This is a genomic window from Shimia litoralis (assembly GCF_005518135.1).
GTDB lineage: Bacteria > Pseudomonadota > Alphaproteobacteria > Rhodobacterales > Rhodobacteraceae > Shimia_E > Shimia_E litoralis.
In genome coordinates this window covers 113446-171116 of sequence record NZ_SULI01000001.1, presented here as the reverse complement: position 1 = coordinate 171116, position 57671 = coordinate 113446, and the positions used below count along the sequence as shown (strand labels likewise).

At 55.4% G+C, this 57671-nt stretch carries 58 protein-coding genes (1 of these 58 running past the window's edge); 21 read left to right on the top strand and 37 right to left on the bottom strand.

The window, feature by feature from the left end:
* Positions 1-366, top strand: partial view of a purine-nucleoside phosphorylase gene (gene deoD / locus FAP39_RS00790; RefSeq protein ID WP_138014458.1) — the 3' portion only. It extends 339 nt beyond the left edge of the window; only the last 366 of its 705 coding nucleotides appear in the window; its start codon lies off the left edge, out of view; the stop codon is at positions 364-366.
* 60 nt (positions 367-426) lie between these two features.
* Here the strand turns inward: deoD and FAP39_RS00785 are convergent, their stop codons facing one another.
* The 14 genes from FAP39_RS00785 to FAP39_RS00720 all read right to left on the bottom strand — a co-directional run bounded on the left by FAP39_RS00785 (position 427) and on the right by FAP39_RS00720 (position 12037).
* Positions 427-1269 (bottom strand): urea carboxylase-associated family protein, encoded by an 843-nt coding sequence (locus FAP39_RS00785; RefSeq protein WP_138014457.1) that lies wholly within the window; start codon positions 1267-1269, stop codon positions 427-429.
* 245 nt (positions 1270-1514) lie between these two features.
* Positions 1515-3155 (bottom strand): FAD-binding dehydrogenase, encoded by a 1641-nt coding sequence (locus FAP39_RS00775; protein ID WP_138014455.1) that lies wholly within the window; start codon positions 3153-3155, stop codon positions 1515-1517.
* Between the two features lie 100 nt (positions 3156-3255).
* Entirely contained in the window at positions 3256-3414 is a 159-nt protein-coding gene (locus tag FAP39_RS17455; RefSeq protein WP_171006753.1) for a hypothetical protein, read from the bottom strand.
* A 129-nt stretch (positions 3415-3543) separates the two neighbouring features.
* Positions 3544-4260 (bottom strand): ZIP family metal transporter, encoded by a 717-nt coding sequence (locus FAP39_RS00770; protein WP_138014454.1) that lies wholly within the window; start codon positions 4258-4260, stop codon positions 3544-3546.
* A gap of 164 nt (positions 4261-4424) precedes the next feature.
* Positions 4425-5204, bottom strand: a complete 780-nt coding sequence (locus FAP39_RS00765) for a succinate dehydrogenase iron-sulfur subunit (RefSeq protein WP_138014453.1) — start codon at positions 5202-5204, stop codon at positions 4425-4427.
* 1 nt (position 5205) lies between these two features.
* Complete coding sequence (locus FAP39_RS00760) at positions 5206-6087, bottom strand: hypothetical protein (RefSeq protein WP_138014452.1); 882 nt, start codon at positions 6085-6087, stop codon at positions 5206-5208.
* A gap of 150 nt (positions 6088-6237) precedes the next feature.
* Entirely contained in the window at positions 6238-8043 is a 1806-nt protein-coding gene (gene sdhA, locus FAP39_RS00755; RefSeq protein WP_138014451.1) for a succinate dehydrogenase flavoprotein subunit, read from the bottom strand.
* Positions 8044-8058: 15 nt separating this feature from the next.
* Positions 8059-8430: a succinate dehydrogenase, hydrophobic membrane anchor protein gene (sdhD, locus tag FAP39_RS00750; protein ID WP_138014450.1), complete on the bottom strand. Its 372-nt coding sequence runs from the start codon at positions 8428-8430 to the stop codon at positions 8059-8061.
* Between the two features lie 12 nt (positions 8431-8442).
* Positions 8443-8826 carry a succinate dehydrogenase, cytochrome b556 subunit gene (gene sdhC / locus FAP39_RS00745; protein ID WP_138014449.1) on the bottom strand — a complete coding sequence of 128 codons (384 nt, stop codon included), beginning with the start codon at positions 8824-8826 and terminating at the stop codon, positions 8443-8445.
* 305 nt (positions 8827-9131) lie between these two features.
* Positions 9132-9329 carry a hypothetical protein gene (locus tag FAP39_RS00740; RefSeq protein ID WP_138014448.1) on the bottom strand — a complete coding sequence of 66 codons (198 nt, stop codon included), beginning with the start codon at positions 9327-9329 and terminating at the stop codon, positions 9132-9134.
* A 31-nt stretch (positions 9330-9360) separates the two neighbouring features.
* Positions 9361-10392, bottom strand: a complete 1032-nt coding sequence (locus FAP39_RS00735) for a MaoC family dehydratase (RefSeq protein ID WP_138014447.1) — start codon at positions 10390-10392, stop codon at positions 9361-9363.
* Between the two features lies 1 nt (position 10393).
* Positions 10394-10597 (bottom strand): DUF1737 domain-containing protein, encoded by a 204-nt coding sequence (locus tag FAP39_RS00730; RefSeq protein ID WP_138014446.1) that lies wholly within the window; start codon positions 10595-10597, stop codon positions 10394-10396.
* A 4-nt stretch (positions 10598-10601) separates the two neighbouring features.
* Positions 10602-11150 (bottom strand): NnrU family protein, encoded by a 549-nt coding sequence (locus FAP39_RS00725; protein WP_138014445.1) that lies wholly within the window; start codon positions 11148-11150, stop codon positions 10602-10604.
* Between the two features lie 32 nt (positions 11151-11182).
* Complete coding sequence (locus tag FAP39_RS00720) at positions 11183-12037, bottom strand: HpcH/HpaI aldolase/citrate lyase family protein (RefSeq protein ID WP_138014444.1); 855 nt, start codon at positions 12035-12037, stop codon at positions 11183-11185.
* 185 nt (positions 12038-12222) lie between these two features.
* Here FAP39_RS00720 and FAP39_RS00715 point away from each other — a divergent pair, with 185 nt between their 5' ends.
* Positions 12223-12534, top strand: a complete 312-nt coding sequence (locus FAP39_RS00715; RefSeq protein WP_138014443.1) for a hypothetical protein — start codon at positions 12223-12225, stop codon at positions 12532-12534.
* A 273-nt stretch (positions 12535-12807) separates the two neighbouring features.
* Here FAP39_RS00715 and FAP39_RS00710 read toward each other — a convergent pair whose 3' ends face one another.
* Positions 12808-13521, bottom strand: a complete 714-nt coding sequence (locus FAP39_RS00710; RefSeq protein ID WP_138014677.1) for a sulfite exporter TauE/SafE family protein — start codon at positions 13519-13521, stop codon at positions 12808-12810.
* Positions 13522-13605: 84 nt separating this feature from the next.
* Positions 13606-13812 carry an SHOCT domain-containing protein gene (locus FAP39_RS00705; RefSeq protein WP_138014442.1) on the bottom strand — a complete coding sequence of 69 codons (207 nt, stop codon included), beginning with the start codon at positions 13810-13812 and terminating at the stop codon, positions 13606-13608.
* Between the two features lie 208 nt (positions 13813-14020).
* Here FAP39_RS00705 and mdh point away from each other — a divergent pair, with 208 nt between their 5' ends.
* The 9 genes from mdh (at position 14021) to lpdA (ending at position 25231) form a co-directional block, all read left to right on the top strand.
* A complete protein-coding gene (gene mdh, locus FAP39_RS00700) occupies positions 14021-14983 on the top strand; it encodes a malate dehydrogenase (RefSeq protein ID WP_138014441.1) in 963 nt (320 codons plus the stop codon).
* 3 nt (positions 14984-14986) lie between these two features.
* On the top strand, positions 14987-15874 hold the full coding sequence (locus FAP39_RS00695; RefSeq protein WP_138014440.1) for a glycosyltransferase family protein: 888 nt from the start codon (positions 14987-14989) through the stop codon (positions 15872-15874).
* Positions 15875-16034: 160 nt separating this feature from the next.
* Positions 16035-17231 carry an ADP-forming succinate--CoA ligase subunit beta gene (gene sucC, locus FAP39_RS00690; protein WP_138014439.1) on the top strand — a complete coding sequence of 399 codons (1197 nt, stop codon included), beginning with the start codon at positions 16035-16037 and terminating at the stop codon, positions 17229-17231.
* A gap of 5 nt (positions 17232-17236) precedes the next feature.
* Complete coding sequence (sucD, locus tag FAP39_RS00685) at positions 17237-18118, top strand: succinate--CoA ligase subunit alpha (protein ID WP_138014438.1); 882 nt, start codon at positions 17237-17239, stop codon at positions 18116-18118.
* Between the two features lie 60 nt (positions 18119-18178).
* Positions 18179-18715: a DUF805 domain-containing protein gene (locus FAP39_RS00680; RefSeq protein WP_138014437.1), complete on the top strand. Its 537-nt coding sequence runs from the start codon at positions 18179-18181 to the stop codon at positions 18713-18715.
* Complete coding sequence (locus FAP39_RS00675; RefSeq protein WP_138014436.1) at positions 18712-21672, top strand: 2-oxoglutarate dehydrogenase E1 component; 2961 nt, start codon at positions 18712-18714, stop codon at positions 21670-21672. The genes FAP39_RS00680 and FAP39_RS00675 overlap by 4 nt, the downstream gene beginning before the upstream one ends.
* Positions 21673-21675: 3 nt before the next feature.
* Positions 21676-23154 (top strand): 2-oxoglutarate dehydrogenase complex dihydrolipoyllysine-residue succinyltransferase, encoded by a 1479-nt coding sequence (odhB, locus tag FAP39_RS00670; protein WP_138014435.1) that lies wholly within the window; start codon positions 21676-21678, stop codon positions 23152-23154.
* A 119-nt stretch (positions 23155-23273) separates the two neighbouring features.
* Positions 23274-23744 carry a hypothetical protein gene (locus FAP39_RS00665; RefSeq protein WP_138014434.1) on the top strand — a complete coding sequence of 157 codons (471 nt, stop codon included), beginning with the start codon at positions 23274-23276 and terminating at the stop codon, positions 23742-23744.
* Between the two features lie 89 nt (positions 23745-23833).
* Entirely contained in the window at positions 23834-25231 is a 1398-nt protein-coding gene (gene lpdA / locus FAP39_RS00660; protein WP_138014433.1) for a dihydrolipoyl dehydrogenase, read from the top strand.
* Positions 25232-25336: 105 nt separating this feature from the next.
* On the opposite strand, the gene FAP39_RS00655 is transcribed toward lpdA, so the two are convergent.
* The 4 genes from FAP39_RS00655 to FAP39_RS00640 are packed head-to-tail and all read right to left on the bottom strand — an operon-like array spanning position 25337 to position 28248.
* Positions 25337-25942 (bottom strand): pyridoxamine 5'-phosphate oxidase family protein, encoded by a 606-nt coding sequence (locus FAP39_RS00655; RefSeq protein ID WP_138014432.1) that lies wholly within the window; start codon positions 25940-25942, stop codon positions 25337-25339.
* Complete coding sequence (locus tag FAP39_RS00650) at positions 25926-26669, bottom strand: lysophospholipid acyltransferase family protein (protein WP_138014431.1); 744 nt, start codon at positions 26667-26669, stop codon at positions 25926-25928. Before FAP39_RS00650 ends, FAP39_RS00655 begins: the two co-directional genes overlap by 17 nt.
* Positions 26669-27574 (bottom strand): cell division protein FtsX, encoded by a 906-nt coding sequence (locus FAP39_RS00645; protein WP_138014430.1) that lies wholly within the window; start codon positions 27572-27574, stop codon positions 26669-26671. The genes FAP39_RS00650 and FAP39_RS00645 overlap by 1 nt, the downstream gene beginning before the upstream one ends.
* On the bottom strand, positions 27571-28248 hold the full coding sequence (locus FAP39_RS00640; RefSeq protein WP_138014429.1) for a cell division ATP-binding protein FtsE: 678 nt from the start codon (positions 28246-28248) through the stop codon (positions 27571-27573). Before FAP39_RS00640 ends, FAP39_RS00645 begins: the two co-directional genes overlap by 4 nt.
* A gap of 146 nt (positions 28249-28394) precedes the next feature.
* Here FAP39_RS00640 and FAP39_RS00635 point away from each other — a divergent pair, with 146 nt between their 5' ends.
* Complete coding sequence (locus FAP39_RS00635; protein WP_171006752.1) at positions 28395-29450, top strand: zinc-ribbon domain-containing protein; 1056 nt, start codon at positions 28395-28397, stop codon at positions 29448-29450.
* Between the two features lie 30 nt (positions 29451-29480).
* Here FAP39_RS00635 and FAP39_RS00630 read toward each other — a convergent pair whose 3' ends face one another.
* The 5 genes from FAP39_RS00630 to argH all read right to left on the bottom strand — a co-directional run bounded on the left by FAP39_RS00630 (position 29481) and on the right by argH (position 35855).
* A complete protein-coding gene (locus FAP39_RS00630; protein ID WP_138014427.1) occupies positions 29481-32057 on the bottom strand; it encodes a DUF4175 domain-containing protein in 2577 nt (858 codons plus the stop codon).
* 34 nt (positions 32058-32091) lie between these two features.
* Positions 32092-33357 (bottom strand): diaminopimelate decarboxylase, encoded by a 1266-nt coding sequence (gene lysA, locus FAP39_RS00625; RefSeq protein ID WP_138014426.1) that lies wholly within the window; start codon positions 33355-33357, stop codon positions 32092-32094.
* Positions 33358-33490: 133 nt separating this feature from the next.
* Positions 33491-33808: a DUF2834 domain-containing protein gene (locus tag FAP39_RS00620; protein ID WP_138014425.1), complete on the bottom strand. Its 318-nt coding sequence runs from the start codon at positions 33806-33808 to the stop codon at positions 33491-33493.
* Between the two features lie 72 nt (positions 33809-33880).
* Positions 33881-34081, bottom strand: a complete 201-nt coding sequence (locus FAP39_RS00615; protein ID WP_138014424.1) for a hypothetical protein — start codon at positions 34079-34081, stop codon at positions 33881-33883.
* Between the two features lie 382 nt (positions 34082-34463).
* Positions 34464-35855: an argininosuccinate lyase gene (argH, locus tag FAP39_RS00610; RefSeq protein ID WP_138014423.1), complete on the bottom strand. Its 1392-nt coding sequence runs from the start codon at positions 35853-35855 to the stop codon at positions 34464-34466.
* A 30-nt stretch (positions 35856-35885) separates the two neighbouring features.
* Here argH and FAP39_RS00605 point away from each other — a divergent pair, with 30 nt between their 5' ends.
* On the top strand, positions 35886-36491 hold the full coding sequence (locus FAP39_RS00605) for a TlpA disulfide reductase family protein (protein WP_138014422.1): 606 nt from the start codon (positions 35886-35888) through the stop codon (positions 36489-36491).
* A gap of 30 nt (positions 36492-36521) precedes the next feature.
* Here FAP39_RS00605 and dacB read toward each other — a convergent pair whose 3' ends face one another.
* On the bottom strand, positions 36522-38012 hold the full coding sequence (gene dacB, locus FAP39_RS00600; protein ID WP_138014421.1) for a D-alanyl-D-alanine carboxypeptidase/D-alanyl-D-alanine endopeptidase: 1491 nt from the start codon (positions 38010-38012) through the stop codon (positions 36522-36524).
* A gap of 87 nt (positions 38013-38099) precedes the next feature.
* Here dacB and FAP39_RS00595 point away from each other — a divergent pair, with 87 nt between their 5' ends.
* Positions 38100-38948, top strand: coding sequence for a DMT family transporter (locus tag FAP39_RS00595; RefSeq protein WP_138014420.1), 849 nt, complete (start codon positions 38100-38102; stop codon positions 38946-38948).
* 31 nt (positions 38949-38979) lie between these two features.
* Here the strand turns inward: FAP39_RS00595 and FAP39_RS00590 are convergent, their stop codons facing one another.
* Entirely contained in the window at positions 38980-39588 is a 609-nt protein-coding gene (locus FAP39_RS00590) for a nicotinate-nucleotide adenylyltransferase (protein WP_138014419.1), read from the bottom strand.
* 59 nt (positions 39589-39647) lie between these two features.
* Between FAP39_RS00590 and FAP39_RS00585 the strand changes: the two genes are divergently transcribed.
* The 3 genes from FAP39_RS00585 (at position 39648) to FAP39_RS00575 (ending at position 42568) form a co-directional block, all read left to right on the top strand.
* Complete coding sequence (locus FAP39_RS00585) at positions 39648-40178, top strand: DUF2059 domain-containing protein (RefSeq protein WP_138014418.1); 531 nt, start codon at positions 39648-39650, stop codon at positions 40176-40178.
* 131 nt (positions 40179-40309) lie between these two features.
* On the top strand, positions 40310-41965 hold the full coding sequence (gene ettA, locus FAP39_RS00580) for an energy-dependent translational throttle protein EttA (protein ID WP_138014417.1): 1656 nt from the start codon (positions 40310-40312) through the stop codon (positions 41963-41965).
* Positions 41966-42361: 396 nt separating this feature from the next.
* Positions 42362-42568, top strand: coding sequence for a cold-shock protein (locus FAP39_RS00575; protein ID WP_024092327.1), 207 nt, complete (start codon positions 42362-42364; stop codon positions 42566-42568).
* 76 nt (positions 42569-42644) lie between these two features.
* Here FAP39_RS00575 and FAP39_RS00570 read toward each other — a convergent pair whose 3' ends face one another.
* Entirely contained in the window at positions 42645-43034 is a 390-nt protein-coding gene (locus FAP39_RS00570) for an acyl-CoA thioesterase (RefSeq protein WP_138014416.1), read from the bottom strand.
* Between the two features lie 88 nt (positions 43035-43122).
* Here FAP39_RS00570 and FAP39_RS00565 point away from each other — a divergent pair, with 88 nt between their 5' ends.
* Positions 43123-44274 carry a geranylgeranyl reductase family protein gene (locus FAP39_RS00565; protein ID WP_138014415.1) on the top strand — a complete coding sequence of 384 codons (1152 nt, stop codon included), beginning with the start codon at positions 43123-43125 and terminating at the stop codon, positions 44272-44274.
* Here the strand turns inward: FAP39_RS00565 and trxC are convergent.
* The 7 genes from trxC to FAP39_RS00530 form a co-directional block, all read right to left on the bottom strand.
* On the bottom strand, positions 44271-44702 hold the full coding sequence (trxC, locus tag FAP39_RS00560; protein WP_138014414.1) for a thioredoxin TrxC: 432 nt from the start codon (positions 44700-44702) through the stop codon (positions 44271-44273). The two genes, FAP39_RS00565 and trxC, sit on opposite strands and share 4 nt — an antisense overlap.
* Before the next feature lie 129 nt (positions 44703-44831).
* A complete protein-coding gene (locus FAP39_RS00555; RefSeq protein ID WP_138014413.1) occupies positions 44832-45821 on the bottom strand; it encodes an ABC transporter substrate-binding protein in 990 nt (329 codons plus the stop codon).
* 43 nt (positions 45822-45864) lie between these two features.
* Positions 45865-46704, bottom strand: a complete 840-nt coding sequence (locus FAP39_RS00550) for an ABC transporter permease (protein WP_138014412.1) — start codon at positions 46702-46704, stop codon at positions 45865-45867.
* Positions 46701-47579 (bottom strand): ABC transporter permease, encoded by an 879-nt coding sequence (locus FAP39_RS00545; RefSeq protein WP_425471382.1) that lies wholly within the window; start codon positions 47577-47579, stop codon positions 46701-46703. Before FAP39_RS00545 ends, FAP39_RS00550 begins: the two co-directional genes overlap by 4 nt.
* Complete coding sequence (locus FAP39_RS00540) at positions 47576-48361, bottom strand: ABC transporter ATP-binding protein (protein ID WP_138014411.1); 786 nt, start codon at positions 48359-48361, stop codon at positions 47576-47578. Before FAP39_RS00540 ends, FAP39_RS00545 begins: the two co-directional genes overlap by 4 nt.
* A gap of 69 nt (positions 48362-48430) precedes the next feature.
* On the bottom strand, positions 48431-49894 hold the full coding sequence (hydA, locus tag FAP39_RS00535) for a dihydropyrimidinase (protein ID WP_138014410.1): 1464 nt from the start codon (positions 49892-49894) through the stop codon (positions 48431-48433).
* A gap of 97 nt (positions 49895-49991) precedes the next feature.
* Entirely contained in the window at positions 49992-51242 is a 1251-nt protein-coding gene (locus FAP39_RS00530) for a Zn-dependent hydrolase (protein WP_138014409.1), read from the bottom strand.
* Positions 51243-51374: 132 nt separating this feature from the next.
* On the opposite strand from FAP39_RS00530, the gene FAP39_RS00525 reads away from it, so the two are divergent.
* On the top strand, positions 51375-52010 hold the full coding sequence (locus tag FAP39_RS00525; protein WP_138014408.1) for a TetR/AcrR family transcriptional regulator: 636 nt from the start codon (positions 51375-51377) through the stop codon (positions 52008-52010).
* Positions 52011-52068: 58 nt separating this feature from the next.
* The gene (locus tag FAP39_RS00520; RefSeq protein ID WP_138014407.1) at positions 52069-52692 is read left to right on the top strand and encodes a TetR family transcriptional regulator C-terminal domain-containing protein; all 624 of its coding nucleotides are present in this window, start codon (positions 52069-52071) and stop codon (positions 52690-52692) included.
* A gap of 17 nt (positions 52693-52709) precedes the next feature.
* On the opposite strand, the gene FAP39_RS00515 is transcribed toward FAP39_RS00520, so the two are convergent.
* Positions 52710-54368 carry a sulfatase-like hydrolase/transferase gene (locus tag FAP39_RS00515; protein WP_138014406.1) on the bottom strand — a complete coding sequence of 553 codons (1659 nt, stop codon included), beginning with the start codon at positions 54366-54368 and terminating at the stop codon, positions 52710-52712.
* Positions 54369-54402: 34 nt separating this feature from the next.
* Positions 54403-55317 (bottom strand): LysR substrate-binding domain-containing protein, encoded by a 915-nt coding sequence (locus tag FAP39_RS00510; protein ID WP_246058891.1) that lies wholly within the window; start codon positions 55315-55317, stop codon positions 54403-54405.
* A gap of 158 nt (positions 55318-55475) precedes the next feature.
* Here FAP39_RS00510 and FAP39_RS00505 point away from each other — a divergent pair, with 158 nt between their 5' ends.
* Positions 55476-57659, top strand: coding sequence for a thiamine pyrophosphate-dependent enzyme (locus tag FAP39_RS00505; RefSeq protein WP_138014404.1), 2184 nt, complete (start codon positions 55476-55478; stop codon positions 57657-57659).
* Positions 57660-57671 lie beyond the last annotated feature (12 nt).

Below are 57671 nucleotides of genomic sequence, written 5' to 3'. Positions count from 1 at the left end.
ACACCCTCAAGCGGCATCTTCAAAGAAATCAACTTTGCGCCATGTGCCGATTATGGGCTGTTGCGCGCGGCTGTTGATGCCGCCCAAGCCAAGGGCACCCCCACACATGTCGGCGGCATCTATTCCTCCGATGTGTTTTACGACGAACGCCCCGACCTGAACGAACAAATGGTGCGCCACGGCATCCTTGGCGTCGAAATGGAAGCCGCTGAACTATATAATCTTGCGGCCCGTCACGGAAGACGCGCCTTGGCTGTGTTGACTGTCAGCGATCACTTGTTGACCGGAGCGGCCTTGCCGTCTGAAGACCGCGAGAAAAGCTTTGGCGACATGGTCGAAATCGCCTTGGCGGCTGCGTTCACCTAGGCATGCGTCACCATAGAAGCACGTTCTGTTTCAGCGCGTGCTTCTTCATGGCAACTGCCGCTATAATCCGTGTGACCCGTCATAGGCATTCACGTCTGGTGAAGCCCATCCGGCAAGCGTGCCCTCTGCGGGCTCAAACACCTCGACCAAAAGCGGATAACACGCCGCAGTGTCCGAACTGTGTTCACTGGAACAATCGCCACCCGGACAGGCGCTCAGTGCGCCCAGCAAATCAATTTCTGCGAAAAACTCTAAATAGTCACCGGGGCGGACGGGGCTCGCCTTCATAAAGTATTGACCTGTGTCCATGGTAAACCCCGTACACATGAAGACATTCAACACATCGTGCACATGGCGTTCAGCATCTCGCAACGACAGGCCGGTTTCAGCCGCCAAAGCACGGGTCAAATTCGAATGGCAACAATAATGGTATTGTGCCTCGGACAACAAGTTCCCGGTATAGGGATCACAGCGCGTTCCGATGACATCGTGGACCGACCCGCCAAAACTGTCTTTTCCGTACCATCCCAACGTATCAGCGGTGATCGTCGCCATAGGACGCAAATACGGGAAAGATGACCACATTCTTTGACCTGTCGTCAGATGTGTTCCATGCAGCGCACGCGATTTACCAGAATAGAACCGTTCAGACAGATCATTGGCATTCCAGATATTTAAATCGCCAACCTGCGGGCCTTGAACGGACGAAATCCGGAAAAACTGTCCAGCTTTCACCCGAAAACACGCGGCATCTCGGACAGGCACAAGCACCTCGGACACCTTGATCGCAGTTTCGCGCGCGGTCGCATAAGTATCCATGGGTGGCACCGGCAAGGTGTCATTGGGATAGCATATCACAGGGGCAACTGCGCGGCGCGCATCGGCATCCTTAGGTTCGATCATCGCGGCACTCCGGCGTCAGGGCTTTTTCAAACATTCTTGAGGTGATTTTGGGCTCTGCGTCAAGCACGTCGCGCCACATGACATACAGATATGAAAGTGCTGATCATCCACATTGCGGGACCGATCCGCACGCCAGCGACAATTCCGCGTCTTGCGGTTGGACAGAACCGCAACAAGCACCAGAGCAATAACAAGGCCAATTAGAATATGCATAAGACCTGTCGTGCCCTAGCTGACCGCAACTGTCAAACCGCACGGCCCGCACAACGCCCCGAAAAGATGCACCCGCCCAGAAATGTGCCTTCGAGCGCGTTATATCCGTGATAGCCCCCGCCGCCAAATCCCGCGACTTCTCCAGCAGCAAACAGCCCTTGAAACGCGGTTCCGTCAGCGCGCAGCACCTGCCCCGTGACATCGGTATGCAATCCGCCCAAGGATTTGCGCGTCAGAACATTCAGGCGCACCGCAATCAAGGGCCCGTTTTGTGCATCCAGGATTTGATGCGGTTTGGCCGTGCGGATCAAGCGATCGCCACGATAGGCCCGCGCCCCGCGAATAGCTGTCACCTGCGCGTCCTTGGAAAACGGGTTATCGATCTGGGCATCTCGCGCGACGATCTGGCTTTGGATGTGGTCAAGCTTCAGCGGAGCCTCTGGTGTGATACGGTTCATCCCGCGCACCAGTTCCTTAAGGGTATCCGCCACGACAAAGTCTTCGCCATGGGATTTGAACGCCTCGACGGGCGCAGGTGCGCCTTTGCCAAGCAACCGCGCCTTAAGAACCGATGACCACTTTCCCGATGTCAGATCAGGATTTTGTTCCGATCCTGAAAGCGCAAATTCTTTTTCAATGATCTTTTGCGTTAAAATGAACCAACTGTGCTCATGTCCGGTCGACAGAATGCGCTTCAACGTGCCCAGGGTATCAAACCCGGGCAGATATGGTGCCTGCATCCGATCCCCCAACGCGTCGAACCACATCGATGATGGGCCGGGCAAAATGCGAATACCGTGGTTCGGCCAAATGGGGTCCCAGTTTGCCAGACCTTCGGTGTAATGCCACATCCGATCCCCATTAATCAGCGCCGCACCCGCATTTTCAGCCACGCGTTGCATTTGGCCATCGACGTAATCCGGCACGCCCGCGACCATACGTTTGGGCGCAGGCCCCAGCCGGTCTTGGGGCCAGTATTTACGCACCATGTCGTGATCGCCGCCAATACCGCCTGTGGTTACAATCACCGCCTCGGCGCGATGCTCAAAGGCTCCGACAACGGCTCTAGATGTGGACACACCGCGCGCTGCGGGGTCGTCGGCCAGGATGTCGCCAGCCACACCTTTGACAATGTTATTTTCAACAATCAGGTTCGAGACACGATGGCGAAACCCAAAGCAGATCTTTCCCTCGGCCTCTGCCTGCCGGACCAGACGTTCGAACGGGGCGACAACGCCTGGGCCAGTGCCCCACGTGACGTGAAACCTTGGCACAGAATTGCCATGACCATGGGCCATCTCGCCCCCACGTTCCGCCCAACCCACGACGGGAAACCAACGCATGCCCTTGGCCTGGAGCCACGAGCGCATTTCACCACCCGCAAATTCCAGATAGGCCTGTGCGACCTTGCGGGGGTTGGCATCTTCGGGTCGGTCAAACTGGGCCGAGCCCATCCAATCGGACAACGCGAGATCAGCGCTATCTTTGATACCCATCCGGCGCTGTTCCGGGGTATCCACCATGAACAGCCCCCCCAAGCTCCAGAACGCTTGGCCGCCAAGGGATTGCTCTCCCTCTTGGTCAAGCAACAAGACGCTGCGGCCGCGCTGCGCTGCTTCGTATGCCGCCACAAGGCCAGCAAGCCCTGCACCAATCACAATCACATCTGTCATGCACGCTCCTCCTGTCACAAAGGCTAGCGTTCATAGTGGGATGCGCCAAACAAAACCTCACGTAAAGCAAAAGGCGCCCCGCAACCGGAGCGCCTTTTTGTTATGCGGCTTTGACATATTCGTAATATGTCTCGCTGTCCGCGTCAGCCTGTGCCTTGGCAACTGGACGCAGGGGCTGTTGGTAATAGGCATAGGCCTGTTCCAAAAACTCCAATGCGCGATCTGCGACGTTTTCAGTTCCATTATTCGAGTTCGACATTTGGTATCTCCAGTGTGTCTGAACTCCTCCCGTGGGTGGTATTTAGCAGCGCTCTCTTGTGTGAACATCGTCAAAATACGCATCTGCGATATGCATTATTTGCAAGGGATGCGCATACGCAGACCTGAATTAGCCCGTCATCAAATGCCCTGCCAATCCCAACATGAACCCCGCGACCGCACCGATTGGTGGGACCCAGCTGTGCTTTAGAGGAACCTGCGGCGCCACGTCTTGAAACAGCAGATACAAAATCCCCCCAGAGGAAAACATCATCACGGCGCCGAGGACTTCGGGCATCCCTTCCAGCACCAGCATCCCCAAAGCGGCGGCGGCTGGTCCAACGGGGACCATGAACAGAAACAAGACCATCACGCGGCCAGAGGACATTCCGCTCTCTCTCATTTCTCGAAATGCGTTGAACCCTTCTGGCAGGTTCTGTAGCGCGATGAGGGCCGCCATCAAGATTGCAACATCCAGCGCGCCGGTCAGAAGCGCCCCCAAAGCCATGGCTTCGGGCAAATAGTCAAGGAGCATCGCCAAAAACTGAGCAGCATGGCTGCCACGCCGCGCCAATGCCCGATCGACCATCAAAAATACCAACCCGCCAAGACCAAAAAGACCCACAGCCCACATTGCTGGCAAGCGGTCACTGCCTTCAGGCACCAACACCAACGCAATTGCGGAAATCAAGGCGCCCCCACCAAAGGCCACAAGGAAATGCCGCAGGCCCTCGTCATAGGATTTGGGCACCCATTTCTCGGCCAACGCCAATGCTCCACCCGCAGGAACAGAGAGGCCTGCCAAAGTAGCAAGAATCATGGCTGCTGAAAAATCATCGGGGATCATCTGTTCTTCCTTACCGAGTCACGCAAACCTCACATCAAGGTCATGGCGGGTCAAGTCCGCTCTCGGCAGGCACTCAGTTTTCCATACATCCCAAGGTGATACCGAAACGAAAAAGCCCGCCTTGCGCATGCAAAGCGGGCTTTGGAATTTCTTGTCGGCGCAGATTAGACGGTACGTTCGACCATCATTTTCTTGATTTCTGCAATCGCTTTTGCCGGGTTCAAGCCCTTGGGGCAAGTTTTGGCACAGTTCATGATCGTGTGGCAGCGGTAAAGTTTGAACGGATCTTCCAGCTCATCCAACCGGTCGCCTGTGGCTTCATCGCGGCTGTCGATGATCCAACGGTACGCATGCAACAGCGCTGCTGGTCCAAGATAGCGATCGCCGTTCCACCAATAGCTTGGGCAAGACGTCGAACAGCTTGCGCACATCACACATTCATACAAACCATCAAGTTTTTTGCGGTCTTCGATCGACTGCTTCCACTCTTTTGCAGGGCGGTTGGTTTTGGTTTCCAACCACGGCATGATCGACGCGTGTTGCGCGTAAAAATGTGTTAGATCCGGAATAAGATCCTTCACCACAGGCATGTGTGGCAGCGGATAGATTTTCACATCGCCCTTGATCTCGTCCATGCCATAAATACAGGCCAAGGTGTTGATGCCATCGATGTTCATCGCACAGGAACCACAAATGCCTTCGCGGCACGATCTGCGGAAGGTCAGCGTCGGATCAATTTCATTTTTGATCTTGATCAGCGCGTCCAGCACCATCGGACCGCAGGTATCCATGTCGAGGAAATACGTATCAACCCGCGGATTTTTGCCATCATCAGGGTTCCAGCGGTAAATCTGGAATTTGCGAACATTGCTCGCCCCAGAGGGTTTTGGCCAAGTTTTTCCCGTTGTAATCTTTGAGTTCTTAGGGAGCGCAAATTCTACCATCTTAGGTACCTTCCTGTGCCAGCTGAGAACCGCCAATCCGGGACGTACTGCCCATCGTGTTCAAAGCAAGGTTGAATTCAAGTTGCATCAAGTCCAGCGTGTCCGGAGCATATTTCTTCAGACTGGACACCATGTCGGCATCCATCAGCAAGACTTTGAGTATGAGTCGGAAACTCTCGCTATCGAGCATTTCCTTCCAGCGTTCGTGCACCGCCATCGCGGCAGCATCTTTACGCTTTGACATTCCGTCGAAAGACGATCCTTTGCCATAGGATTGTACCTCTGGCAAAGACACGTCTCGGTGTTCGACATCCAATCGCGTCAGGATCGTTTTCCGGTATTCGCGATCGCCAAACCACGTGTCGTAACAGACAGGCACGATCTTGTGCGTATCCAAAAACGCCTGATCGTGGATAAGAACCAGATTTTGACGCCAAGTCGACGCACGCGCGAGCACTTCAGAGACGACATCAATGCTTGTGCTGTCGTTCGCATCATCAAGACGTGCCCAAGTGGACGCCAGCCAGTTCAAAAGATCGCGATAGATATAGACGTTGACTGGCTTTGCATCGGGCATGTCAGGCGCAATGACAAAGTTCTCTTTGAAGACCCCAGACAACGACGTATTTTCATACGACACGTATGTTTCGCCATAATCCGGAAACCGCTTCAACACCTGTTGAATTTCAGGATCATCCTTGCGCTTCCAAACAGCCACCCGACGTCCATCGCGCTCGATCTGTCTAAAAGTGCCCATGACCCGTCGCCCGGGTTGGCAATTGTTGAAAAACACCTGATCGGTGGGATCGCCGTTTTTCATCAACCACGCGATGATCGCGTGGTTGCCGCTACGTTGCATACCGAAAAAGTTAAAATGCGTCATAGATCACCTTTCGGCAGATTTCCGAGTGCATTCATGCGCCCATACGCACGCCCCCACATAGCTGCACCCTGCCGGAAACAGAAGCAAGCTTCTGTTGAACCGACAGTATGCGCCAGAGAAAGCGCCCTATGTGCCAAATTCGGCATTTTCTTAGAACGTCCGCGCTTTAGGAGCGATCTTTTTCAGGCTAATACCGCCCTCGTCTTCCGTGGTCAGAGGATCCACAACAACCGGACGATGCGAAAGCTCGACCTTGTTGCCATCAACGCGGCTGATCGTATGCACGCGCCAGTTCTCATCGTCACGTGTTGGATAATCCTCGTGTGCGTGCGCACCGCGGCTTTCCTTGCGAGCCTCGGCTCCGTGGATCGTCGCCAGAGCATTTGGCATCAAGTTGGCCAGCTCGAGAGTTTCCATCAGATCGCTGTTCCAGACCAACGATGTGTCTGTCACGTGCAGATCATCCATCTTCGCAGCAATGGCAGTCATTTTCACAACACCTTCGGCCAGCGATTCATTGGTACGGAATACTGCTGCATCGGACTGCATGGTTTTCTGCATTTCAAGACGCAGATCCGCCGTAGGAATTCCGCCCTTAGCATGGCGCAAACCATCAAACCGATCAAAGGCTGCGTCAACTGACGCTTGGTTCAGCACAGGGTTTGGCGCCTCGGCATCAACCACTTTGCCAGCACGGATGGCTGCTGCACGTCCAAACACCACAAGGTCAATCAACGAGTTGGAGCCCAAACGGTTCGCACCGTGGACCGACGCACAGCCCGCTTCGCCAACAGCCATCAAGCCAGGCACCACAGCGTTGCTGTCTTTGGCGGTTGGGTTCAGAACCTCGCCGAAGTAGTTGGTTGGAATACCGCCCATGTTATAGTGCACGGTCGGCAAAACCGGAATGGGTTCCTTGGTCACGTCAACACCAGCGAAAATCTTGGCGCTTTCCGAAATACCCGGCAGGCGCTCTGCCAAGGCTTCGGCAGGCAAGTGCGACAGGTTCAGGTGAATGTGATCCCCTTCGGCACCAACACCGCGACCTTCGCGAATTTCCATCGTCATAGAGCGGGACACGTAGTCGCGCGGAGCAAGATCTTTGTACTGCGGTGCATAGCGTTCCATGAAACGCTCGCCCTCAGAGTTGGTCAAATATCCGCCTTCACCGCGTGCGCCTTCTGTGATCAAACAGCCAGACCCATAAATACCAGTTGGGTGGAATTGCACGAACTCCATGTCCTGCAATGCAAGACCGGCACGCGCCACCATACCGCCACCGTCACCGGTACATGTATGCGCAGACGTTGCCGAGAAGAACGCACGACCATAGCCACCAGTCGCCAAAACAACCATCTTGGCGTTAAAGACGTGCATCGTGCCATCATCAAGTTTCCAGCAGACCACGCCTTGGCATTGGCCATCATCCGACATGATCAGATCAATGGCAAAATACTCGACATAGAATTCTGCGTTGTTCTTAAGAGACTGGCCATACAGCGTGTGCAGGATTGCGTGACCTGTCCGGTCAGCCGCAGCACATGTCCGTTGCACCGCAGGTCCTTCACCGAATTCGGTGGTGTGACCGCCGAACGGGCGCTGGTAGATTTTACCTTCTTCCGTCCGCGAGAACGGCACGCCATAGTGCTCTAGCTCGTAAACCGCCTTGGGGGCTTCGCGTGCGAGATATTCCATCGCATCGGTATCACCCAGCCAGTCAGACCCTTTTACGGTGTCATACATGTGCCACTGCCAGTGGTCAGGGCCCATGTTGGACAGGGATGCCGCAATACCACCTTGCGCTGCCACAGTGTGGGACCGCGTTGGGAAAACTTTTGTGACGCAAGCAGTGCGCAGACCCTGTTCGGCCATGCCAAGCGTTGCGCGCAGACCAGCGCCACCAGCGCCAACTACGACCACGTCATATTCGTGGGTTTCGTATTCATAAGAAGCCATTGTTTCGCTCCGGTCTTAAAACGCAATACGGCCAATTGCGTACAAGCCGCCGGCCATCAAGGTATAGGAAATTGCAGTTGCGATGATGATCATCAGTTTCTTGGTTGTCCCGCGAGAGTAATCCTCGATCACGACCTGCACCCCATGACGGAAGTGCACCATTGAAATAACCAGCGTCAAAGCGGCGATAATTGCAGGAAACGGGTGCTGATAATAGGCGATCGCCTCTTCATACCCCATGCCAAGAGCATGTCCAAAGGTCAGTGCAAAAAGAGGCATCAAAACCATAAGGCCGACCGCTGAAATGGCCTGTCCCCAAAAATGCTCTGTTCCTGACCGTGAAGATCCGCGATGCACCGCACGTTTGCGATCTGTTAAATATTGCATACTCAGCGCTCCTTACACGATCACGGCGACGATAACCGCCAAAATGATTGATCCAAAGATCACAGCCCATCCCATTTTCTCGGCGGTCTCGACATCCATGCCAATACCGATATCCCAGATCAGGTGTCTTAGACCGGACAAGAAGTGATAGCACAGCGCCCACAATGCGGCGAACATCACAAGGTCCCCCACAAACGACGTCATCAACCCGTTGACGAAGTCATAGTATTCCGCACCAGATGCCGCAGCGAGGAACCACCACACAACAAGCATTGCCGCGCCCAAGAGCGCAACACCGGTAATACGTGCAAAAATCGATGTCACCGACGTAAGTTGTGGGCGATAAATCGACAAATGCGGCGAAAGCGGGCGATTGCCCCGGTTCACATCAGCCATTCTGCATCCTTTCGGTTTCCCTTGGGTTCTTTAGTAACGTATTTTTTCGGGCTGTCACCGCTGTCACGGCGCGTTAGGCGCGGTTTTTTGGCGCATTTCGAAAATTTCCTTCTATTTTGTGATCACAGTGTTTTTTTCGTGATCACATATGCAAAACTTACAAAAATACTCAACAAAATAGATTCTCATTTCGGGGAAATTCCCCCTCGTTTACCGCCACTGTAGCCCCCCAAGAACTCGCTGCCGTCATTTTGTGACCACAAAATATTGGTGATCCCAAATTCAGACTCCGACAAATCCCAACATCACCACGTTTCGGATTTCAAATCTGCACGCAGTGCTTTCTGTCCCATAAAATCTGTAAAATCGACCTGAGTATGCGCGACAATGTCGGCGGCATCAAGATTACACATCATTTCCCCCACGGGCCAAACTGGGGCCGACACCCCCACCCGCACAAAAAAAATCGGCCCGCGATGGGGCCGATCCGTAAAGGTCAGCATGGCCGCCTTTTCAAACGCTAAACGTCGTACCTTACAGCGGCATCAACGCCCAGTAATCAAGATCAAGCAACACATCAGGCTGATATTTGCCATCCTCTGCGCGCAGTTCAAATGGTGCACCACCTTTTGTGGCCACCAACCGCAACCGGATCGCGCCAACACCGGGAACATTTGTTTCAGCCTTGTCCAAGACTTCGGACCACGCCTTGACCGTAAGACCTGAGAACGCCGGATTGGCATGTGCGCCACCGTTCAGGCCAACGATCATTTGGGCATTGGCCAGACCATTAAAGCTTAGCGCGCGTGCAAGGCTAATAATGTGGCCGCCATAGATCAGGCGCTGACCATCCGGACGGAAAGTTGCATCAAAGTGCACCTTGGCCGTGTTCTGCCACAGGCGGGTGCCCATCATGTGCTCGGCTTCCTCCAAGGTCACGCCGTCGACGTGGTCGATGGTTTCCCCGATCTCATAGTCAGCCCAACGGTGCGCCTCGCCCGCAAGTGTGAAATCATAGTTGCTGAAATCAAGCCCCTCTGGGATGACCAAATCAGCAGGATCAATCACTTTGCTCAGCTCGGGCACAACGGTTTCCGGCGCAGGTGCATCCAGATCATTTTTGCGCACCATAACCCAGCGCACATATTCCATCACGGTTTCGTCGTGCTGGTTCAGGCCCCGTGTACGCACATAGACAACACCCGTCTTGCCATTCGAGTTTTGCTTAAGTCCAATCACTTCGCTCGTTGAGCGCAGCGTATCACCTTCGTACACCGGCTTAAGCCAGCGCCCTTCGGCATAGCCCAAATTGGCAACAGCATTCAAAGACACATCCGGAACGGTTTTGCCAAACACCACGTGAAAGGCCACAAGGTCATCCAGCGGGGATTTTGGCAGCCCGCTTGCCTGCGCAAACGCATCTGACGAATACAGCGCATGGCGTGCCGGATACAGCGCATGATACAAAGCACGCTCGCCCCCGGACACAGTGCGAGGAACGGCGTGATGGATCACATCACCCAATGTGTAGTCTTCAAAAAACCGACCCGGATTGGTCTTGGCCATCCTAGTGTTCTCCTAGTTTTGTATCGGGGGTATATGTGCCCTCGACCTCTTTGGTGACTGCCTGACCGCAGCGCATCACGCCTGTGGCCTGACAAAATGTCTGGGTCGGAGCTCCGTAGAGCTCCCACCCTTTATTCAACGCATCTGTCACCTTGTGGCAGAATGCCGAAGTGTCTTCTTCGCTCAGGAAACGATACAGCTTCATCATATCACCCTGGGAACACAGGATAGCCAAGCCATCCATGCACAAGCCCGATGACGACCATCAAGACAACAGAGGCCACAAGGAACATGCCGTCTTTGGCAATGCTGCCTGAAGCATCTGGAGCCCACTCTGGTTCCGCGCGGTTGATGACGATCGTTTGAACAAACGCCCATGCAAACAATCCACCGAACAAAATGATCGATGCCAGATCGCCGTTCACCAAGAGGTGTGCTGCAGCCCACGCCCGAAAGCCTGCCAACATCGGATGACGCATCCAGTTAAACAATTTTCCTTTTTTGGGTGCAGGGCTCATCAAGAAGATCGCAACCAAGATCAGAAGATTGTTCAGATGGATGCCCCAGCTTGGCGGAGACCACACATATATCTCATCCATGCTGCGATAGCCGATAACCATCAGCACGATGCTGACCACCAGCAGCACAGCCACAAGGCCCTTGCCTTTGTCGCCCATGCTGGCGCGCAAATCGGGCGCAACGCGCTTAAAGAAGTGGGCCCCGGCCCAAAGCAGAACCCCAATAATCAATAGTGTCATCATCAACTCCCCTGTGACCTATGGGGCAACACTTAGCCTTCCAGCGCCGCGATTGCATCTGCTTTCGCAAGGATTTCCTTTGCCGTCACCACGTGCAGGTTTTCAACAATCTTGCCATCAACGACGGCCACGCCTTCACCCTTGGCTTCGGTTTCTTCAAAAGCTTGGATCTGGCGGCGCGCCAAATCGATCTCGGCATCGGTCGGGGCAAAGGCTGCGTTGGCCACATCAACCTGTGCGGGGTGGATCAACGTTTTGCCATCCATCCCCATGTCACGCCCTTGGTCACATTCGGTTTTCAAACCCTCTGTGTCCTTAAACGCATTATACACGCCATCGACGATGACGATCCCTTCGGCCTTGGCCGCCAACAGGCACAACGACAGCGATGTTAGCATTGGCAGGCGATCCGCACGGAACCGGCACTGCAGCTCTTTTGCCAAATCATTGGTGCCCATCACAAACCCGGTCAGCTGTGGATGCGCAGCAATTTCTGCGGCATTCAACATGCCACGCGGTGTTTCCATCATGGCCCAGATCGGCTTATCACCGACCAAGGCTGCCAACGCGTCCACTTGGGCAGCACTTTCGACCTTGGGCAACAGCACGGCATCACAATCCATGGCAGCGGCGGCTTTAGCGTCGGCCTCGCCCCATTGTGTATCAAGCCCGTTGATACGCACGATGCGCATGCGGCTGCCATACCCACCAGCGGCCAGTGCATCCTTAAGGATACCGCGCGCATTTTCTTTTTCATCCACAGACACAGCATCTTCGAGATCAAAGATGATGGCATCTACAGGCAGGGTTTTGGCCTTTTCCAGTGCCCGCTCTTTCGAGCCAGGGATGTAAAGAACCGAACGATAAGGGCGAGCGCGCTGATCCATGAATCTCTCCGTAATAAAGTTGCGCGGAATGGGCCATTTTTTGACGATAAATTCAAGGTGGAAATTGCCGCAATGCAGAAAATTCGTACCGAACGTGTAATTAACCCTGTTTTTTAGAGTTTCGCGACAGACTAGCCCCATCTTGAGCCGAGCGTTTTAGACGACGACAACAGTGAGGTGACACCATGAAGGACATATTTGTTAAGGCCACGATGGGATTGGGGCTTTTGGTATTGGCCGCCGAAAAAGCCGCCGCACAAAATACAAGCTGCGCCCCGCGTCCACGTGTGATCGACCGCCTGACCAACACATTTTCCGAAACACGCCAAGCCATTGGTCTGGGCGGAGACAACGCCGTGATCGAAGTGTTTGCAGCACCGTCTGGCACCTGGACCATCATCGTGACCTTTACAAATGGGCAGACCTGTCTTGTCGCGTCCGGTCAGGCATATGAAACAATAGCAGAGGCACGCGCACCTGTCGAAGACGGTGCCTGATCATAGAATGTTCAAATACAAACCGGCTCGCGGAGTTCTAAGATTCGCAAGCCGGCCCTAACCTTCCGATCGGCGAACATCTCACGGGTGCAGGTTCGCCAATTCCCAAGGTGTTGGCGCCCTCACCTCGTTACGAGGTCGGGGGCGCACCGATTGTATTTCATATATCATCCTCCGGTAATTTCGGATGTCGTCTGGCGCGCAAAAGCAATGCGCGCGACGGTACTATACCACATTTTCGCAAATTTTGCGCGGCTGACGTGTAACTGCCCCTTAGGCCAGCGCATCCCAAATCAGCTTGGTCCCTGTCAGCGTCAACAACACATAGGTCACAGCAAAGAACGCCTGCTCGGACACTTTGTAATGCGCCTTAACCCCAAGCCAAGCGCCCAAAAGGGCGAACGGAGCCAAGATCAAATCCGCCCAAAGACTTTCGGCGGTAAACGCCCCCAAAAACGCATAGGGCACGAACTTGGCAATATTGATGATCCAAAAGACCAGCACTGTGGTCGCTTGAAACGTCGTTTTCTGCAAATTATGCGATAGCAAGTACACGGCGACGGGGGGGCCACCGGCATGGCTCACAAAGCTGGTGAACCCGGCGATTACGCCCGCGACAACGCCGGCCGGTTTGGACAATGGTGCCCGCGACGCCATTTGATTGGGCAAAAGCCGCCACGCGACAAAGCCCAAAGACAATATGCCGATCAGAAAACGCAGCACATCATCGTTGGCCACCCGGAACAGAGCAACGCCCAGAACAACGCCCGGCACCCCTCCTAAAATCAGAATTCTGGCGTCTGGCCAGCTCCACTTGTTCCAATACGGGCGCAGATTTGCGACATCTATCAGCATCAAAAGTGGAAGCATCACACCAAGCGCTTGCGTTGGTGGCAAAAATATCGCGAGAAACGTCGCGCTGGCAAAGGCGGCACCCGAGCCAAAGCCGCCTTTGGAAACGCCAGCAAAGACAACCGCCACGGCCATCGCGACCCAAAGCGTCGGGCTATGCGACACCGATTCTATCCGGCGCCGCACTGCAGAAATAAGGCGTGGGCATTTCTGCGACGCTTACTTCTTGCTTAGGATCTTTTTGCGCTGTGCTTCGTATTCTTTTTCGGTCAGCAACCCTTCGGCATGGGCTTTTTCCAAAGACGCCAATTCTTCGCCAACCGTTGTGGTCGAGACATTGTTTGTTGTTTTGCTGCTGCTGCCGCATGCGGACAAAGTCATACCTGTCAAAACAAGTGCAAATAGGGCTTTGATGATCGGTTTCATTGCATTTTCCATCTAGATTGGGGTGCTGTTTTTATCTTTTTAGCCACCGGCGACTCCTCGCGCAAGGCACATATCGCTCTTGTTTATTTGGACAAATTTGAACGGCTCCCCTTCCTGCATCGCTTCGCCGCGCCTGCAAACCCTTGCGTGACTCGGTCAGAATGGATAGGCAAAGCAGCAAATTTCAACCCGACCGGAGATACATCCAATGGCCAGACCAAAGATTGCCCTTATCGGCGCAGGTAACATCGGCGGCACGCTCGCCCACCTCGCAGCCATCAAAGAACTGGGTGACGTTGTCCTTTTCGATATCGCAGACGGACTGCCACAGGGCAAAGCCCTCGATATCGCAGAATCCGGCCCCTCCGAGGGCTTTGACGCAGACATGTCAGGCACCAGCGACTATTCTGATATTGCTGGCGCAGATGTCTGCATCGTAACAGCAGGCGTTGCACGTAAACCAGGCATGAGCCGCGATGACCTTCTTGGAATCAACCTCAAGGTTATGAAATCCGTTGGCGAAGGCATCGCAGCACACGCGCCAGACGCATTTGTAATCTGCATCACCAACCCGCTTGATGCGATGGTTTGGGCGTTGCAAAAGTTCTCCGGCCTGCCTGCGCACAAAGTTTGCGGTATGGCTGGCGTTTTGGATTCGGCACGTTTCCGCCATTTCCTTGCTGAAGAGTTCAAAGTATCCATGCGCGACGTCACTGCGTTTGTTCTGGGTGGCCACGGCGACACAATGGTACCGTCGGTACGGTATTCCACAGTCGCAGGTATTCCTTTGCCAGATCTCATCGACATGGGCTGGACAACTCAGGACAAAATGGACGCAATCGTACAGCGCACCCGTGACGGTGGCGCAGAGATTGTTGGCCTGTTGAAAACTGGTTCTGCGTTCTATGCACCAGCGACATCCGCCATCGAAATGGCCGAAGCGTACCTGAAAGACCAGAAGCGCGTTCTGCCATGTGCCGCATATTGCGACGGCGATCTGGGTGTGAACGACATGTATGTGGGCGTTCCAACAGTTATCGGCGCCGGCGGCATCGAGCGTATCGTCAACATCAAGCTCAACAAAGAAGAGCAAGAAATGTTCGACACCTCAGTCAAAGCTGTTCAAGGTCTTGTTGACGCTTGCAAAGGCATCGATAACTCGTTGGCTTAAGACATGACACGCGGCTTTCTTTTCGCCGCGACAGGGCCAGACTATACCAGTCTGGCCCAACAAGCCGCAGCCACTGTGGCCACACATCATCCAGATATCGACATCGACCTGTTTACAGATCAGGACTGCGATTTTCCGGTTTTCTCGCAAATTCATAAACTTACGCAGAACACGACGCGGCCACGGTTCGAAGCGCTATTGCGATCACGGTTTTCCAAAACCATTTGCCTAGACAGCGATTTGTTTGTGCTTGCCTCGATTGCGGACGTATTTGACGTGCTTGATCGATTTGACATCGCGCTGGCACATGATCAACGCTTGAACATCAGCGGCCACACTCTGGTGCGTCACACCAAGCCAATCCCCGCGGCATTTCCACAGTATAACAGCGGTGTTATCGGCCTCAAAAAGTCAGCGCAAACCGATGCGTTTTTGACCCATTGGAAAACCGCGTTCGAGCAAAGCTCACTCAAGATCGATCAACCCATTCTGCGAGAGACGCTGTTTGACTCGGACCTTCGCATTGCGACGCTGCCGCCGCAATACAACATCATTGATTGCGATTTGATCCGAAGCTGGGACACACGCACAATCGCCCCAAGAGTATTGCACAGCTCTCGAATTCGCACGCCTCAACACCACGCAGACACCGATATCCGAACCCCCTTAGATTTGGTTGGTCCACAGTTTTTGAACCATATCAATGCTTGGCAAAACCGCGACGCGACCCTCGTGAAGCACCCGATTCCAGAGCGCTTGCCAGCCTTTTGCGACTCCTATCCAACCCAGAAAATTGCAGCCGGTGATGACCCGTTTGCTGGTCGCAAAATACCAATTTGGAAGCGATTGGCCTATCGGTTGTCTGCCTTTGTTCTACGTGAAAATTCATAGATTCTTTTGAATGTATCGTTTTTTGTGATCACACTTTTTCGAGCTGTGATCACAAATGCAAAAAAAATGGCCAAAAACGCGATTTCCTGAAAAAAACGCTTAGACGCAAGGGCAACTTGTGTCAAAACCACCTGCAATCGTAGCAAGATGGGACAGTTCCATGAACATCCACGAATATCAGGCGAAGGCATTGCTTCGCTCCTACGGTGCCCCGGTTTCTGAAGGACGTGCTGTCCTGAAGGCCGAGGATGCCAAAACCGCAGCCGGCGAAATGGACGGCCCTCTTTGGGTTGTCAAAGCGCAGATCCACGCAGGTGGACGCGGCAAAGGTTCCTTCAAGGAAGCTGATGCTGGCGAAAAAGGCGGTGTCCGCCTTGCCAAGTCGGTAGAAGAAGCCGCTGAAGAAGCCAAAAAGATGTTGGGCCGCACCCTTGTGACCCACCAGACCGGTCCAGCTGGCAAACAAGTCAACCGCATCTACATCGAAGATGGGTCAGACATTGAAAACGAACTTTACCTCGCATTGTTGGTAGATCGTCAAACATCGCGCATTTCGTTTGTATGCTCGACCGAAGGCGGCATGGACATTGAAGAGGTCGCTGCGTCGACCCCTGAAAAAATCCTGTCCTTCTCCGTTGATCCGGCCACTGGATACCAAGCGTTCCACGGCCGCCGCATTGCATTCTCGCTGGGCCTTAAGGGCGCACAAGTGAAACAATGTGTGGCCTTGATGGGCAACCTCTATCGTGCTTTCGTCGAGAAAGACATGGAGATGCTGGAAATCAACCCGCTGATCGTTCTCGATGGTTCGGGTGATCTGAAAGTGCTCGACGCCAAAGTTAGCTTTGACGGCAACGCCATGTATCGTCACCCCGATATTGCGGAACTGCGCGACGAGACAGAAGAAGACGCGAAAGAGCTGGAAGCCTCTAAATACGACCTGAACTACATCGCTCTTGACGGTGAAATCGGTTGCATGGTGAACGGTGCGGGTCTGGCGATGGCCACAATGGACATCATCAAACTTTACGGTGCTGAACCTGCCAACTTCCTCGACGTCGGTGGCGGTGCCACCAAAGAGAAAGTGACCGAAGCGTTCAAGATCATCACATCGGACCCCAACGTAAAAGGCATCCTTGTGAACATCTTCGGCGGCATCATGCGCTGTGACGTCATCGCCGAAGGCGTTGTCGCTGCGGTGAAAGAAGTCGGCCTGCAGGTTCCGCTGGTTGTGCGTCTTGAAGGTACCAACGTGGAAGCTGGCAAAGACATCATCAACAACTCCGACGTTGATGTGATCGCTGCTGACAACCTCTCCGACGGTGCAGAAAAAATCGTGAAAGCGGTGAAAGGTTAAGACCCATGGCAATTCTTGTTGATGAAAACACCAAAGTAATCTGTCAGGGCTTTACCGGCTCGCAGGGCACTTTCCACTCTGAACAGGCCATCGCGTATGGCACCAAAATGGTTGGCGGCGTGACCCCCGGCAAAGGCGGCAATGACCACCATGGCCTGCCCGTCTTCAACTCGGTGCACGAAGCCAAAGCCAAAACCGAAGCCAACGCTTCTGTGATCTATGTGCCGCCCCCCTTCGCGGCGGATTCGATCCTCGAGGCAATTGACGCGGACATGGAGCTGATCATCTGCATCACCGAAGGCATTCCGGTGCTGGACATGATGAAAGTACAGCGCGCATTGGAAGGGTCTTCCAGCCGTCTGATCGGCCCTAACTGCCCCGGCGTGATTACACCGGATGCTTGTAAAATCGGCATTATGCCTGGCCACATCCACAAACGTGGATCGGTTGGTGTTGTGTCGCGTTCAGGTACCCTGACATACGAAGCCGTGAAACAGACTGCTGACATCGGCCTTGGCCAGTCCACAGCTGTTGGTATCGGTGGCGACCCCATCAAAGGCACCGAGCATATCGACATCCTTGATATGTTCCTGTCCGACGATGAGACCCAGTCGATCATCATGATTGGTGAAATCGGTGGCTCTGCAGAAGAAGAAGCCGCTGAATTCCTTGCCAACGAGCGTAAAAAAGGCCGTTGGAAACCAACTGCTGGCTTTATCGCTGGCCGCACGGCGCCTCCCGGTCGTCGTATGGGTCACGCTGGCGCGATTGTTGCTGGCGGCAAAGGTGGCGCAGAAGACAAGATCGAAGCCATGAAAGAGGCTGGTATCGTTGTTGCTGACAGCCCTGCTGGTCTCGGCGAGGCTGTACTCAAGGCAATCGGCTAAGAATAATGCCCTCCGGCGTTCGCGCCGGAGGGGTTCTCTGGGAGGAGAGGATATATCCAGATGACGTTTGGAGCGGCGATCAAAAGCGGTTTTACCAAATACGCTACCTTCTCGGGCCGCGCCGCGAGAAGCGAATACTGGTGGTTTTTCCTGTTTCTTCTACTGGGGAATATGATTGCGGGCGTTGTGGACTTTGCCCTGTTCGGCTCTTCTGTAACAACCTCGACCGACACATCCGTGGCAATTCAAGCCCAAAGCGACGGGCCCTTTGCGGCCATTTTTGCCTTGGCGACCTTTATTCCGCATCTGGCGCTTGGATGGCGCCGCATGCATGACTCGGGCCGATCCGGTCTCTACCTGTTCTTTCCATTCCTGATCACACTGGGTGTGCTTACGGTGTTGGCAATTGACGCGGGTATGACATCGCTGCTGTTTGGCGGCACCGGCCCCTTCTACAGTTCGATCACTGGAATTCTTGCGCTGATCGCGATTTTCCTGATGATCCTGTCCCCATTTATGGTTCTTTACTGGCTGACACGGCCATCACAACCCGGCACTAACGACTACGGTCCCAACCCGGCAGAGGTAACAACATGACCGAACAATCCTCCAACGACGTCTTCCATGCCTCCTCTTTCATGCAGGGGCATAATGCGGAATACCTCGAACAAATGTATGCCCGCTATGCCAACGATCCCAACGCCGTCGACGCCTCTTGGCAAGAGTTCTTTCGCCAATTGGGCGACGCAGAACTGGACGTCAAAGCCGAAGCTGCGGGTCCAAGCTGGGCACGCACCGACTGGCCGCAGGAACCTCAGGATGATCTGACATCTGCGCTGACCGGCGAATGGGCGGAACCGTCCGAGGTCAAGGGCGCTGGCGACAAAATCAAAGCCAAAGCCGCAACCAAAGGCGTCGAGGTCTCTGACGAGCAAATCAAACGCGCCGTACTGGATTCGATCCGTGCGCTGATGTTGATCCGTGCCTATCGTATTCGCGGACATTTGGTGGCCGACCTTGACCCGTTGGGCATGCGCGACACCAACAGCCACCCAGAGCTTGATCCAAAATCTTATGGCTTTTCCGAAGCCGACATGGATCGCCCGATCTTTATCGACAAGGTGCTTGGGCTGGACATTGCCACCATGCGCCAGATCGTGGATATCGTAAAACGCACCTATTGCGGCACCTTTGCCCTGCAATACATGCACATCTCGAATCCCGAAGAGGCCTCTTGGCTCAAGGAACGCATCGAGGGGCTGGGGAAAGAAATCCAGTTCACCCGCGAAGGCCGCAAAGCCATTCTAAACAAGATGGTCGAGGCCGAAGGTTTCGAGAAATTCCTGCACGTCAAATACATGGGCACCAAACGCTTTGGTCTGGACGGCGGGGAATCTCTGATCCCGGCGATGGAACAGATCATCAAGCGGGGCGGCAACCTTGGTGTGCGCGAGATCGTGATCGGCATGCCGCACCGTGGCCGTCTTTCGGTCTTGGCCAACGTCATGCAAAAACCGTACCGCGCGATTTTCAACGAATTCCAAGGCGGTAGCTTTAAGCCCGAGGACGTCGACGGGTCTGGGGATGTGAAATATCACCTCGGGGCCTCTTCGGATCGCGAATTTGATGGCAACACCGTTCACTTGTCTTTGACGGCAAATCCATCCCACCTAGAGGCCGTCAATCCGGTTGTTCTGGGTAAGGTACGCGCCAAACAAGACCAGTACAAAGATGCCGAACGCGGATCTGTGATGCCGATCCTGTTGCACGGCGATGCGGCCTTTGCCGGTCAGGGCGTCGTGGCAGAGTGTTTTGCGCTGTCTGGTCTGCGCGGGCACAAAGCTGGCGGCACGATGCATATCGTTGTGAACAACCAGATCGGGTTTACCACCGCGCCGCATTTCTCGCGCAGCTCGCCCTATCCGACAGACAACGCGCTGGTGGTTGAGGCTCCGATTTTCCACGTGAACGGCGACGATCCCGAAGCGGTCGTGCACGCCGCCAAAGTGGCCACAGAATTCCGCCAAAAGTTCCACAAAGACGTGGTTCTGGATATCTTCTGCTATCGCCGTTTTGGTCACAACGAAGGCGACGAGCCGATGTTTACCAACCCTGTGATGTACAAGAACATCAAGGGCCACAAAACCACCCTGTCCCTCTACACAGAGCGTCTGGTCACCGACGGACTGATCCCCGAGGGCGAAATCGAAGACATGAAGGCGGCGTTCCAAGCCAAGCTGAATGATGAATTCGAAACAGGCAAAGATTATAAGCCGAACAAAGCCGATTGGCTCGATGGTCGCTGGTCAGGTCTGGACCGTGAAGACGGTGATTATCAGCGCGGCAAGACCTCGATCAAACCTGAAACACTGGAAGAAGTCGGCGCATCTTTGGCACGGGTTCCAGACGGGTTTCCGATGCACAAAACCGTTGGGCGTTTGCTAGAGAGCAAAGCCAAGATGTTTAAAGACGGCAAAGGTGTTGACTGGGCTACGGCCGAAGCGCTGGCCTTTGGCTCTCTGTTGACCGAAGGCTATCCTGTGCGCCTGTCAGGCCAAGACGCAACACGCGGCACATTCAGCCAACGCCATTCGGGCATCGTGAACCAAAATACCGAAGAACGGTATTATCCGCTCAACAATATTCGCGCTGGTCAGGCACAATACGAAGTCATCGATTCTGCCCTTTCAGAATACGCTGTGCTTGGTTTTGAATACGGATACTCTCTGGCAGAACCGAATGCATTGACCCTTTGGGAAGCCCAGTTTGGCGACTTTGCCAACGGTGCCCAGATCATGTTCGATCAATTCATCTCGTCCGGTGAATCCAAATGGCTGCGCATGTCGGGATTGACAGTTTTGCTGCCCCACGGTTTTGAAGGCCAAGGCCCCGAGCACTCCTCGGCACGCCTCGAGCGCTTCTTGCAGATGTGCGGCGGGGATAACTGGATTGTGGCGAATTGCTCGACTCCGGCCAACTATTTCCACATCTTGCGGCGCCAAATCCACCGCAGCTTCCGCAAGCCGCTGATCTTGATGACGCCCAAGTCTCTGTTGCGTCACAAGCTTTGTGTCTCGAATGTCGAAGATTTCGTGACCGGATCATCGTTCCACCGTGTCTTGTGGGATGATGCAGAAAAAGGCCACTCTGACACCCAGCTTGTCGCAGACAAAGACATCAAACGTGTCGTGATGTGTTCTGGCAAAGTCTATTACGACCTGCTTGAAGAGCGCGATACACGTGGCATTGACGATGTGTATTTGCTGCGCATCGAACAATTCTATCCCTTCCCAGCCCATTCCCTGACCAAAGAGCTCGAGCGCTTTAAAGGGGCCGAAATGGTCTGGTGTCAGGAAGAGCCCAAGAACCAAGGGGCATGGTCGTTCATCGAACCAAATATCGAATGGGCCCTGACCCGCATCAAAGCAAAACACACCCGTCCGGTCTATGCAGGGCGCGCCGCTTCGGCGTCTCCGGCAACCGGACTTGCAAGCCAACACAAAGCACAACAAGCCGCGCTGGTGAACGCCGCGCTGACCATCGAAGGAAACTGATCCATGACCGAAGTTCGCGTCCCCACACTTGGCGAAAGCGTCACCGAGGCCACCGTGGCCACCTGGTTCAAAAAACCAGGAGACGCCGTCGCTGTTGACGAAATGCTGTGCGAATTGGAAACCGACAAAGTCACCGTCGAAGTTCCCGCACCTGCCGCTGGCGTGATGGGTGAAGTTATCGCTGCCGAAGGCGACACAGTAGGCGTTGATGCGCTGCTGGCCACCATCGTTGCCGGTGAAGGTGCCGCCCCTGCGCCCGCCGCAGCCGCTCCTGCAGCCGCCGCCCCAGCCGGTGGTGACTCCGTTGACGTGATGGTGCCCACACTGGGCGAAAGCGTTACTGAGGCCACCGTGTCCACATGGTTCAAAGCCGTGGGCGATGCTGTTGCCCAAGACGAAATGCTGTGCGAGCTGGAAACCGACAAAGTGTCCGTCGAAGTCCCTGCCCCTGCAGCCGGCGTTTTGGCTGAAATCACTGCCCCTGAAGGCAGCACAGTCGATGCCACAGCCAAGCTGGCAGTCATCTCGTCATCCGGTGCCGTTGTCGCCGCGCCTGCTGCTGCAGCACCTGCAGCCGCATCGACAGGCAAAGATGTAGAAAACGCCCCATCAGCCAACAAATTGATGGCGGAAAAAGGTCTTGATGCTGCAAACGTTGCCGGATCGGGTCGCGATGGCCGCATCATGAAAGAAGACGTGCTTAAGGCGGCTCTGGCCCCTGCGGCCGCACCTGCACCAGCTGCTGCGGCAGCACCACGTGCGCCTGTGCCTGCGGATGATGCCGCTCGCGAAGAGCGTGTGAAAATGACCCGTTTGCGTCAAACCATCGCGCGTCGTCTAAAAGACAGCCAGAACACAGCCGCCATGCTGACCACCTATAACGAGGTGGACATGACCGAGACCATGGCTCTGCGTAAGCAATACAAAGACGAGTTCGAGAAAAAGCACGGCGCACGCCTCGGCTTTATGTCGTTCTTTACCAAAGCCTGCTGTCATGCGCTCAAAGAAGTGCCTGAAGTGAACGCCGAAATCGACGGCACCGACATCGTGTACAAAAAATTCGTGCACATGGGCATTGCTGCGGGTACGCCCACGGGTCTGGTTGTGCCGGTCATCCGTGACGCCGATCAAATGTCCTTTGCCGAGATCGAAAAAGCGATCGCAGAAAAAGGCCGCCGTGCACGCGATGGCAAACTGTCCATGGCAGAAATGCAAGGCGGCACGTTCACCATCTCGAACGGTGGTGTCTATGGCTCGTTGATGTCTTCGCCGATCCTGAACCCACCACAATCCGGCATCCTTGGCATGCACAAAATCCAAGACCGTCCGATGGCGATCAATGGCCAAGTTGTGATCCGCCCGATGATGTATCTAGCGCTGTCGTATGATCACCGCATCGTCGACGGCAAAGGGGCTGTGACCTTCCTCGTGCGCGTCAAAGAAGCGCTGGAAGATCCCCGTCGGTTGTTGATGGATCTGTAAGCCTTGGCCAGTCGCTCACAACATAGAGCGGCATTCGGACCTCCGGGTGGGTGCGATAGCTCCCTCCCCATGGGGGTGGGGCAGGCCCTGCCGCGGAATTCGGACACAGGACGCGTGTAATGACAAACGTCGAAGCATCAAAGGTGTTCTTTGGCGTCGTTCTTGCTCGGCTTCAAAACTCGTTCCCCGCAGCGGTCCACCTGAAACTCGACGATTTGTGGCCTGATTTTGAAATATTGGCCGCAGGGTCTGGACTGTCAGTCAAAGATGGCAAGCGTTCCTCTAGGCAAGTCCCAATTGGAGAAGTCGCACAGAACGATCAGTTGAAGGTTCACTACATGAAACTCATGCTGGGCTGGATGAAGGCGGACGGATTTATTCACTCTGACCCTACTTCAGATTTCCCGTACGACTACGTTCTTTCGTCAAAGTCACTTGCTATCCTAGGGCAGCCTTTTGGTGAAGGTAAAACCACGTTGGGAGCCGCCCTTAGTCAAGCAACCGGGCGTATCGGCGAAGCTGTGCAAAATGAGATAATCTCGCAAATTGCAGACAAGGTGTTCGACGCTGCGCAAGGTTGGTTGGGTTAAAAAAGAAACTGACTGCGTCATGAACACCGACGCAATACCGACACTAAACCGACGCGATACCGACGTCGAAAAACAAAGGAAAATGACCCATGTCTCAATATGACGTCATCATCATCGGCGCAGGCCCCGGCGGCTATGTGTCGGCCATTCGCTGTGCCCAACTGGGCCTGAAAACCGCAGTCGTAGAAGGCCGTGAAACCCTTGGCGGCACCTGCCTGAACGTGGGCTGTATCCCGTCCAAGGCGTTGTTGCATGCCACGCATATGCTGCACGAAGCCGAGCATAATTTTGCTGACATGGGCCTCAAGGGCAAATCACCTTCGGTCGATTGGAAGCAGATGAAAGCCTATAAGTCCGACGTCGTGGGTCAAAACACGGGCGGCATCGAATTCCTGTTCAAAAAGAACAAGATCGACTGGATCAAGGGCTATGGCACCATTGAGGCCGCAGGCAAGGTCAAGGTCGGTGACACCACCTATGAGACCAAGAACATCGTGGTTGCGTCTGGTTCGGTTCCCTCTGCCCTGCCCGGTGTTGAGGTCGACAACGACAAAGGCATCGTGGTGGATTCCACCGGTGCGCTTGAACTGCCCAAAGTGCCCAAGAAAATGGTCGTGATTGGCGCAGGCGTGATCGGTCTGGAACTGGGGTCGGTCTATGCGCGCCTCGGGTCCGAGGTCACCGTCGTGGAATACATGGACGCCGTGTGCCCCGGCATGGATGCCGACGTGCAGCGGACGTTCAAACGTATCCTTGAAAAACAGAACCTGACCTTTGTGATGGGTGCTGCGGTGTCCGGCGTGGACGCCAGCAAAACCAAAGCCAAGGTTAAATACGCCCTCAAGAAAGCGCCTGACACAGAGGAAACTCTGGATGCCGACGTGGTTCTGGTGGCAACAGGTCGTCGCCCCTATTACGAGGGTCTGGGTCTGGACACCGCAGGCGTCAAGCTGACCGAACGCGGACAGATCGCGACAGATGCGCAGTGGCGCACAAACGTGGCTGGCATCTATGCCATCGGTGACGTGATCGAAGGCCCGATGTTGGCCCACAAAGCCGAAGACGAAGGCATGGCCGTTGCCGAGGTGATCGCTGGCAAACATGGCCACGTGAATTACGGCGTCATCCCCGGCGTGGTCTACACCACCCCAGAGGTTGCCACCGTGGGTGCCACCGAGGCTGCGTTGAAGGCCGAAGGTCGCAAGACCAAGGTTGGCAAGTTCATGTTCATGGGCAACGCACGTGCCAAGGCCGTGCATCAGGGCGACGGTTTTGTGAAGCTGATCGTGGACGCAGAAACCGACCGCGTTCTAGGATGTTCCATCATCGGACCCGGCGCAGGCGACATGATCCACGAAATCTGTGTGGCTATGGAATTTGGTGCATCCGCGCAAGACATCGCATTGACTTGCCATGCGCACCCCACCTACTCCGAGGCTGTCCGCGAGGCGGCTCTGGCCTGTGGCGACGGTGCAATCCACAGCTAAAGAACATCCTATCAACGAAAAAAGGCGCTCTTTTCAGGGCGCCTTTTTTATTGAAACTTGGGTCGCACGATTGGCCGTTATCGCGTGGTGCGCATATGTCTGGGGCTACCACATCGTCTCTGCGGCACGTGCCTGCCATGCATCGTCATAAAATGCGCCACCTTCCTGATGATCCGTCATTGCTGCCAGAATATCACCTGCTGTGGGCAAGCCCGCGCTTTGGTCTTCGCCGTCCCAAATCTGCGCACGCATAATGGCGCGGGCACATTGAAAATAGACCTCGGTAATCTTGATGACGACAACGCTGCGCGGATGTTTGCCTTTTACCTCGAAACGCGCACACATGTCAGCGTCTGCGGTAATGCGTGCACGCCCGTTCACACGCACCACATTCGTAGAGCCCGCCACCATGAACATCAGGGAAATTCGATCATCCAGAACAATATTCCGCAGGGTATCCATACGATTGTTGCCGCGCCAATCCGGCATCGCCAGCGTGTGGTCATCCAGCGCTTGGACCACGGGGCCGTCATCACCCCTCGGGCTGCCGTCTGTGCCATCCGGCCCAACAGTTGACACCACACAAAACCGCGATGCCATGATCCAGCGCCGATATTCCGGCGTGAGATAGCCGGCAACCTTGCGCAGGGACGCTGGCGCAGGCGTGCCATAAATGTCTTCCAGTTCGGAAATATCAGTGATGTACTGCATCAGGATCAAACCCCGCTTCGCGCATCAGCGCATCAGATCTTTCTTCGACGACTTGCTCGAGCTCGGCCATGAATTCGTGGCGCGGTTTTCCCGGCGCGATAGGATCAAGGAATTCCACCACCGCCACACCCGGTTTACGATACATCCCGCGTCGCGGCCAAAGAACCCCGACATTTGTGGCAACGGGCACAACCGTCTGCTGAAGTTGTTCGTACAGCACGCCCGTGCCCACCTTATAGTCAGCTTTGACACCGGGCGCGACACGTGTGCCTTGGGAATAAATAATCAGCTGACCCGCTTCTTGCCGCCCCTCGCGCACATCGCTGACCATTTTGTCGATAGCCGCCCCGCGCTTGCCGCGATCCACGGCGACACAATCCAGCAATCGGGCATATTGCCCAATCACAGGCGTGCGCAGAATTTCTTTTTTCATGATGAACTTGGCCGTCGGCATGGCTGTAAAAATCATCATAATATCCAGAAACGACTGGTGTTTGGCTGGAACAAGAACTTCGCCGGTGGGTGGTGTGCCGCGGACTTCACAGCGGATGCCAACCATCCAGCGTGCCGTCCAAAACACCCAGCGCGAATACGTCTTACAACACGCCCGCGCACCGGCTTTGCTAAACAACGCCCACGGAGCGAACGCCAAGCCCACAAGAGGCATCATTATGTACATCTGAATCACAAAAAGATACGAACGTACCCATTGAACGGCATGTCTCATTACAAACTCTCCGACAAGGTGCGACGCGCTGCAGCGCCCGTCGCAAAATAAGCAACACCGCCCGCAAGGGGTGGGATCAATAGCGGCCAGACCCATCCGGCCCCTTGAAACCCGAGGCCCGTCAAAAATCCGCCTGCGCTCTGGGCCGATGGCAACAAAAGAACGGCCCCCAGACCCAGAATGGTGCCAACGGCACCTCCGGTCAGGGCACGCAGGGTAAAGCGGCGCACAAAGGCATTCGCAATGTAACTGTCACGCGCACCAACCAACCGCAAAACCCCAATCACTTGTGCATTCGCTGCAAGGGCAGCGTTCGCAGCCAGCGTGATCATGGCCGCCGTGGACACTGCAATCAAGCCAATTGCCAACCACCCCAACAAGCGCAGACGCCCAGCAGCCTGTTCCAACGGTTTGCGCCAGCGCGTGTGATCATCGAGAATTGCGCCGGGGACTTCGGCCTGCAAGCGCAACCGCAATCCTGCTGCGTCATACCCGTCGTCTGTTTCAAGAATTTCAATCAGCTGTGGAATCGGCAAGCTATCGACGGGCAAGTCAGGGCCAAACCATGGCTCAAGCAACGCCCGCTGTTCGTCTGACGACAGGGCACGCACCGCTTCAATGCCCGGTGTGCTTTCCAAAACACGAATAGCCACGGCGGTTTGCTCTGCCACTTGGCCCGCAGGAGCCGAGATTCGTAGGGTCGAGCTGTGCGCCAGATCATCGCCCCAACGCGTCGCCAGCCGCCCCGATGCCAACGACAAGGCAAGCGCAAATACAGTCAAAAATGCCATCGTGCCCGACACAAAGGTTGTCAGACGTGCCGTAATGCCTGACGGCGGCACAACACGATCCGCATGGGCATCGCCAGAAATGAAGTCACGCGCCGCTTTGACAAAATCGGTCATAGGTCGGCCCCGGCCAGTTGAAGTTTGCGATTGGCAATCCGAAGAACACGCGCCTGAACTTTCGCCTTGGCGGCGCGGATCAAATTCATATCGTGCGTGGCGATCATGATTGTCTTGCCCATCCGATTTAGTTCGATCAGCAATTGCAAAAGGCGCTGGGACATTTCCCAATCAACATTGCCTGTAGGTTCGTCCGCCAGCACGACATCTGGCGACATGATCACTGCGCGCGCCAAAGCGGCGCGTTGTCTTTCACCACCAGATAATTCTGGCGGCAGCGAACTGGCCCGATTGCCCAGACCAACCCACTGCAAAAGCTCCTTGAGGTCTGCCACATGCTCTAGGCTATCTCGTCCCGTCACCGATAAAGGCAGAGCCACATTGTCAGCAATCGGGATATGGTCGAGAAACTGGCAATCCTGATGGACAACGCCAATCCGGCGGCGCGCCATAGCATGGTCATCACGTGTCATATCCCGCACATCTTGGTCAAACAGCCGGACCTGCCCTGACGTGGCCGTCAACGCGCCATAGCAAAGTTTGAGAAAAGTGGTTTTTCCAGATCCCGAAGGCCCCGTCAAAAAGTGGAACGATCCCGGCGAAAGCTTGAGAGAAATCTCGCTCAGCAATTCGCCTCCGCCATAGCTATAGGCTGTGTTTTCCAGTTCGATCACGTCTTTGGCCCTTTTTGGTTGCCCTGTTGTGCCCGAGCATCGCCGCGGTTTCAATCCATCCTCGCGCGGCTTTGGCCTTTCACTAACGAAAGTTCCATCATATGCTGACCCAACGAAAGTCGACTTGGGGAAATCAGAGGATCACTATGCGGTTGAGTTGCCCGAATTGCGACGCACAATATGAAGTGCCGAACGAGGTCGTCCCGCAAAGCGGGCGAGATGTCCAATGCTCGAACTGTGGGCACACATGGTTTCAGGCACATCCCGACAGCATTGAGGAAGAGGCGGCACAGGCGGCCGACCCTCGTGTCGATGACAGCTGGGATGACGAACTCGCTGCCGACGCCCCCGATCTGCCGCCCGAATTTGAGGTCCAAGAAGAAATCCAGCCCCCCGCCATGAATTTTGAGGATGAATCAGACTCGCTTGATGTTACTGACGCGCCCCAGAATGCTAGCGGCGACGAGGCCGAGATGTCACACGCGCCTGACGCGCCGTCAGAAGATCACCCCGTCGACGAGATCGATAAAGATATTTCAGAACAGTTCTTAGACGAAGATGTCGATACAGTTTCTGCTTTTGACACCCTCCTAGAAGAAGACGCCGCCGCCCCGGTACGTGAACGCAAAACGATTGATCCGGAAATTGCCGATCTCCTGCGCGAAGAGGCCGCTCTTGAAGCCAAGCTGCGCGCACATGAAAATACACTGGAGTCCCAGCCCGACCTAGGCCTGGCCGATCCAGAGCCCGTGCTCGATAGTCGCGCGGTTCAAGCTCAAGCCCGTATGAACCGCCTGCGCGGCCTCGACACATCCGACGCCCCCGAGGTCCCGACCACGGCGCCAAGCACAGACACCACGGATTCCCGCCGCCAATTGCTGCCCGATATCGAAGAGATCAACTCTACCCTGCGCTCAACAGACGAGCGATATGCTGATGATGCCGCACGGGTTGGGACACCCTCTGGCAGCCGTCAAAGTGGCTTTCGACTTGGTTTCGGTTTGGTGTTGCTTGCGGCCGCATTCGTCATTCTGGCGTATGTCTATAATCAGGCCCTCGCAGAACGCTTTCCGGCGTATCAGCCCCAAATTACCCAGTTCATGGATACGATGAACGACATGCGGCTTTGGCTGGATACACGTGTCACGAACATGATGCTGTGGCTGAATGAACAGGCGGGCACATCAACGGGCACCGAATAGGTCGACCCGCGCTATCCCGCTGCTGCAAAATTAGAACCGATCAAGTAGTCGTTTTAGATAATTACGCTCGAGAACCGGGCGGTCACTTTGCCCTGCGCGTTTGCGGATTTCATCAAGCAATCGGCGCGCTTGTCGGTACACGTCTTCGCCTTGCAACAATCCGTCTTGCGTACCTGCGGGACCTCGGGCACCGGGGCTTCGGCCCAGAGGATCTGTCGCATTTCCACGACGCGCCTGTTGTGGGTCGGACTGCCCACCCTGCCCTTGTTGTTGTGCCAAGGCATCCCCCAGATTGCGAATACCCTCGCGCATCGCGTCCATGGCTTGGGCCTGTTGGTCTATGGCCTCGGCCAGATCATTTTCTCTTAGGGCCTGCTCGGCATTTTCCATTGCATCGCCAGCCCGCCCCAAGGCTTCGCGCGCGGCATCCCCTTCTGGGGTGCCCTGCCCGGGAACACCACCTTCCAGCGCCTCCAATTGCTCGCGCAACGCTTCCTGTCTATCGGCCAGCGCACCTTGTCCCGGTTGCTGGCCCGACTCAGGGCCTGTGGATCCAGTTTCGCCTTGATCCGCTGAACCTTGTCCGGTGCCGTCGTGGGATTCGCCGCGCCCTTGCCCGCCGCTGTATCCCTCATTGTCCTGAGATTGCCCGCGATTGGCATTGGGGTTGAATTGCTCCTGAAGCTCGCGAAAGGCCTGATCAGACAGACCTTGCTGATCCTTGAGCGTCTCAGCCAGGTCTTGCATGGCCTGTTCTCCGGGGGATGGCTCCGACCCCCCTTGCCCTTGCGTGACTTGCATATTTTCCATCATCTCTTGGAACTCTTGCAACGCTTGTTGGGCCTCGGCCATGCGGCCTTGCTCCATGAGATCCTGAATGTGGTCCATCATCCGTTGCAGATCATCCTGCGACAATGTCATTGTATTTTCTGCGCTCTGCGTTTGACCATCGGGATCATCGTCAGAGTTGCGCCGCGCAAGTTCGCGCATATAATCCTGTGTCGCCTCGCGCAGTTCTTGCATCAATTGCGCGATCTCAGCGTCACTGGCCCCATTTTTCATCGCTTCCGACAACCGGTCCTGCGCGCGCTTCATCCGCGCAAACGCGTCACCAAGATCGCCTTCTTCCAGCATCAGCGCCAAGTCCCAAAGCGCGTCGGAAATTTCAGTTTGCTGTGCATCCGTCAGACCCGCAGGCGTGTATCCTTCCAGACGTCGCAAAATTGTTCGCAGCCGCAAATAGCTGGCTTTGTCGGGAAACATGCCGTCTTGCGGACGGTGCGACATGGCACGGATCAATTGCGCCACACGAGGTGCATTCTTGCGATTCCACAAGATATCACGCCGCATTTCCACAATCGCAGCAGCAAAAGGGTCAAAGAACCGGCGCGCCGGCAAAAGCATCGGCGCAGGTTCGGTGCGGCCCATTTGGTCAAGCGCATCTTCCACACGCAATTCAATTGTGACAGGCATATGCGCCCAGACATGCGCGCTATAATCTTCGATCAAAATGCCCTCGAATACCGCACGATCACCTGCGATCGGCATGGGCAACTGCGCCAACACTTCGGCTTGTGTCTCGGGGGCAAGAGCAAGTCCGTAGCGCCGATCCAAGCTGCCTAGATCAAGACCTATCCGCGCGACACCGGAGATGACCTCATAATCATCCTCTGCCACAAACGGCAGGCTCATTTCCCCGCGTGCGGATGCCTCGGCCTGACCAGACACCGCCACAGCCGGTGGCATGTCATGGGTCATTTCGATATCCCAGCGGCGCCCGTTCGGCCCGTCAATCACGATCACGCCGGACTGAACAACGACGAACTCTTGTTCCGGCTCTGCAGCACTGGGAATTTCATCTGTACGCCCAGAAACGGTTTCCGACAACGTCAGCGCGCCAACCTCGCCATACAAACGCACAAGAATACGGCTGTTTTGGGCCAGCACGACCTGCCCCGCAGGCAGATCATTCAGATACAGCGCAGGCTTTCCGGTATAGAGCGGCGGCTCGACCCATCCTTCCCAAGCTGGGCCACTTGCCACCGGTTTGGTTGCGCTTGTCATCTCGATCACACTGCGGACTTGCCCAACAGATCCAAACAGCAAGGCCACAACCAACGCGATGACCGCCACAAACCGAAGCCCAAAAGGATCCAACCGAGCCACCCGCAAATCTGGTTGCACGGGTTCAGCGGCGGCGGCTTTTTCACGCATGCGCGTCTGATGTGCGGCCCAAACAGCTTGGGCACCGGCATCATGAGCACCAATGGCGGGTTGATCCCTGAGAGCCTGCAACGGCCGCCCTGGCAATGTCGCATCAAGGCGTAGCAAGGCATCGTTCTTGGTGGGCCACGCCAGTTTGCGCATGCCGGACCACATCAGCCAACCGCCCAAACCGATCACGCCGACGCCGAGCCCCCAAAGGGTTTCAAGACCGATATGATCCTGTGCGCCCATCATCAGCGCCGCCAGAACACCAAAGCACAACGACCACAGCGGCCAAAATGCACGGGTGACAGATTCGGCGAACATTCCGGCACGCGTCAGCAAAAGCACCCGCGCCAAACGCGTCATACCTTTGTCAGACTGGTGTTTCGGACTGGTCATACATCATCCCAAAGTCCTGTAGAGCATGGGTGCCCTACAGCCACTCTGGAATGGTATCTCTATTTATCATCTCGTCCAAGGTCGGGCGTCGGCGGATAACCGCGAATTGATCTTCATGCACCAAAACCTCTGGGATCAATGGACGCGAGTTATACTCGCTCGCCATGACCGCGCCATATGCGCCTGCGCTGCGGAATGCGATCAAATCCCCCGCGACAACTGGTGGCATCACACGTTCTTTTGCAAAAGTATCGCCCGTTTCGCACACAGGACCCACGATATCATAGCGCCCCTGCTCCAGCCCTGCTTCTGGCTCGATCACAGACACAATATCATGGTGCGCTTCGTACATCGCAGGGCGGATCAGGTCATTCATCGCCGCATCGACAATCATGAACTCGCGATCTTCACCTTGCTTCACATAGATAACTTTCGAGACCAGAATGCCCGCGTTTCCAGCGATCAATCTGCCGGGTTCGATTTCGATCTCGCACCCTAAATGCCCCAAGGTTTTCTGAACCAAGGCACCGTACTCAACCGGCAACGGTGGCGCATCATTTGACCGCGTATACGGAATGCCCAAGCCGCCCCCCAGATCGAGGCGCGTGATTTCATGACCATCCGCGCGCAACGCTTCGGTCAGATCAGCGACCTTGCGATAGGCCTGTTCAAAAGGTTCAAGCTGCGTAAGTTGGCTGCCGATGTGCACGTCAATACCGACAATCTTAAGCCCCTTGAGGCGCGCGGCATGCGCATAGACTTCACGTGCGCGCGAAATCGGGATCCCGAATTTGTTTTCCGCTTTGCCCGTGGCAATCTTGGCATGCGTCTTGGCATCCACATCAGGGTTCACCCGAATCGTGATCGGGGCCACAAGCCCAAGTTCCAGCGCGACCTCGTTGATCACCGCCATCTCGGGTTCGGACTCTACGTTGAATTGCCGTATGCCGCCCGTCAGCACCGTGTGAATTTCGTCGCGGGTTTTGCCGACCCCCGAAAACACGATACGCTCGCCGGGTACGCCTGCGGCTTTTGCGCGGGCATATTCGCCGCCCGACACGACATCCATTCCCGCCCCAAGCGCGGCAAGTGTTTTCAAAATCGCCTGATTGCTTGCCGCTTTCATCGCATAACACACCAGATGCGGCATGCCGCTTAGCGCATCATCGAACAGTTTAAAGTGACGCGTCAAAGTTGCCGAGGAATAGCAATAAAACGGTGTGCCAACTTGCGCCGCAATTTCTGCGACAGGAACGTCTTCGGCAAAAAGCGCGCCGTCCCGATAAAGAAAATGATCCATGCCCAGCGCCCTTTGCCATCCAAAACCGCACCCCTCATAGCCAGAGGGCGACGCGCAATCAATTGCCCATCAGCTTTCTTGAGTAAATTTGCCTATCATCGCCCCAATTGGACCCGCTCAGGATACAACAGCTCTAGCGAACTGGGCGTGAGCGCAAAAACAGATACAGTGGTAATCCGCAGCTTACCCCGATCAGGAATGTCGCCGGAATGGCGACAAGGCTGCTCCAGTTTCGGCGGACCGCGACTTCGGCGACGATCCAGAGTGTCAGGGCAACAGCGGAAATCACCAAATCCCAGACCAGACCCGTCGTCGCAAAAGACACCTTCCACGCGGCAAACAACGCCATGACGTCAAAGTTGTTGTCCATAAGCCAGGGGATGAAATACGCCATGGGATGCACGGCACCCCAAATCGCCAAGCCAAGGTAAACCGCTCTGAGTGCTGACATTCTAATCCCTATGAAACAGTTTCCCAATCAAGTGTTACACGGCGCATCCCGTGTTGCAAAGAACGTTGGAACCTACCAACACCCGTTGCGGCCACATCCTCGGCCAACGTTGATCGAGACAGGGCCTTTGTGAACCCCTACATTGCCTGACGTATAGACTCCGCCAGACCCCATCCCAATTGTCGTCGACATCGTTGGTGTCCATGGCTCGCCGTCAGCACCGCACGCCGCCAAAGCACCTGCCAATACTAGGCCCATAATTATCCGCATCATGAAACCACCCGCTATCGGCCATACCCGCAATTTGCGCCGCCCATGCACATTCCGCTTTTGCTATAACCGCCACGCGTAGTACTTTCCCAATCGGAATTCGTGGTGCTTTGACAAGCCGCCAAGGCCATCAAGGCCGATATAAGAACCAATATCTTCATCATTCTTGCCCTTTCTGATCCGCACTTCGAACGGAGAGCCGCAAACACCTTCTGCGGCCGACCGTAAGTTTATCGCGCTCTATAAACACCGCCAACGCGCACCGAGCCACTAATGCTCACTCCGTTTGATGGCGATGTCTCCGCTTGCGTCGCAGGCGGGTAATATACATCTACAGGATCACAGCCTGCCAATGTCACCAAACTTATTATTCCAACAACCCGTCTCAGCCGACAACACCTTTCCAACGCGCGACCTGCGCACGCACCTGTTCAGGCGCCGTGCCACCAAAAGAAACGCGCGAAGCGACCGAGTTGTGAACACCCAAGACCTCGAACACATCCGCAGTGATTGCAGCATGTACTGATTGCATATCCTCAAGCGTCAGATCAGGCAAATCACAGCTGCGCGACTCAGCCATTGCGACCAGTGATCCCGTCACGTGATGCGCATCGCGGAATGGCATGTTCAATGCACGCACCAGCCAATCCGCCAAATCGGTGGCCGTCGAGAAACCACTGCCTGCCGCTGCCTCTAGGCTCTCACGGTTGGCGGTCATATCCTTGACCATGCCTTCCATCGCGGCCAAGGCCAGCATCAGGTTATCCGCCGCATCAAAGACCTGTTCTTTGTCTTCCTGCATATCCTTGGAATAGGCCAGCGGCAGCCCCTTCATCACCATCAACAACGCAGTGTTTGCCCCAAAGATCCGGCCGATCTTGGCACGGATCAATTCCGCCGCATCGGGATTCTTTTTCTGCGGCATGATCGACGATCCGGTGGAAAAACGATCCGACAGCGTCACAAACCGGAATTGGGCTGAGGACCAGATCACCAATTCTTCTGCAAAGCGGCTCAGGTGCATGGCACAGATCGACGATGCGGCAAGAAATTCCAGCGCAAAATCACGATCTGACACGGCGTCCAATGAATTTGCCGCAGGCCGATCAAAACCAAGCGCCTCGGCTGTCATATGGCGATCAATCGGGAATGACGTCCCAGCCAACGCAGCCGCGCCCAATGGCGATTCGTTCATCCGCTTGCGCGCGTCTTCAAAGCGCGACAGATCGCGACCAAACATTTCGACATAGGCCATCATGTGATGGCCCCATGTGACAGGTTGCGCGGTTTGCAGGTGTGTAAAACCGGGCATCACCCAATCTGCACCCGCCTCTGCTTGGGTCAGCAGCGCCTGCATCAGGGCCCGAACACCACCCATCGCGGCATCCAGTTGGTCCCGAACCCATAGTTTAAAGTCGGTCGCAACCTGATCATTGCGGCTGCGGCCTGTGTGCAAACGCCCCGCAGGCTCGCCGATCAACGCCTTAAGGCGCGCCTCGACATTCATGTGAATATCTTCAAGCGCTGTAGAAAATTCGAACCGACCGCCCTCAATTTCTGACAAGACGGTGAGCAGGCCTTCCCGAATGGCCTTGGCATCGCTATCTGTGATGATGCCCGACTTGGCCAACATGGCTGCGTGGGCCCGAGAGCCGGCAATGTCCTGTGCTGCCATCCGTTGATCGTATCCGATCGAGGCATTGATTGCCTCCATGATCGCATCCGGTCCTGCGGCAAAGCGGCCGCCCCACATCTGGTTCGAGGTATCTTTGGTCATCTGGATCGCCCTTCGGAGGGGTTATAAATAATGTCTAAGTCCGCGTTGGTTTACATGGCCCTTGCTCTGGGTGCAATTGCAGGCATCGCCTTTGTCGTGATGCGCGATCCGGCCCCTGTCGGCGGGTCATTGGACACAACCGAAGTGGCCGCCATGCGCAGCGGTGATATGAAAAAGCTGAATTTTCATCCAGAGCTGCGCGCGACCTCTGACAAACCATTTGTCACAGACGGCGCGCCAGTGTCTTTGGCCGATTATCGCGGCAAAATCGTCTTGCTGAATTTTTGGGCCACGTGGTGTGCCCCCTGCCGCAAGGAAATGCCGATGCTTTCGGAGCTGCAAACCGAACTGGGCGGAGACGACTTTGACGTCGTGACGCTGGCGACGGGGCGCAATATGGTGCCCGCCATGAAGAAGTTTTTTGAGGACATCGGCGTGCAGAACCTGCCGCTGTATCGCGATCCGAAACAAGACGTTGCGCGTGATATGGCCGTTTTGGGCCTGCCTGTCACGGTATTGATTGATCGCAACGGATTCGAGATCGCACGTTTGCAAGGCGACGCGGATTGGAGCAGCGAAAATGCCAAGGCGATTTTGAAGAACGTCATTCGCACGTCCAAGCCTCAGGCCGAGTAGATGGTTGACCGCAGAGTGTGAGCCACTGCGTTAGGCTCCGTAGAGTGTATCCCAACGTTCTATCAGGCGTTGCTGTAATCCTTTGGCCTTGCGGTTCCATGTGCGCGCCCCTTTAGGGCGTTCACGATCCTCGGCACGCAAGGCGCGGCGCGCACTTGTATCTGCAGCAAAAATCGCAAAGGCCAAAAGAGTGCCATCATGCGCCTTGATATAGCCCGCCAGCCCACTCACAAAGTTGAGGGTGCCTGTTTTGGCCTGAACTTTTACTGGCGAGTTTTTCTTCACGTTCCCTTTGTGATCCCGCAATTTGATATCTTTTAGAATCGGCTGCAACTCGGCCCGCCGCGCCGCTTGGGACAGCGCCTTGACCAGTTCCCCGGCCTGAACACGCGACGCCCCGCCCAAACCAGAGTGATCCACCAGAGCAGCATGGGTCATTCCCAGAGATTGCGCGGCCCATGTATTCATCGCCTTGGCAGAGCTTGCCAACGACGACACGGGCACACCGCGCGCCTTAGTCGCCGCCATCCCAACCATTTCCGCAGTAATATTTGTCGAATACTTGAGCATCCCACGCAAGATATCGCGCAACGCCGCGCTCTTGTGGCTGGCAAGCGGGCGACCTGCAGGGGCGTTCATGGTTTTCTTGGGCTTTTTCAAGACGATGCCATGTGCCCGGGCCAGCGTCTTAAACACGTCTCCGGCATAAAGTTCTGGGTTGCGCACAGGAAGCCAGCGCGCGCCGCCTTTGCCCAGCGCACCGCGTGCGACGGTCCACTGATCCACATTTGCACGGTTTTGATAGGTATAAACGGGCATATCGCGCGGCTTGACCTTTATTTTGGACGACGTAACTGCCGGGCGATACTTGTTGCTACGCGCATCCATCGCCACCGCATAGCCATTGGACGATCGCTTCCATTCGAAATGCACACGGTTGAAATTCAGACTGAGCCCCGAAATAGCTGGGCTGTAACTAACGTGATCCGGCTGATCGGGGTCAATTGTGCGCACTGACGGCAGCGCGCCGCCGTAGACCAGAAACTGTCCTCGGACCTCACGCACACCTGCCTTTTTCAACTTTGCGGCCATGGCTGCCAACGCGTTGGTATCAAGCGTCGGATCCCCCCCGCCGACCAGCACCAAATCGCCCCCCAGCACGCCATTCGACACGGTACCCGTTCCGACCAGAGTTGTGGTAAATCTGTGCGCGGCTCCTAAAACGTCAAGCGCGTACATCGCGGTCAAGGCTTTGGTCACACTGGCCGGAGGCAACCCAGTTGCGGCCTGATGCCCCTCAAGTACTTGACCACTTTGGAAATCCGCCACGGCAAAGGCCACCTGACCACTTAGGCCAGAGCCTTGGATCAGGACATCCGCATTCGGAACCACGCGTTTGCCAAGACTACCGGGCCTTGGCACAGGGCGCAGCGACCGCGTTGGCGCATCCGCCCATGCTGGCAAAGACACCGACGCTAGAAATCCACCCAAAAATACGCGACGCGAATACCCATTTTTCATAATTTAGACCCTACCCCCAGCGCGGGGCGCGGTTCAAGCACTTCAGCAACACTTTTTACCGTGTCGCCAACATGTTATGGGCGCATCATGTTGAAAATTTTTGTGCTCATGTTTGTGGCTATGTCGATGATCCCTGCTGGAGATGCTGCGGGCAAAATTTTGACAACCGACCACAGCGCCAGCCCGCTGTTTGTTGCGTGGTCGCGATTTGCTCTGGGTGCGTTGGTGGCGTTGCCATTGGCGCGCCACGACACTGTGCGGCTATTGGGGAACTGGCGTATCTGGCTGCGGGCCTGCATGCTTCTTGGCGGGATCACATGCATCCAGATCGCGTTGCAAACGGCCCCGATTGCAAATGTGTTTGCGGCTTTCTTTATTGGCCCGATTTTCAGCTATGTGCTCTCTGTTTTTCTGCTCAAGGAATCAGTGACCCCGTTCCGAAACATCATGATGGGGCTTGGGTTTCTTGGGGTGCTCTTGGTGGTCCGCCCCGGTTTTGAGACCTCATCCGGCTTAATGTTTGCCGCCATGGCGGGGCTGTTCTATGGGACATTTTTGACAACCTCACGATGGCTTTCGACCATCGCACGTCCGTCAAGCCTTCTGTTCACACAGTTGTTCATTCCCGCTCTGTTGCTGACCCCGTTTGCCTGGGCGCTGGTTCCCGATGTGACCCTTGCGGTCACGGGCCTGACATTGGCCAGTTCGCTGTTCTCGATGGGGGGCAATTTCCTGTTATTGTTCGCCTATGCGCGTGCTGATGCGACCACACTGGCGCCATTTGTGTATTTTCAACTATTTGCCGCCACGCTGCTGGGGTGGGTCTTGTTCCAAGACCTTCCGGATATGACGACTTGGCTCGGCTTGGCTCTGATTATTGGCGCGGGCATCGCTTCGGCAACCTTTGGCGCACGGGCACGTCGATCCGACACCTAGCGTCTGCAATCGCGAGTGGCGCACCCCACCTTTAATCCTGCGTTTTCTGCCACGCCCCCGTTGCGCGCAGCTCTGTGGAACTTAGGTCCATCATCGGAACGTTCACAAAACACCATGCGGGGGCCTCGGCCCCACCCAAGAGCGTGCTGTGACGGGCCGATAGACGCGCGTGACGGTAAATGCGCGCGGCAGGTGCCGTACGTGCCTCGACCCGATCCCCAGGGCGCGCCAACACACCAACGGGGACGCGTTCCATAATGTCTCGCCAGTCTTTCCATCGGTGGAATTGCGCCAGATTGTCGGCCCCCATCAGCCATGTGAAACGCGCCTGTGGAAACTGCTGTTGGAGCGCTGCGATCGTCTGCGCGGTATAGCGTGTTCCGGCGCGCGTCTCAAAATCGCTGATGTGTACCCGCGGGTGCTGCATCATCTGGCGCGCCACGGTCATGCGACGCTCTAATGCTGCAGGGCCGTGCTCTTTCAACGGGTTTCCGGGCGACACCAACCACCAGACACGATCCAGATTGAACCGCTTGAGCGCCTCGCGTGTGATATGCGCATGCCCTTGGTGCGGAGGGTCAAACGAGCCCCCAAGCAAACCAATGCGCAATCCGCGAAATCCGTTCTGTATTAATCCCATATCCTCCTCTACGTTGTCTGCAAGATGGAAACAACAACCTGCGAAACCGGAACTGGCCCGTGGTAAAACACTTGTTGCTAAAAATCGCGATCCTCTGGGCCCTCGCCACCCCTGTCTATGCCGACAAAGAAGCCGACGTGACGTATATTGTCGAGCAAACCATCACCATTGCGCATGTGGAACAGGTGCTCAGCGATCAAAAGCGGGCCGTCATGTTTGAAGCCGTGCGCAGGCTGGGCAGGATTGGCATCGACATAAGCGAACCCGAGCCATTTTTCGATCTGCTCTTTAGCGAGTTCTCAGAAGAGCTTGTAATTGCGATGCGCACCCAAAAAGCAGCGTTCTACCGCTCGCATTTTTCGGCAAGCGAATTGCGCGACATTGCAAGGTTCTATGCCTCACCAACAGGGCAAAAGCTGGCGGCTGAGTCCGCGTTTCTGCTGAAACAAGCCGTCGTGCATGCGCGACTCGCCACGCAAGAAGCCGCCAATCACGCCCCCCATCGGTTGGCCATCAAGCTGCGCGATGAGAACATTCTGTTGGAAAACAATCCCGGTTTGACACAGGCCTTTATCGAAGCCTTTGAATGAACGCGTAAATTATTTGCTTCACGGCGCGATCCTTGCAGCGTCCTGATAATGACGCAGGACGTGATTGCCCCCACCCTCACCATTCGTTATCACACCCGCTAACACGTTTTTCCCATCACGGAGCGATCCCCATGGCAGCTTACCAATACGTCTATCACATGCAGGGTGTGTCCAAGACTTACCCCGGCGGCAAAAAATGCTTTGAAAATATTCACCTGAGCTTTCTGCCCGGCGTAAAAATCGGTGTCGTCGGTGTCAACGGCTCCGGTAAGTCGACCTTGATGAAAATCATGGCTGGCTTGGACAAAGACTTTACAGGCGAAGCTTGGGCCGCCGAAGGAGCCAATGTCGGCTATCTTCCACAGGAACCAAAGCTCGATGAAACCTTGTCTGTGCGTGAAAACGTCATGCTGGGTGTGGCTGCGAAAAAGGCCATCTTGGATCGCTACAACGACCTTGCGATGAATTACTCGGACGAAACCGCCGACGAAATGGCCCAACTGCAAGACCAGATCGACGCCGAGAACCTCTGGGATTTGGACAGTCAGGTCGACGTGTCCATGGAGGCCCTGCGCTGTCCACCGGATGATGCAAAGATCGCCGACTTGTCTGGCGGTGAGGCCCGCCGTGTCGCGCTGTGCAAACTGCTTCTTGAAGCGCCTGACATGCTTTTGCTTGATGAACCGACCAACCACTTGGATGCCGAAACCATCGCATGGCTGCAACAGCACCTGATCGACTACAAGGGCACCATCCTCTGCGTCACGCACGACCGGTATTTCTTGGATGACATCACCAGCTGGATCCTTGAATTGGACCGTGGCAAGGGCATCCCCTACGAAGGCAACTATTCTGCATGGTTGGAGCAGAAAGCCAAACGTCTGGAGCGTGAAGCAAAAGACGATAAATCCAAACAAAAAACACTGGAACGGGAATTGGAGTGGATGCGTCAGGGCGCCAAGGCTCGTCAGGCCAAGTCCAAAGCGCGTATCACCGCCTATAACGAGATGGCCAACCAGTCCGAGCGCGAAAAAGTCGGCCGCGCCCAGATCGTTATTCCAAACGGTCCACGTCTTGGGTCCAAGGTGATCGAGGTCAACGGAATCTCCAAGCACTATGGGGACAAACAGTTGATCGAAAACCTAGAGTTTTCGCTGCCCCCCGGTGGGATCGTCGGCGTAATCGGCCCCAACGGCGCAGGGAAATCGACTCTGTTCAAAATGCTGACTGGTCAGGAACAACCTGACGAGGGGTCCGTGGAATATGGCGATACGGTCAAGCTGTCTTATGTGGATCAGTCCCGGGATGATCTGAAAGACGATGAAACCGTTTGGCAGGCAATTTCAGGCGGCGCCGAAATCATCGAACTGGGGGATGCACAGGTCAATTCTCGCGCCTATTGTTCGTCGTTCAACTTTAAGGGTGGCGATCAGCAAAAGCCGTTGAACCTGCTGTCGGGTGGTGAACGCAACCGCGTGCACATGGCGCGTTTGCTCAAAGAGGGTGGCAACGTGCTGCTGCTCGATGAACCGACCAACGATCTTGATGTTGAAACCCTGCGCGCGCTCGAAGACGCCCTTGTCGATTTTGCAGGCTGCGCCGTGGTTATTTCGCACGACCGCTTCTTCCTCGACCGGATTTGTACGCACATGCTTGCGTTTGAGGGCGACGCCCATGTCGAATGGTTCGAAGGAAACTTTGAAGATTACGAAGAAGACAAAAAGCGCCGCCTTGGTGCGGATGCCCTTGAACCCAAGCGAATCAAGCACAAAAAGTTTGTGCGTTAATCACGCCTAACATTTACATGGCCTCGCCCGTTTTTCAGGCGGGGCCATATTTTTTCCAAACGCGGCCCCATCACACCGATATGGGGCTTGTGTAAACCTCAGCCCCTAGATTTGGACATTTTCGTCCCCAATGGACGCGCTCAGAGTGAAAATATCGGTCGCGACACGCCACAACTGTGCCGCGTTTTCGGGGTAACACACGCGCAACGACGCCTTGTCATCGCCAGACTTTTACAAAAGAAACCTTGCAATGCCCGGCAATCCCCCCCATATCGCTTTTGCAAACGTTTTTCTATTTCGACCACTGTCTCCTTCATACGGCGTTCAGTCTTTCGATCCAGACGACTACGCCGAGCTGCCGCATCCTGCGGGCAGATTTATTAGGAGACTACGGATATGGCTACTGGCACCGTAAAATGGTTTAACACAACTAAAGGTTTTGGCTTTATCGCACCCGACGGCGGCAGCAAAGACGTGTTTGTACACATCTCAGCTGTTGAGCGTTCCGGCCTGACAGGTCTGGCTGACAACCAAAAAGTAACTTTCGACATCGAACCAGGCCGTGACGGTCGTGAGTCCGCTGTGAACCTCGCATTGGCATAAGCCTAAGCGTTGAAAAGTTAGAAGCCGCGGCTGCATCTGCACGCCGCGGCTTTTTTTGTGTTCTACACCCTGTGTTTCAGTCTTCTTTGGGGACCGCGCGCGGGTTCCCATGCTCGTCAATGGCGACATAGGTGAACACGGCTTCGGTGACCTTTTCCGTGGCACGCCCGTTAAAACGCACGACCCAAGCCTCAATCCTGATCGCCATCGAACTGCGGCCAATTCTCTCGACCCACGCCCACACACACAAGATGTCACCGATCGCGACAGGTCGAATGAATTTCATGGCATCCACGGCAACCGTGGTGACACGTCCCTGACCACGCTGTGCGGCCACGATGCCGCTGGCGATATCCATCTGGGCCAAAACCCATCCGCCGAAAATGTCCCCATTCACATTCACATCAGACGGCATCGCCACTGTGCGCAACGTCGCTTCGCCCTCGGGTTTGATCTCTTGGGTCATGACCATATCCTTTTGTTACTTTGGGTCAGTCTAACCCTATGGAAAACGCTGCGAAAGCTGGTAGAAGCACGCATACTCCGGAGGCCCAATGCAATCTTTCGACATAATCGTGATCGGCGCTGGTCCCGCAGGCAGTTGCGCCGCGTATTGGGCCAGTCAACAGGGACTATCAGTTGCCCTGCTCGACAAAGCCACATTTCCAAGACACAAATTATGCGGAGGCCTGTTTACCGAAAGAAGCCGCCACACGTATCAAGACATTTTTGGCCGCGATTTTGACATGTCGCGCGCTGTCACCCGCACGCAAATCGCATTCTGGCATGACAATACGGAACTGGCCGTGCTTAACGGCATCCCTCCGCTGCATCTGACAATGCGATTGGAGTTGGACAATACGTTATACAAAAATGCGATCGCAGCCGGTGTAAATGATTTCACTGGCCGCGCACTGTCTGAACTTTCTGACACCACCGTGACATTTCGAGACGGCGAACGCCTGACGGCAAAGATCATCATTGGCGCAGATGGGGTGAACTCTGTGGTGGCCCGCACGTTGTTTGGCAAAGCCTTTGACACAGAGACCATCGGGTTTGGCCTTGAGATCGAAGCCTCGACAGACGAACAAAATCCGTTGGAACACCCCTTGCGGATTGATTTTGGATCGGCGGCTTGGGGCTATGGTTGGTCGTTTCCAAAACAACACAGCACCACAGTTGGGGTTGGCGGATTGCGCGCACCCAACCCAGATATGAAAGCGCATTTCTCCAAGTATCTGCGCGATCTTGGATTGGACCCAGACACCACGCGCTTCAAAGGGCATCACCTTCCATTTGGTGATTTTCGCAAAATACCGGGGCGCAGAAATGTGCTTTTGGCCGGGGATGCTGCCGGGCTGGTGGATCCGATTACAGGCGAGGGCATTGCGCTGGCGATGAAAAGTGGTCAACTCGCGGCCCAAGCGGCGGTGGATGCGCTGGCGCAAAACGCAGCAGACACTGCGCTTGCGCGATATCAATTCAGCCTGCGTCCGATACACAAGTCTTTGAAAATTGCCCGTATGCTGCGGCGCATTATCTTTGCCCCACGATGGCAGGTCGCGTTTGTCGCCACCTTTCGGAAATCCGGCACCGTCCGTATGCAGTACATGCGCCTTTTGGCCGGCGAGGTCGAATACCCAGAGCTGGGCCGCAGTGTCCTGCGGCGCCTGCCCCGATATGTGCTGAACGCATTTCGGCGCTAGAGGGCGCCGCGCACCCACTTGACGATGGCCGCTGCGGGCATGGCCCCTGATTGACGCGCCTTTTCCTTGCCGTTGGCAAAGGCCGCCATCGTCGGAATTCCGCGAATACGGTATTTTGCACCGGCTTGAGGGTGTTCTTCGGTGTTGAGTTTTACCAATCGTGCCTGACCAGCCAAGTCATTGGCCGCCTGCGAAAACTGCGGTGCCATCTGGCGGCAAGGACCACACCAAGGAGCCCAGAAATCAACAATCAAGGGCACATCATCGTTGCGCGACGCTTTTTGTAGGGTGGCCAAATCAATCTCTGGCACCTTTGTGGCAAACAGCTTGGCACCGCATGTACCGCACTTGGGCTGGGCACTTAGCTTTTCCTGAGGGACGCGATTGACTTGGGCGCACTCAAAACACGTGATTTTCTTACCGCTCATATTCGCAACTCCGCATACATATTCAGCTTTTCACATATAGTACCTGCGTCAGGAATGTGAACCCCTGCAAAAGCAAAGGGGCCAGAGGTTTCCCTCTGGCCCCTATCCGCGCTCCCCGCGGTTTAAGACTTAGTTCAAAGCCTTATCTGTAATGGCATGGGTCCATGCGCCTTCTGGCATTTTGGAAATAACCGGATCCGAACCGCCAGACATCAGGCTACCGACTGTGCGCTCATACGCCGCCGGATCAAGCGCGCCGTTGCCGCCCGCCGTCAGTTTGGCCACTTCGCCCATCATACGTTTCTGATGCTCTTCGGTCTGTGCGCCCGATGCATCATTGTCCAGAACGATCATTGCTGCATCATCCGGGTTTGCTTCGGCCCACTTCCAGCCCTTCATCGACGCACGCACAAAGCGCACCATTTTGTCCTCAAAGGCTGGATCCTTGAGGTTTTCTTCCATGACATACATGCCATCCTCAAGTGTTGCGACGCCTTGGTCTTCGTATTTGAAAACCACAAGGTCATCCGCTGTCAGGCCAGCATCGATGATCTGCCAGTATTCGTTATATGTCATCGTCGACACACACGCCGCCTGCCCTTGCAGAATTGGATCAACGTTAAAGCCCTGCTTGAGGACCGTGACACCGCCATCAGACCCGTCGGTGGCCAGACCCAGTTTGCTCATCCAGCTTAGGAACGGATATTCGTTGCCAAAGAACCAAACGCCAAGCGTCTTGCCGGCGAAATCAGCAGGCGACGCAATGCCTGCATCCTTACGACATGTGAGCATCATGCCCGAAGACGTGAAGGGTTGCGCGATATTCACGATCGGCAGACCTTTTTCACGCGACGCCAAGGCCGATGGCATCCAATCCAGAACCACATCAGCACCGCCACCCGCGATCACCTGAGCCGGGGCAATATCAGGGCCACCGGGCTTGATGGTCACGTTCAGGTCTTCCTCGGCATAGAACCCTTTGTCCAAGGCCACATAATATCCGGCGAACTGGGCTTGCGTCACCCACTTAAGCTGAAGCGTGACGTCGTCTGCGGCTTGTGCCATCGATGCGGCAAGCCCCAGCGCGGCAGCGCTCAGTGTTTTTATCATTGTTTTCATTTATTCTCTCCTTGTTGAACTGTGCTTATTATATCTTTTTTGCTCAGCCTCGTTGCGACGGGTGCCAGAAGGTCACTGCTTTTTCCAACAGCGCGACCCCGCCATAAAATGCAGACCCAACCACAGCAGCAACGACAATTTCGGCCCACACCAGATCCAAGGCAAGCTGCCCCACTGATGTTGAAATCCGAAACCCCATGCCGCGAATGGGCGATCCAAAGAACTCTGCCACGATCGCGCCGATCAACGCTAGGGTTGTTCCAATCTTTAGACCGTTAAAGATAAACGGCATGGCCGCAGGCAGTCGCAGTTTAAACAGCGTCTTCCAATATCCGGCCGCATAGGTACGCATCAAATCGCGCTGCATACTGTCCGTTGCCTGAAGCCCCTGCACAGTGTTGACGAGCATTGGGAAAAACACCATCACAACCACAACAGCCGCTTTGGATTGCCAATCAAACCCGAACCACATCACCAAAATGGGCGCCATACCGATAATTGGCAGGGCCGCCACAAAGTTCCCGACAGGCAGCAAGCCGCGCTGGAGAAACGGAAATCGATCTACGCAAATCGCCATCGCAAATGCAGACCCACACCCGACAATATATCCGGATAGCGCCCCCTTAAGCACGGTTTGCACAAAATCGACCCATAGGATGTCAGTCGAATTCGCAAATCTGATGGCGATTTTAGACGGGGCGGGCAACAGCACGGGCGAAATATCGAATCCGCGGACGACGCATTCCCAAATCAAGATCAACGTGACCCCGAAAATAATCGGCACAAGCAATCCTGTTGTGCGTGTTCTGGGAAGGCCAGACAAATAGACATTTGCGCCCCACCCCAATAGCCAAATGGCAAGTCCTGCAATTATCCAGCTCATTGCACCATCCCCATCCGCTTAAGAACCACGGCTTGGATCATCCCGATGATCCCCACAAGTGATGCAGCCAAAGCCGCTGCCATGATAAGCGCACTCCAGATTTGAATGGTTTGCCCATAATAGCTTCCGGCCAGCAAACGCGCCCCAAGGCCCGCGACGGCCCCTGTTGGCAACTCGCCAATGATGGCCCCAACCAATGCCGCCGCCATCGCAATTTTCAGCGAAGTAAACAGATACGGCATTGAAGACGGCAGGCGCAATTTCCAAAACTGCTGTGACCCACTTGCACTCCAGGTCTTCATTTGATCCAGCTGCATGTGATCCGGGCTGCGCAGCCCTTTGACCATGCCAACCACCACAGGAAAGAACGACAAGTACATTGAAATCACCGCTTTGGGCAGCAATCCCGAAATACCGACGGCGTTCAAGACCACGATGATCATCGGAGCAATGGCCAGAATGGGAATGGTTTGACTAGCGATCACCCACGGCATCACGCTCATGTCCATTGTCCGATTATATACGATCCCCACCGCCAGAGCGATTCCAAGCGAGGTGCCCATCACAAACCCCAGCAAGGTCGAACTGAGCGTCACAGAACTGTGATAAATCAATGAACGCTTGGATGTGACTTTCTTTTCGACCGTGGTTTTCCAGATTTCCGCCCCGACCTGATGCGGTGCGGGCAATTTGGGTTTCTTTTGGCTCATCGTGTCTTTGATGATCTCGGACGTCGTCAGCTCTACGCCTGCGCGCTTGGCCTTGTCTTTGGCCCAAGCTGTGTTCAGGCCCACCGCCGCCGCATACCACAGGACAAAAATGGCAATCACAACGACAATGATGGGTCCGATTTTATACCAGAACTTGCCCATCATACATCGTCCTCGTGCCCAGCACGCAGACCATCCCGCACACGGTGGGCGATCTCGATGAACTCTGGCGAGTCCCGAATATCCAGCGGCCGCTCTTTTGGCAGAGTGCTTTCGATGACGTCGGTAATCCGCCCTGGACGAGGGCTCATCACAACGATCTTGGTCGACAGATACACCGCTTCGGGGATCGAGTGCGTCACGAAACCAATGGTTTTGTTGGTGCGTGCCCAAAGTTCCAAAAGCTGTTCATTCAGGTGATCCCGAACGATTTCATCAAGCGCGCCAAAGGGTTCATCCATCAATAGAATATCTGCATGGAACGCCAAGGCCCGCGCGATAGAGGCGCGTTGCTGCATCCCCCCCGAGAGTTGCCAAGGAAATTTCTTTTCAAACCCATCCAGATGGACCAATTCGAGCACTTCTTTCACAGCGGCATCCTGTTCGGATTTACTGGTGCCCATAATTTCCAGCGGCAAGCGAATGTTACCGCCAATGGTGCGCCACGGATATAGCCCCGCATGCTGGAACACATATCCATAGGCCCGCGCCTTGCGCGCCTCTTCTGCGCTGACGCCGTTGACCGTGATTTCACCCTCGGTGGGTTTTTCAAGGTCTGCCATCACGCGCAAAAATGTGGTTTTGCCGCAACCGGATGGGCCAATAAAGCTAACAAAGTCGCCTTTATTGATGTCGAGATTGACGTCCTTAAGTGCATGCACGGGACCGTCGTTGGTTTGAAACGTCAGCGATAGGTTTTTGGCGCTGATCACAGGGTCGGTTGTCAAAATATTTGCTCCGCTGGCCGAGTGTGGCTGGCTTGGGCCGCTCTGGCATTGCGCCAAAGCGGCAGTTTCCTAGATCCCGGCTGGGATGTTCATTGGGTTCCGGTTGATTTGCTTGGGCGCGGTCAGCTCTTTCCACTTGGAAAGCGCCACGTTCGCACTTGGGAAGGCGGGGCGCGGCACAAAACGGCCTCGGCCCGGCTGTGGCTGGCTGTTTTGCCCCCATGCCCAGATCACTTCGCCTCGGCTGAGGGTATAGCGCGACTGGGCTTTGACCTCAAAACCTTCAAACACGTTATAGTCCAGCACCGAATGATGGTTGGCTTGGCTGATGGTCTTGCTGATCTTTGGATCCCATACAACGATGTCTGCGTCGGCCCCTTCTACAATCGCCCCCTTCTTGGGATAGATGTTCAGAATCTTGGCCACATTGGTCGACGTTGCCGCGACAAATTCATTTGGTGTCAAACGACCGGTTTCAACGCCTTCCGTCCAAAGCACGGCCAAGCGTTCTTCCAAACCATTAGAGCCATTCGGGATCATACAGAAATTGTCTTTGCCCATCAGCTTTTGTTCGCTGGTAAAGGCCGCGTGGTCGGTTGCAACCACTTGCAATGATCCAGATTGCAAACCAGCCCACAAGGATTGCTGGTGTTCTTTGTTACGGAACGGAGGAGACATCACGCGGCGGGCCGAATGCATCCAGTCGCCTTTGAAATACTCGCTGTCGTCCAGTGTCAGGAATTGAATCAGCGGTTCGCCATACACGCGCATACCTTTTTGACGCGCACGGCGAATGGCCTCGTGGGCCTGTTCGCAAGACACGTGCACGATATACAATGGCACCCCAGCCGCATCCGCAATGGTGATCGCACGGTTGGCCGCTTCGCCCTCGAACTCTGGTGGGCGAGAATAAGCGTGGCCTTCGGGGCCGGTAATGCCCTGCTCCAGCATCTGTTGCTGCATGTCCGCCACCAGATCGCCGTTTTCGGCGTGCACCATTGGCAGCGCACCCAGTTCTTTACAGCGCTTGAAAGACGCGAACATTTCGTCATCTTCAATCATCAACGCGCCTTTATAGGCCATAAAGTGCTTGAACGAATTCACACCCATGTCCACGGCGTCTTTCATCTCTTCGAACACTTGCTCGTTCCAGCCAGTGATCGCCATATGATATCCGACATCGGAACAAATTTGCGGCGCCGACTTGCGATGCCATTCATTGATCGCATTCTTGATGGAACCGTCTTCTCCGGGCAGACAGAAATCAACCACCATGGTTGTGCCGCCTACAGCCGCAGCCCAAGTACCGGATTCGAATGTCTCGGCCGCCGTCGTGCCCATAAAGGGCATCTCAAGGTGGGTGTGCGGATCAATCCCGCCAGGGATCACATAGGCCCCCTCGGCATCGATATATTCATCTCCCACCAAATCTTCGCCGATTTGCTTGATGATCTCGCCTTCGATCAGAACATCGGCTTTCCAAGTGCGATCCGCCGTACAGACCATACCGCCTTTGATGACTTTGGTTCCCATTTTCACTCTCCCTGCGCGCAAGGGTCAATGCCCCTGCATTTTATGTCGAAAACATCCGGCGGGTTGGGGACAGCGTCATCCCCAACGCCAGATTGCATCACTCTACAATCTCCGCTGTTTCCAGCACAGCGTGCAACATCACATCCGTACCAGCGGCCGCCCACTCGCGCGAAATTTCTTCAGCCTCGTTATGCGAAAGCCCATCCACACAAGGGCACATGATCATCGCCGTCGGGGCCACCTGATTGATCCAGCAGGCATCATGACCAGCACCTGAAATCAGGTCGCGGTGGCTGTATCCCAAACGCTCGGCGGCATTACGCACAGCCGTCACACAGGTTTCGTCAAACGCCACCGGATCAAATCCACCGACCTTTTCAAAGGCAATGGTCAGCCCCATGTCATCGGCAATTTTCTGACCCTCCACGCGCAGGCGCGCTTCCATGTCTTCTATCACAGACAACTCGGGGCTGCGGAAATCCACGGTGAACACCACTTTGCCGGGGATCACGTTGCGCGAATTGGGATAGACATCGATATGTCCTGCGGCCCCCACGGCGTGTGGTGCGTGGCTCCATGCAATCTCGTCTACTTTCTGCAGAACCTTGGCCATTCCCAGACCGGCGTTTTTACGCATCGGCATCGGCGTAGAACCGGTATGGCTGTCTTTGCCTTCGATGGTGACTTGCGTCCACGACAGCCCCTGCCCGTGGGTCACAACACCAATATCCTTGCCCTCGGCTTCGAGAATGGGCCCTTGTTCGATATGCAATTCGAACATGGCATGCATCTTGCGCCCGCCGACAGGTTCGTCCCCACGCCAGCCGATACGCTTGAGTTCATCGCCAAATTTCAGCCCCTCGGCGTCTTCACGGTCATAGGCCCACTCTTCGGTATGAATGCCGGCAAACACACCCGACGACAGCATTGCCGGCGCATAGCGCGTGCCCTCTTCGTTCGTCCAGTTGGTCACAACAATCGGGTGTTTGGTTTTAATCCCCAGATCCTTGATCGTGCGCAGCACCTCTAGTCCGCCCAGCACCCCCAGTACACCATCGTATTTGCCCCCAGTGGGCTGTGTGTCCAGATGAGACCCCATATAGACGGGCAATGCATCAGGGTCCGTGCCGGGATATTCGGCAAACATATTGCCCATCGTATCCAGCCCCATCGTGCAACCGACCTCTTCGCACCACGTCTGAAACAACGCGCGGCCTTCACCATCTTCATCGGTCACGGTTTGGCGATTGTTGCCACCTGCCACACCGGGACCGATCTTGGCCATCTCCATCAGGCTGTCCCACAGCCGATCGCCATTGATCTTGAGGTTTTCACCGGGTGCCGACATATTGTTCTCCCTTGTCGTTTGGCGCATGGGCCTTGGGCCTCTTGCAATCGCGCGCATCCTGACCGTATGGTCAAGTAAAGACGAACACAGCCTGACCAACCGGTCAAGTTTTTTTATTGGACCCATTTGCCCATGCCCCAATCCAAACGCCCCAACAGCAAGAAAGAGCGCCGCTTAGAAAACGAAAAGCTTATTTTGTCAGCAGCAGAAAAAGTCTTTGCAGAGGCAGGGTTTGGCGGGGCGACGATGCAATTGATTGCGGATATGGCGGGGCTGCCCAAGGCAAACCTGCATTATTATTTCCCAACAAAAGAATCTCTGTACCGGCAAGTGGTGCAAAACATCTTTCAAACGTGGTTACAGGCCGCAGACATCTTTGATGCCGCCGAAGGACCCGAAGAAGGAATCGGCGCATATATCGATGCCAAGATGGAAATCAGCCGCCGCCATCCGGCTGGATCCAAGGTCTGGGCCTCAGAGGTCATGCACCGCGCCCCTGTCATTCAGGACTATTTGGAAACCACATTGATGGAATGGACAGACGGGCGCGCCAAGATCATTGACCGCTGGATTTCCGAGGGGCGCATGGCCCCGATAAACCCGCGCCATTTGCTGTATATGCTCTGGGCCACCACCCAGCATTACGCCGACTTTGGGCATCAGATCGAGACCCTCAACGGGGGAGAGGCACTCACCGATGCGCAGTGGGAAGACGCCAAGACCTCGATCAAACAGATTATCTTGCGGGGCATAGGGGCAACAGGCTAAGCTGAGGAAATCGCACAGTTTGCACAGTATTTTTCTTTAATGACGGCATGTTCAATATATGGCTACGACTTCTGCATCGCCCAACAAGAAAAGCCGCATTCAACTGCGAAACCGAAAACGGATTTTAGACGCAGCCCTAGAGGTGTTCTCGAGTCACGGATATCGCGGCACAACCCTTGATCAGATCGCAGAGACGTCGGGGCTCTCAAAACCTAATATTCTGTATTACTTCAGCGGCAAAGAAGACATTCATGTGTCCTTGCTCAACCAACTCATGGAAAGCTGGCTTGACCCGCTAGAGCGATTGAAACCTGACGGGAACCCGCTCGAGGAAATTTTGGCCTATGTGCATCGCAAGCTGGAAATGACTCGCGAGTTTCCCAGAGAAAGCCGGTTGTTTGCCAATGAAATCCTTCAGGGGGCGCCGCGCATGGCCCCCCATCTTGCGGCGGGTCTCAAACCGTTGTTTGACGACAAAACCGCCCTCATTCAGCATTGGGTTGATGCTGGTGACATTGCCACGGTCGACCCAAGGCACTTGATTTTTTCGATCTGGTCCACGACCCAGCACTATGCCGATTTCGAGGCCCAGGTCGGCGTCTTGATGGCGGGCGAAGACGGTGTTCTGGACGGCGCGTCCGCGTATCTGGACAACATGTTTCGCAAGCTCTTGACGCCCTGAACATATCGCCAGTTGGTCTAGGTCACATCTGGAACCTCGGGGGCTGGCCCAACATATTTGGACAATATTTCGTCTGAGATCCCCTCTGCATCATAGGCCCCTAATACGATTCCACGACGTCGGGATGCCCCGCGTTTTTCGGTGATTGTCGCATCTGATATGGTTGTACGTTGTGACATGCGCCGGGCCCATGTGAACAGATGGTCGTACATTTGCGCAATGATCGCCTTGTGCGCGTCGCTTTCACCAAGGTCCTCAAGTTCATCGGGGTCATTGTGCAAATCAAACAGCATCGGACGGAACCCGCCTTCGGCGTGCATGAACTTCCAACGGTGCGTGACCACCATAAACAACCGACAGTCTTTGGGCGCCATCCCAAGTTTGACCGCAGCACCCGTACCCGAATAATCATATTCGCTGATGGCAAACTCGCGCCAGTCGTCCGGGGTTTCACCCCTGATCCACGGCATCAAGGACCGCCCTTCCACGATATGCGCTGGCACCTCTCCGCCTGCGGTTTCGATGAACGTCGCCGCCAAATCAATTGACTCAACCAGCGCATTGCACACGGTGCCACGCGTTGCGTCTGCTTCTGGGGACGGATCGAATATGATCATCGGCACTTTGACGGATGGTTCGTGGAACAAGTCCTTTTCGCCCATCCAGTGATCCCCCATATAGTCGCCGTGATCCGAGGTCAGAACAATCATTGTACTGTCCATCTGCCCAGAGTCGTCCAGATACTCAAGGATACGGCCCAAATGATCATCGCATTGTTTTATCAGACCCATATAGGCTGGGATGACGACCTCTCGGACTTTGTCATCATGAAACGCCTTGCCGATGATCCCGTTCAAAAACGCCTCGTACACCGGATGTGGGTTTTCGCGTTCTTGCGGCGCACGCACCACCTTTTGAATTTGGCCCGTATCGTACATCGCGTGATACGGTGCGGGCACAATATACGGCCAATGGGGTTTGATATAACTGACATGCGCGCACCAAGGTGCCCCGTCTTTATGGTCTTGCATGAACGCAATGGCCTGATCCGTGAGCCACGGCGTTTCGCTGTCTTCTTCGCGCACATTGGCGGGCTTATCTGCATGTTGCATCAAAAACCCGCTGGCAATGTCACCGTCCGGTGTGACGCCCGCATTGGCGCTATCATGCCACGGGTTTGGCCCTGCATAGCCCTTGTTCAATAGATATTCATTATAGGGCGATCGGCGGCGGTCATAAAACCCGTCTGGCCCCTCGGCGTTCAACCCATCATCGCGCACCCAAACATCAAACCCGCATTCGCTCACACGCGCGCCTATGACACTGTCGGCGGCCAGCCCAAGGCGCGCCATACCTTCGGCGTCTGCTTTCATGTGGGTTTTCCCGATCAACCATGTCTGCATACCCAGCTTGCGCAGATGATCGCCAAGCGTCATTTCCCCAACCTTGAGAGGATGGTTATTCCATTGGGCCCCATGGCTGTGCACATACCGCCCTGTATAATAGCTCATTCTGCTGGCCCCACAGACGGGGGACTGTACATAAGCGCGATCAAAGCGCACGCCTTTGGCCGCCACACGATCAAAGTTCGGGGTCTGCAAATGCGGATGTCCCGCACAGCTCAGGTAGTCGAACCGCAACTGATCGTACATTATGAACAGAATATTTTTAGTCATGAGACCTCCGCCAATCACACCAGCCGGATGCGCCCTAGGGTGCCACAGCCGTGGGGGCAGTATCACCACAATCACAGCACTCAGACAACCATCCGCGTAACGCCGTTAGTGCAGGATAAGTATCAGCCCCTTTTGGCCAAACCAGATAATATGCCCCGACACTAATGCGGCGCGCGTCTGACATTGTCACAAGCCGCCCTGCGGCAATATCCCCCTGCACCAGATAGTACGGCATCAAAGCAGCCCCCAAACCGGATTGCGCGGCTGTAGACATGGTCGCAAATTGATCCAGCACCATCATCGTATCGCCAAACTGTGCCCCCTGATGGGCTGCCCCCCACTGTGCCCAAGCCTTGGGTCTGGTCTCAAGCTCCAGGCGCGGAATGTCGGCCAAGCTTGCGATCACAGGCGGGGCCCCTGCCAAAACGGACGGGGCCACAACCAACACCAAATCCTCCTTCCAAAGAGGCAGCGCATGGGTATCGGGCCAGTCGTGCGCGCCAAAGTGTATGGCGGCGTGTAGCGTATCAGTGGCAAAATCAAACGGGGCGGTGCGTGTCGTCAAATTCAACGTCACTCCCGGATTGCACCGCAAGAAATCTGGCAATCGGGGGGCCAGCCAATGCGCCCCGAATGCGGGAAGGATCGCAAGGTTGAGCACGCCCCCCTCAGGGTTGGTTTTTAGGGCAATTGTGGCATTCATGATCTGGGTGATCGCGGTGCGGATCTCGGACACGTACAACGCGCCCTGGGGGGTCAACACCAGACGTTTGCCCTCGCGCTGAAACAAAGCGACACCCACCTGCCCCTCGAGCTTTTGAATCTGGCGGCTCACCGCCCCCTGCGTCAGGTCAAGTTCATGCGCAGCATCGGTCACAGACCCACGCCGCGCGACGGTTTCAAATGCCAAAAGCCATGAGGTCGGCGGTGCAAAGCGTCGTGAGATCATAATGCATTCCCTTTTGAAATGATTTTATTCCATTTCGTCGATTTTACCGCAATATTTTGGTACTATAATGCGAAAACGGCATGAAGTGCCGGATATTCGCCACTTTGGAAGCTCAGCACGCGACGTCTGGGCATCCGCAGGTGCTTACAGGAGCAGATATGGATCGCGCAGACATCGTTCACGACGCCTTTGTTCAGGCCCTCACCAACACCAAATTCCCATCCGGGGCCGATCCGTCGGGGCCGCTCGAGGACACATGCGCCATTGAAATTTTTCAGGCCCAATGCATCAGCCGAAATTTGGATCGCACGTCGCGCAAAATGCAAGCAAGCGGTCAAGGGTATTATACCATCGGGTCCTCGGGCCACGAGGGGATGGCAGCCGTCGCAGCCGCATTGCGCCCCACGGATATGGCGTTTCTGCATTATCGGGATGGGGCCTTTCAAACCATGCGCTCGGCACAAGTCGCGGGTATCGATCCTGTCCGCGATATGTTGCTCAGCTTTGCGACATCCACCGCCGATCCCATTTCCGGCGGACGCCACAAGGTCTTGGGGTCACGCGCCCTGAATATCCCGCCACAAACGTCAACAATTGCCAGCCACCTGCCTAAGGCCGTCGGGGCGGCCTATTCCATCGGACTTGCACGGCGGCGCACGCCAGAACACAAGATTCTGGAAGACGACGGGATCGTCATCTGCTCGTTTGGCGACGCGTCCTCAAACCATTCAACCGCGCAAGGCGCGATCAATTCTGCGTGTTGGGCGGCGTATCAATCCACTCCGCTGCCTTTGGTGTTTGTGTGTGAAGACAACGGCATTGGTATCTCTACCCGCACGCCAAAAGGCTGGATTGCAGAAAACTTCAAATCCAAGCCCGGCCTTAAGTACATCCATGCCAATGGCCTTGATCTGTATGACACCTATCGCGCTGCCAAAGAGGCCGCCGCCTATGCGCGCACCCACAAAAAACCAGTGTTCTTGCATCTGACGTTGGTGCGCCTGTACGGCCACGCCGGATCAGATTTGCAACAGGCGTATTTGCCAAAAACCACCTTTGAGCAATGGGAAGCCGACGACCCCCTGCTGCATTCCGCACGCCTTCTGGATCAATCTGGGGCGCTTGCGTCAAAAGACGCCCTGAAAATCTATACCGACACTGCCGCAAGATGTCAGGCCATGGCGCAAGAAATTGCGGCTCTGCCACGGTTGGAAACGGCCCAAGACGTCATGCAAAGCCTGATCCCGCCGGCGCGCCCGTGTTTGCCCAAAAATGGCCCATCAGACACAGAGCGGCTGCGGGTTTTCGGGTCGGACATCAAGGCGATGGACACACCTCAACCCATGGCGCGCCTGCTGAATTGGGCGCTTCGGGATATCATGCTGGACCACCCCGAAGTCGTGATGATGGGCGAAGATATCGGACGCAAGGGGGGCGTGTACGGCGTGACCCAGAAACTTGCCGACCGCTTTGGGGCGGACCGGGTCATCGACAGTTTGCTAGATGAACAAAGTATTTTGGGGCTGGCCATTGGCATGGCGCACAATGGGTTCGTTCCGATCCCTGAAATTCAGTTCCTTGCCTATTTGCATAATGCCGAAGACCAAATCAGAGGCGAAGCGGCCACCCTGCCATTCTTTTCCAATGGTCAGTTCAGCAACCCCATGGTTCTGAGAATTGCAGGTCTGGGATATCAAAAAGGGTTTGGTGGCCATTTCCATAACGACAATTCTCTGGCTGTTCTGCGAGATATTCCGGGCATCGTCATTGCCTGTCCGTCGCGGGGGGATGATGCGGCGATGATGTTACGCGAATGCGTCCGGCTGGCCCGAGAAGAACAACGTGTTGTGGTCTTTGTTGAACCTATTGCGCTGTATCCGATGCGCGACCTTCATGACAACAAGGACGCGGGGTGGATGACGCATTATCCGGCACCGGATCGCAAAATCCCTCTTGGCAGCGTTGGCGTGGACGGCGACGGCCCCTTGGCCATCCTGACCTATGGCAATGGGCGGTATCTGAGCAGCCAAGCGGCGCGCAAACTGGACCACGACGGCCTTGAAACACGCATCATCGATATACGCTGGCTGGCCCCATTACCGACCGATGCGATTTTGCAGGCTTTGCACGGGGCTCAAAAAGTGCTGATCGTGGATGAATGCCGCGAAACCGGAAGCCAATCCGAAGCCCTCATGGCCTTCTTGCACGAGAATTGTGCAGTGCCGCATGCACGCATCGCCGCCCACGACAGCTTTATTGCCACGGGTCCAGCTTATGCTGCCACAATGCCTTCTGCCGACAGCATCGCGCATGCGGCCAAAGCGCTGTGGGACATGTCATAGGTGTGGAAACCG

Coding starts and splice junctions, on each gene's coding strand:
- FAP39_RS00785 (WP_138014457.1), bottom strand. CDS start 1,269: ATGATCGAACCTAAGGATGCCGATGCGCGCCGCGCAGTTGCCCCTGTG.
- FAP39_RS00775 (WP_138014455.1), bottom strand. CDS start 3,155: ATGACAGATGTGATTGTGATTGGTGCAGGGCTTGCTGGCCTTGTGGCG.
- FAP39_RS17455 (WP_171006753.1), bottom strand. CDS start 3,414: ATGTCGAACTCGAATAATGGAACTGAAAACGTCGCAGATCGCGCATTG.
- FAP39_RS00770 (WP_138014454.1), bottom strand. CDS start 4,260: ATGATCCCCGATGATTTTTCAGCAGCCATGATTCTTGCTACTTTGGCA.
- FAP39_RS00765 (WP_138014453.1), bottom strand. CDS start 5,204: ATGGTAGAATTTGCGCTCCCTAAGAACTCAAAGATTACAACGGGAAAA.
- FAP39_RS00760 (WP_138014452.1), bottom strand. CDS start 6,087: ATGACGCATTTTAACTTTTTCGGTATGCAACGTAGCGGCAACCACGCG.
- sdhA (WP_138014451.1), bottom strand. CDS start 8,043: ATGGCTTCTTATGAATACGAAACCCACGAATATGACGTGGTCGTAGTT.
- sdhD (WP_138014450.1), bottom strand. CDS start 8,430: ATGCAATATTTAACAGATCGCAAACGTGCGGTGCATCGCGGATCTTCA.
- sdhC (WP_138014449.1), bottom strand. CDS start 8,826: ATGGCTGATGTGAACCGGGGCAATCGCCCGCTTTCGCCGCATTTGTCG.
- FAP39_RS00740 (WP_138014448.1), bottom strand. CDS start 9,329: ATGCTGACCTTTACGGATCGGCCCCATCGCGGGCCGATTTTTTTTGTG.
- FAP39_RS00735 (WP_138014447.1), bottom strand. CDS start 10,392: ATGGCCAAGACCAATCCGGGTCGGTTTTTTGAAGACTACACATTGGGT.
- FAP39_RS00730 (WP_138014446.1), bottom strand. CDS start 10,597: ATGAAGCTGTATCGTTTCCTGAGCGAAGAAGACACTTCGGCATTCTGC.
- FAP39_RS00725 (WP_138014445.1), bottom strand. CDS start 11,150: ATGACACTATTGATTATTGGGGTTCTGCTTTGGGCCGGGGCCCACTTC.
- FAP39_RS00720 (WP_138014444.1), bottom strand. CDS start 12,037: ATGGATCAGCGCGCTCGCCCTTATCGTTCGGTTCTTTACATCCCTGGC.
- FAP39_RS00715 (WP_138014443.1), top strand. CDS start 12,223: ATGAAGGACATATTTGTTAAGGCCACGATGGGATTGGGGCTTTTGGTA.
- FAP39_RS00710 (WP_138014677.1), bottom strand. CDS start 13,521: ATGGCCGTGGCGGTTGTCTTTGCTGGCGTTTCCAAAGGCGGCTTTGGC.
- FAP39_RS00705 (WP_138014442.1), bottom strand. CDS start 13,812: ATGAAACCGATCATCAAAGCCCTATTTGCACTTGTTTTGACAGGTATG.
- mdh (WP_138014441.1), top strand. CDS start 14,021: ATGGCCAGACCAAAGATTGCCCTTATCGGCGCAGGTAACATCGGCGGC.
- FAP39_RS00695 (WP_138014440.1), top strand. CDS start 14,987: ATGACACGCGGCTTTCTTTTCGCCGCGACAGGGCCAGACTATACCAGT.
- sucC (WP_138014439.1), top strand. CDS start 16,035: ATGAACATCCACGAATATCAGGCGAAGGCATTGCTTCGCTCCTACGGT.
- sucD (WP_138014438.1), top strand. CDS start 17,237: ATGGCAATTCTTGTTGATGAAAACACCAAAGTAATCTGTCAGGGCTTT.
- FAP39_RS00680 (WP_138014437.1), top strand. CDS start 18,179: ATGACGTTTGGAGCGGCGATCAAAAGCGGTTTTACCAAATACGCTACC.
- FAP39_RS00675 (WP_138014436.1), top strand. CDS start 18,712: ATGACCGAACAATCCTCCAACGACGTCTTCCATGCCTCCTCTTTCATG.
- odhB (WP_138014435.1), top strand. CDS start 21,676: ATGACCGAAGTTCGCGTCCCCACACTTGGCGAAAGCGTCACCGAGGCC.
- FAP39_RS00665 (WP_138014434.1), top strand. CDS start 23,274: ATGACAAACGTCGAAGCATCAAAGGTGTTCTTTGGCGTCGTTCTTGCT.
- lpdA (WP_138014433.1), top strand. CDS start 23,834: ATGTCTCAATATGACGTCATCATCATCGGCGCAGGCCCCGGCGGCTAT.
- FAP39_RS00655 (WP_138014432.1), bottom strand. CDS start 25,942: ATGCAGTACATCACTGATATTTCCGAACTGGAAGACATTTATGGCACG.
- FAP39_RS00650 (WP_138014431.1), bottom strand. CDS start 26,669: ATGAGACATGCCGTTCAATGGGTACGTTCGTATCTTTTTGTGATTCAG.
- FAP39_RS00645 (WP_138014430.1), bottom strand. CDS start 27,574: ATGACCGATTTTGTCAAAGCGGCGCGTGACTTCATTTCTGGCGATGCC.
- FAP39_RS00635 (WP_171006752.1), top strand. CDS start 28,395: ATGCGGTTGAGTTGCCCGAATTGCGACGCACAATATGAAGTGCCGAAC.
- FAP39_RS00630 (WP_138014427.1), bottom strand. CDS start 32,057: ATGACCAGTCCGAAACACCAGTCTGACAAAGGTATGACGCGTTTGGCG.
- lysA (WP_138014426.1), bottom strand. CDS start 33,357: ATGGATCATTTTCTTTATCGGGACGGCGCGCTTTTTGCCGAAGACGTT.
- FAP39_RS00620 (WP_138014425.1), bottom strand. CDS start 33,808: ATGTCAGCACTCAGAGCGGTTTACCTTGGCTTGGCGATTTGGGGTGCC.
- FAP39_RS00615 (WP_138014424.1), bottom strand. CDS start 34,081: ATGATGCGGATAATTATGGGCCTAGTATTGGCAGGTGCTTTGGCGGCG.
- argH (WP_138014423.1), bottom strand. CDS start 35,855: ATGACCAAAGATACCTCGAACCAGATGTGGGGCGGCCGCTTTGCCGCA.
- FAP39_RS00605 (WP_138014422.1), top strand. CDS start 35,886: ATGTCTAAGTCCGCGTTGGTTTACATGGCCCTTGCTCTGGGTGCAATT.
- dacB (WP_138014421.1), bottom strand. CDS start 38,012: ATGAAAAATGGGTATTCGCGTCGCGTATTTTTGGGTGGATTTCTAGCG.
- FAP39_RS00595 (WP_138014420.1), top strand. CDS start 38,100: ATGTTGAAAATTTTTGTGCTCATGTTTGTGGCTATGTCGATGATCCCT.
- FAP39_RS00590 (WP_138014419.1), bottom strand. CDS start 39,588: ATGGGATTAATACAGAACGGATTTCGCGGATTGCGCATTGGTTTGCTT.
- ettA (WP_138014417.1), top strand. CDS start 40,310: ATGGCAGCTTACCAATACGTCTATCACATGCAGGGTGTGTCCAAGACT.
- FAP39_RS00575 (WP_024092327.1), top strand. CDS start 42,362: ATGGCTACTGGCACCGTAAAATGGTTTAACACAACTAAAGGTTTTGGC.
- FAP39_RS00570 (WP_138014416.1), bottom strand. CDS start 43,034: ATGACCCAAGAGATCAAACCCGAGGGCGAAGCGACGTTGCGCACAGTG.
- FAP39_RS00565 (WP_138014415.1), top strand. CDS start 43,123: ATGCAATCTTTCGACATAATCGTGATCGGCGCTGGTCCCGCAGGCAGT.
- trxC (WP_138014414.1), bottom strand. CDS start 44,702: ATGAGCGGTAAGAAAATCACGTGTTTTGAGTGCGCCCAAGTCAATCGC.
- FAP39_RS00555 (WP_138014413.1), bottom strand. CDS start 45,821: ATGAAAACAATGATAAAAACACTGAGCGCTGCCGCGCTGGGGCTTGCC.
- FAP39_RS00550 (WP_138014412.1), bottom strand. CDS start 46,704: ATGAGCTGGATAATTGCAGGACTTGCCATTTGGCTATTGGGGTGGGGC.
- FAP39_RS00545 (WP_425471382.1), bottom strand. CDS start 47,579: ATGATGGGCAAGTTCTGGTATAAAATCGGACCCATCATTGTCGTTGTG.
- hydA (WP_138014410.1), bottom strand. CDS start 49,894: ATGGGAACCAAAGTCATCAAAGGCGGTATGGTCTGTACGGCGGATCGC.
- FAP39_RS00530 (WP_138014409.1), bottom strand. CDS start 51,242: ATGTCGGCACCCGGTGAAAACCTCAAGATCAATGGCGATCGGCTGTGG.
- FAP39_RS00525 (WP_138014408.1), top strand. CDS start 51,375: ATGCCCCAATCCAAACGCCCCAACAGCAAGAAAGAGCGCCGCTTAGAA.
- FAP39_RS00520 (WP_138014407.1), top strand. CDS start 52,069: ATGGCTACGACTTCTGCATCGCCCAACAAGAAAAGCCGCATTCAACTG.
- FAP39_RS00515 (WP_138014406.1), bottom strand. CDS start 54,368: ATGACTAAAAATATTCTGTTCATAATGTACGATCAGTTGCGGTTCGAC.
- FAP39_RS00510 (WP_246058891.1), bottom strand. CDS start 55,317: ATGATCTCACGACGCTTTGCACCGCCGACCTCATGGCTTTTGGCATTT.
- FAP39_RS00505 (WP_138014404.1), top strand. CDS start 55,476: ATGGATCGCGCAGACATCGTTCACGACGCCTTTGTTCAGGCCCTCACC.